Source organism: Marinobacter sp. LQ44 (assembly GCF_001447155.2).
In the GTDB taxonomy this organism is placed as follows: Bacteria; Pseudomonadota; Gammaproteobacteria; order Pseudomonadales; family Oleiphilaceae; genus Marinobacter.
On record NZ_CP014754.1, the window covers coordinates 2,517,253 to 2,574,559 of the forward strand.

At 59.9% G+C, this 57,307-nt stretch carries 53 protein-coding genes (2 of these 53 running past the window's edge); 36 read left to right on the forward strand and 17 right to left on the reverse strand.

Annotated elements, in window-relative coordinates:
* The 6 genes from ASQ50_RS11620 to pilG form a co-directional block, all read right to left on the reverse strand.
* A protein-coding gene (locus ASQ50_RS11620) for an Hpt domain-containing protein (protein ID WP_058090784.1) crosses the window boundary here: on the reverse strand, positions 1-3,577 show its beginning. 4,022 nt of this gene lie to the left of the window's left edge; 3,577 of the gene's 7,599 nt are visible here — the first part of the coding sequence; it begins with the start codon at positions 3,575-3,577; its stop codon lies off the left edge, out of view.
* 11 nt (positions 3,578-3,588) lie between these two features.
* A complete protein-coding gene (locus ASQ50_RS11625; RefSeq protein ID WP_058090783.1) occupies positions 3,589-4,488 on the reverse strand; it encodes a CheR family methyltransferase in 900 nt (299 codons plus the stop codon).
* A 27-nt stretch (positions 4,489-4,515) separates the two neighbouring features.
* Entirely contained in the window at positions 4,516-6,591 is a 2,076-nt protein-coding gene (locus ASQ50_RS11630) for a methyl-accepting chemotaxis protein (RefSeq protein WP_058090782.1), read from the reverse strand.
* A 94-nt stretch (positions 6,592-6,685) separates the two neighbouring features.
* Positions 6,686-7,231, reverse strand: coding sequence for a chemotaxis protein CheW (locus ASQ50_RS11635; RefSeq protein WP_058090781.1), 546 nt, complete (start codon positions 7,229-7,231; stop codon positions 6,686-6,688).
* Positions 7,232-7,251: 20 nt separating this feature from the next.
* Positions 7,252-7,614, reverse strand: coding sequence for a twitching motility response regulator PilH (gene pilH, locus ASQ50_RS11640; RefSeq protein WP_011787171.1), 363 nt, complete (start codon positions 7,612-7,614; stop codon positions 7,252-7,254).
* A 32-nt stretch (positions 7,615-7,646) separates the two neighbouring features.
* On the reverse strand, positions 7,647-8,039 hold the full coding sequence (gene pilG, locus ASQ50_RS11645; protein ID WP_058090780.1) for a twitching motility response regulator PilG: 393 nt from the start codon (positions 8,037-8,039) through the stop codon (positions 7,647-7,649).
* A 291-nt stretch (positions 8,040-8,330) separates the two neighbouring features.
* Here pilG and gshB point away from each other — a divergent pair, with 291 nt between their 5' ends.
* From gshB to ASQ50_RS11685, 8 genes are all read left to right on the forward strand, one after another.
* Entirely contained in the window at positions 8,331-9,284 is a 954-nt protein-coding gene (gene gshB / locus ASQ50_RS11650) for a glutathione synthase (protein ID WP_058090779.1), read from the forward strand.
* Between the two features lie 46 nt (positions 9,285-9,330).
* Positions 9,331-10,197, forward strand: a complete 867-nt coding sequence (locus ASQ50_RS11655) for an energy transducer TonB (protein ID WP_058090778.1) — start codon at positions 9,331-9,333, stop codon at positions 10,195-10,197.
* Positions 10,194-10,760 (forward strand): YqgE/AlgH family protein, encoded by a 567-nt coding sequence (locus ASQ50_RS11660; protein WP_058090777.1) that lies wholly within the window; start codon positions 10,194-10,196, stop codon positions 10,758-10,760. Before ASQ50_RS11655 ends, ASQ50_RS11660 begins: the two co-directional genes overlap by 4 nt.
* The gene (gene ruvX, locus ASQ50_RS11665) at positions 10,753-11,184 is read left to right on the forward strand and encodes a Holliday junction resolvase RuvX (protein WP_058090776.1); all 432 of its coding nucleotides are present in this window, start codon (positions 10,753-10,755) and stop codon (positions 11,182-11,184) included. The genes ASQ50_RS11660 and ruvX overlap by 8 nt, the downstream gene beginning before the upstream one ends.
* Positions 11,185-11,203: 19 nt before the next feature.
* A complete protein-coding gene (gene pyrR, locus ASQ50_RS11670) occupies positions 11,204-11,713 on the forward strand; it encodes a bifunctional pyr operon transcriptional regulator/uracil phosphoribosyltransferase PyrR (RefSeq protein ID WP_058090775.1) in 510 nt (169 codons plus the stop codon).
* A gap of 26 nt (positions 11,714-11,739) precedes the next feature.
* Positions 11,740-12,759 (forward strand): aspartate carbamoyltransferase catalytic subunit, encoded by a 1,020-nt coding sequence (locus ASQ50_RS11675; RefSeq protein ID WP_058090774.1) that lies wholly within the window; start codon positions 11,740-11,742, stop codon positions 12,757-12,759.
* On the forward strand, positions 12,756-14,051 hold the full coding sequence (locus tag ASQ50_RS11680) for a dihydroorotase (protein WP_058090773.1): 1,296 nt from the start codon (positions 12,756-12,758) through the stop codon (positions 14,049-14,051). The genes ASQ50_RS11675 and ASQ50_RS11680 overlap by 4 nt, the downstream gene beginning before the upstream one ends.
* A 206-nt stretch (positions 14,052-14,257) precedes the next feature.
* Positions 14,258-15,277 carry a putative solute-binding protein gene (locus ASQ50_RS11685; RefSeq protein ID WP_058090772.1) on the forward strand — a complete coding sequence of 340 codons (1,020 nt, stop codon included), beginning with the start codon at positions 14,258-14,260 and terminating at the stop codon, positions 15,275-15,277.
* A 65-nt stretch (positions 15,278-15,342) separates the two neighbouring features.
* Here the strand turns inward: ASQ50_RS11685 and ASQ50_RS11690 are convergent, their stop codons facing one another.
* On the reverse strand, positions 15,343-15,615 hold the full coding sequence (locus ASQ50_RS11690; RefSeq protein ID WP_058090771.1) for an HU family DNA-binding protein: 273 nt from the start codon (positions 15,613-15,615) through the stop codon (positions 15,343-15,345).
* A 273-nt stretch (positions 15,616-15,888) separates the two neighbouring features.
* Between ASQ50_RS11690 and ASQ50_RS11695 the strand changes: the two genes are divergently transcribed.
* Together ASQ50_RS11695 and ASQ50_RS11700 are read left to right on the forward strand one after the other, a co-directional pair.
* Entirely contained in the window at positions 15,889-16,932 is a 1,044-nt protein-coding gene (locus ASQ50_RS11695; protein WP_058090770.1) for a hypothetical protein, read from the forward strand.
* Between the two features lie 26 nt (positions 16,933-16,958).
* Positions 16,959-19,025 carry a TRAP transporter large permease subunit gene (locus ASQ50_RS11700; protein ID WP_058090769.1) on the forward strand — a complete coding sequence of 689 codons (2,067 nt, stop codon included), beginning with the start codon at positions 16,959-16,961 and terminating at the stop codon, positions 19,023-19,025.
* 85 nt (positions 19,026-19,110) lie between these two features.
* Here ASQ50_RS11700 and ASQ50_RS11705 read toward each other — a convergent pair whose 3' ends face one another.
* The 6 genes from ASQ50_RS11705 to mutM all read right to left on the reverse strand — a co-directional run bounded on the left by ASQ50_RS11705 (position 19,111) and on the right by mutM (position 24,271).
* The gene (locus tag ASQ50_RS11705; RefSeq protein ID WP_058090768.1) at positions 19,111-20,646 is read right to left on the reverse strand and encodes a phosphoenolpyruvate carboxykinase; all 1,536 of its coding nucleotides are present in this window, start codon (positions 20,644-20,646) and stop codon (positions 19,111-19,113) included.
* A gap of 177 nt (positions 20,647-20,823) precedes the next feature.
* Positions 20,824-21,678 (reverse strand): Hsp33 family molecular chaperone HslO, encoded by an 855-nt coding sequence (hslO, locus tag ASQ50_RS11710; protein WP_058090767.1) that lies wholly within the window; start codon positions 21,676-21,678, stop codon positions 20,824-20,826.
* A 97-nt stretch (positions 21,679-21,775) separates the two neighbouring features.
* Positions 21,776-22,183, reverse strand: a complete 408-nt coding sequence (gene hslR, locus ASQ50_RS11715; RefSeq protein ID WP_058090766.1) for a ribosome-associated heat shock protein Hsp15 — start codon at positions 22,181-22,183, stop codon at positions 21,776-21,778.
* Between the two features lie 62 nt (positions 22,184-22,245).
* On the reverse strand, positions 22,246-22,932 hold the full coding sequence (gene yrfG / locus ASQ50_RS11720) for a GMP/IMP nucleotidase (protein WP_058090765.1): 687 nt from the start codon (positions 22,930-22,932) through the stop codon (positions 22,246-22,248).
* Positions 22,933-23,020: 88 nt separating this feature from the next.
* Positions 23,021-23,353 carry a hypothetical protein gene (locus tag ASQ50_RS11725; protein ID WP_058090764.1) on the reverse strand — a complete coding sequence of 111 codons (333 nt, stop codon included), beginning with the start codon at positions 23,351-23,353 and terminating at the stop codon, positions 23,021-23,023.
* Between the two features lie 105 nt (positions 23,354-23,458).
* The gene (gene mutM, locus ASQ50_RS11730; RefSeq protein WP_058090763.1) at positions 23,459-24,271 is read right to left on the reverse strand and encodes a bifunctional DNA-formamidopyrimidine glycosylase/DNA-(apurinic or apyrimidinic site) lyase; all 813 of its coding nucleotides are present in this window, start codon (positions 24,269-24,271) and stop codon (positions 23,459-23,461) included.
* A gap of 185 nt (positions 24,272-24,456) precedes the next feature.
* Here mutM and ASQ50_RS11735 point away from each other — a divergent pair, with 185 nt between their 5' ends.
* A complete protein-coding gene (locus ASQ50_RS11735; protein ID WP_058090762.1) occupies positions 24,457-25,635 on the forward strand; it encodes a fatty acid desaturase in 1,179 nt (392 codons plus the stop codon).
* A 76-nt stretch (positions 25,636-25,711) separates the two neighbouring features.
* On the opposite strand, the gene rsmD is transcribed toward ASQ50_RS11735, so the two are convergent.
* Entirely contained in the window at positions 25,712-26,344 is a 633-nt protein-coding gene (gene rsmD / locus ASQ50_RS11740) for a 16S rRNA (guanine(966)-N(2))-methyltransferase RsmD (RefSeq protein WP_058090761.1), read from the reverse strand.
* 159 nt (positions 26,345-26,503) lie between these two features.
* Between rsmD and ftsY the strand changes: the two genes are divergently transcribed.
* The 8 genes from ftsY to ASQ50_RS11780 all read left to right on the forward strand — a co-directional run bounded on the left by ftsY (position 26,504) and on the right by ASQ50_RS11780 (position 34,706).
* On the forward strand, positions 26,504-27,727 hold the full coding sequence (gene ftsY, locus ASQ50_RS11745; RefSeq protein ID WP_058090760.1) for a signal recognition particle-docking protein FtsY: 1,224 nt from the start codon (positions 26,504-26,506) through the stop codon (positions 27,725-27,727).
* A 28-nt stretch (positions 27,728-27,755) separates the two neighbouring features.
* Positions 27,756-28,448, forward strand: a complete 693-nt coding sequence (ftsE, locus tag ASQ50_RS11750; RefSeq protein ID WP_058090759.1) for a cell division ATP-binding protein FtsE — start codon at positions 27,756-27,758, stop codon at positions 28,446-28,448.
* Positions 28,438-29,445 carry a permease-like cell division protein FtsX gene (ftsX, locus tag ASQ50_RS11755; protein WP_058090943.1) on the forward strand — a complete coding sequence of 336 codons (1,008 nt, stop codon included), beginning with the start codon at positions 28,438-28,440 and terminating at the stop codon, positions 29,443-29,445. The genes ftsE and ftsX overlap by 11 nt, the downstream gene beginning before the upstream one ends.
* 192 nt (positions 29,446-29,637) lie before the next feature.
* Positions 29,638-30,498 (forward strand): RNA polymerase sigma factor RpoH, encoded by an 861-nt coding sequence (gene rpoH, locus ASQ50_RS11760; protein ID WP_058090758.1) that lies wholly within the window; start codon positions 29,638-29,640, stop codon positions 30,496-30,498.
* 233 nt (positions 30,499-30,731) lie between these two features.
* The gene (locus tag ASQ50_RS11765) at positions 30,732-31,664 is read left to right on the forward strand and encodes an NAD(P)-dependent oxidoreductase (protein ID WP_058090757.1); all 933 of its coding nucleotides are present in this window, start codon (positions 30,732-30,734) and stop codon (positions 31,662-31,664) included.
* Positions 31,665-31,674: 10 nt separating this feature from the next.
* Positions 31,675-32,454: a hydroxypyruvate isomerase gene (gene hyi / locus ASQ50_RS11770; RefSeq protein ID WP_058090756.1), complete on the forward strand. Its 780-nt coding sequence runs from the start codon at positions 31,675-31,677 to the stop codon at positions 32,452-32,454.
* Between the two features lie 103 nt (positions 32,455-32,557).
* Positions 32,558-33,238 (forward strand): response regulator transcription factor, encoded by a 681-nt coding sequence (locus ASQ50_RS11775; RefSeq protein WP_011787144.1) that lies wholly within the window; start codon positions 32,558-32,560, stop codon positions 33,236-33,238.
* Entirely contained in the window at positions 33,225-34,706 is a 1,482-nt protein-coding gene (locus ASQ50_RS11780; protein ID WP_058090755.1) for a sensor histidine kinase, read from the forward strand. Before ASQ50_RS11775 ends, ASQ50_RS11780 begins: the two co-directional genes overlap by 14 nt.
* 3 nt (positions 34,707-34,709) lie before the next feature.
* On the opposite strand, the gene ASQ50_RS11785 is transcribed toward ASQ50_RS11780, so the two are convergent.
* A complete protein-coding gene (locus tag ASQ50_RS11785) occupies positions 34,710-34,982 on the reverse strand; it encodes a hypothetical protein (RefSeq protein ID WP_058090754.1) in 273 nt (90 codons plus the stop codon).
* Positions 34,983-35,270: 288 nt separating this feature from the next.
* Here ASQ50_RS11785 and greB point away from each other — a divergent pair, with 288 nt between their 5' ends.
* Positions 35,271-35,786: a transcription elongation factor GreB gene (greB, locus tag ASQ50_RS11790; protein ID WP_058090753.1), complete on the forward strand. Its 516-nt coding sequence runs from the start codon at positions 35,271-35,273 to the stop codon at positions 35,784-35,786.
* A 109-nt stretch (positions 35,787-35,895) separates the two neighbouring features.
* Positions 35,896-36,357 carry a hypothetical protein gene (locus ASQ50_RS11795; protein ID WP_058090752.1) on the forward strand — a complete coding sequence of 154 codons (462 nt, stop codon included), beginning with the start codon at positions 35,896-35,898 and terminating at the stop codon, positions 36,355-36,357.
* A 26-nt stretch (positions 36,358-36,383) separates the two neighbouring features.
* Here the strand turns inward: ASQ50_RS11795 and ASQ50_RS11800 are convergent, their stop codons facing one another.
* Entirely contained in the window at positions 36,384-36,695 is a 312-nt protein-coding gene (locus tag ASQ50_RS11800; protein ID WP_058090751.1) for a site-specific integrase, read from the reverse strand.
* 142 nt (positions 36,696-36,837) lie between these two features.
* On the reverse strand, positions 36,838-37,098 hold the full coding sequence (locus ASQ50_RS11805; RefSeq protein ID WP_058090750.1) for an acyl-CoA-binding protein: 261 nt from the start codon (positions 37,096-37,098) through the stop codon (positions 36,838-36,840).
* 271 nt (positions 37,099-37,369) lie between these two features.
* On the opposite strand from ASQ50_RS11805, the gene tssB reads away from it, so the two are divergent.
* From tssB to ASQ50_RS11885, 15 genes are all read left to right on the forward strand, one after another.
* Positions 37,370-37,867 (forward strand): type VI secretion system contractile sheath small subunit, encoded by a 498-nt coding sequence (gene tssB, locus ASQ50_RS11815; protein WP_058090748.1) that lies wholly within the window; start codon positions 37,370-37,372, stop codon positions 37,865-37,867.
* A gap of 61 nt (positions 37,868-37,928) precedes the next feature.
* Positions 37,929-39,410 (forward strand): type VI secretion system contractile sheath large subunit, encoded by a 1,482-nt coding sequence (gene tssC, locus ASQ50_RS11820; protein ID WP_058090747.1) that lies wholly within the window; start codon positions 37,929-37,931, stop codon positions 39,408-39,410.
* A 3-nt stretch (positions 39,411-39,413) separates the two neighbouring features.
* Positions 39,414-39,851, forward strand: coding sequence for a type VI secretion system baseplate subunit TssE (tssE, locus tag ASQ50_RS11825; protein WP_058090746.1), 438 nt, complete (start codon positions 39,414-39,416; stop codon positions 39,849-39,851).
* Positions 39,852-40,184: 333 nt separating this feature from the next.
* Positions 40,185-41,957, forward strand: a complete 1,773-nt coding sequence (gene tssF / locus ASQ50_RS11830; protein WP_058090745.1) for a type VI secretion system baseplate subunit TssF — start codon at positions 40,185-40,187, stop codon at positions 41,955-41,957.
* On the forward strand, positions 41,921-42,937 hold the full coding sequence (gene tssG / locus ASQ50_RS11835; RefSeq protein ID WP_058090744.1) for a type VI secretion system baseplate subunit TssG: 1,017 nt from the start codon (positions 41,921-41,923) through the stop codon (positions 42,935-42,937). The genes tssF and tssG overlap by 37 nt, the downstream gene beginning before the upstream one ends.
* Before the next feature lie 17 nt (positions 42,938-42,954).
* Positions 42,955-44,289, forward strand: a complete 1,335-nt coding sequence (tagH, locus tag ASQ50_RS11840) for a type VI secretion system-associated FHA domain protein TagH (RefSeq protein WP_058090743.1) — start codon at positions 42,955-42,957, stop codon at positions 44,287-44,289.
* A complete protein-coding gene (tssJ, locus tag ASQ50_RS11845) occupies positions 44,286-44,819 on the forward strand; it encodes a type VI secretion system lipoprotein TssJ (protein ID WP_058090742.1) in 534 nt (177 codons plus the stop codon). Before tagH ends, tssJ begins: the two co-directional genes overlap by 4 nt.
* Entirely contained in the window at positions 44,819-46,153 is a 1,335-nt protein-coding gene (gene tssK, locus ASQ50_RS11850; RefSeq protein WP_058090741.1) for a type VI secretion system baseplate subunit TssK, read from the forward strand. Before tssJ ends, tssK begins: the two co-directional genes overlap by 1 nt.
* A 3-nt stretch (positions 46,154-46,156) precedes the next feature.
* Positions 46,157-46,978 carry a type IVB secretion system protein IcmH/DotU gene (icmH, locus tag ASQ50_RS11855; protein ID WP_058090740.1) on the forward strand — a complete coding sequence of 274 codons (822 nt, stop codon included), beginning with the start codon at positions 46,157-46,159 and terminating at the stop codon, positions 46,976-46,978.
* Positions 46,944-49,622, forward strand: coding sequence for a type VI secretion system ATPase TssH (tssH, locus tag ASQ50_RS11860; protein WP_082888481.1), 2,679 nt, complete (start codon positions 46,944-46,946; stop codon positions 49,620-49,622). Before icmH ends, tssH begins: the two co-directional genes overlap by 35 nt.
* 256 nt (positions 49,623-49,878) lie before the next feature.
* A complete protein-coding gene (locus ASQ50_RS11865; protein WP_058090738.1) occupies positions 49,879-51,444 on the forward strand; it encodes a sigma-54 interaction domain-containing protein in 1,566 nt (521 codons plus the stop codon).
* The gene (gene vasI, locus ASQ50_RS11870) at positions 51,441-52,082 is read left to right on the forward strand and encodes a type VI secretion system-associated protein VasI (protein ID WP_058090737.1); all 642 of its coding nucleotides are present in this window, start codon (positions 51,441-51,443) and stop codon (positions 52,080-52,082) included. Before ASQ50_RS11865 ends, vasI begins: the two co-directional genes overlap by 4 nt.
* A 10-nt stretch (positions 52,083-52,092) precedes the next feature.
* On the forward strand, positions 52,093-53,535 hold the full coding sequence (gene tssA, locus ASQ50_RS11875; protein ID WP_058090736.1) for a type VI secretion system protein TssA: 1,443 nt from the start codon (positions 52,093-52,095) through the stop codon (positions 53,533-53,535).
* A gap of 24 nt (positions 53,536-53,559) precedes the next feature.
* Positions 53,560-57,153 (forward strand): type VI secretion system membrane subunit TssM, encoded by a 3,594-nt coding sequence (tssM, locus tag ASQ50_RS11880; protein ID WP_058090735.1) that lies wholly within the window; start codon positions 53,560-53,562, stop codon positions 57,151-57,153.
* A 102-nt stretch (positions 57,154-57,255) separates the two neighbouring features.
* A protein-coding gene (locus ASQ50_RS11885; RefSeq protein WP_068351499.1) for a type VI secretion system Vgr family protein crosses the window boundary here: on the forward strand, positions 57,256-57,307 show its start. 2,072 nt of this gene lie beyond the right edge of the window; the window shows 52 of its 2,124 coding nt (coding positions 1-52); its start codon is at positions 57,256-57,258; its stop codon lies off the right edge, out of view.

Consider the following 57,307-nt stretch of genomic DNA (forward strand, 5'->3'; position numbering starts at 1 on the left):
CGGCAGCCACTTGATCCATCAGGTTGATCAGTTGTTCCTGGGCTGGGCGAACGGTGGCGAAGAAGTCGTCGCCCGGTGTCAGCTGATTTTCTGCGACCGCGGTGTAGGTGCGGGTCAGGGCAGCGGCCAGGTTGGCTACGTCTGTCAGACCGGCATCCGAGGCTCCCCGGGTCAGTTGTTCCAGTTCCTCACGCAAGGTGGCCAGTGAGTCGGTGCGCTCCGGGTGTTGTGCCCAGTCGTCGAGGATCGATTCTGCGTCCAGAACAATGTCCAGACCTTCACCGAGGAACAGCTGAACCAGTTGCGTCGGCGCCTGCTCAGACTGCTGCTCGTCGTCAGACATGGCATGTGAAAGCAGGGTTTGCTGGCTGATCTGTTGCAGTCTTGCCAGGTATTCATCGGTGCCCTCGAGCGACCCTTGCGGGTTGCTTCTGAGTTGGGCCAGGCCTTCGGTCAGGTAGCGGCTGGCCTGTTCGATCAGTTCCAGAACGTCCCGGTCCGCACGCTTGTTCTGGGCCCTGGACTCTTTAACAAAGCGTTCAAGCGGCGTAATAACCTCGGCAATCGGGCCGATACCGGCAGTATGGGCGCTGCCCTTGAGGGTGTGGAGGGCCCGGGAAAGGTCATCGGTGTAGGCGGCCGAGGTCTTGTCACCGGCTGCGGCCAGATAATCCTTGAGGGTTTGCAGGTGGGTTTCGGTTTCGTTCTCGAAAATCTCGAGAAGAACGGGATCGACGTCCTGATCTGGCTCACCGGCGCCCGCATCGAATTCCGGTTCGGCGTGTTCCAGACCGGTATCCTGGGCTGTCTGGCCTTCATCACCTATCTCGGCTTCCGCCGGGGGCATGGAGGTGGCGTCCGGAATCTCGCCGTTGGCCAGGGCGGTTGCCCGGGCCTGCATGACCGAGGTATCGACGCTGGCGGGGCGACGTTGCTCGAAATCAGACACCAGGGCAGGTACGGCGTCGGTCACGTCCTGAACCAGTTGTGCCACGTCGTCGTTCATGAAAATGCTACCGTCGATAACCCGGTTGAGCATGTTTTCCACAGACCAGGCCAGTTCACCGATCACCTCGGCGCCAACCATCCGGCCACTGCCCTTCAGGGTGTGGTAGGCGCGGCGCACTTCCGCCAGGGCGGTGCGGTCGTCGTGCTGGCGCAACAGCATCGGCAGGTATTCGCGGATGGTGTCGAGCACTTCCCCGGCTTCTTCGATGAAGATTTCCAGAATCTCATCGTCGATCAGGTCATCACTGTCACTGGCGTCGGTGGCGGCCGGCTGTGCAATCTCTTCCGACAGAGACTCATCCGGTTGCGCAGATTCGGGAACAGAACTGGTCTCGGGCTGCTCTGCTGGTGCAGGGGCTTCCTCAGCATCGGCCCGACGAGTGGTGGCCAGGGCTTCGGCCCGTTCGATCAGTTCGGCAACGTCACCGCTGCTGTGGCCATCTCTGAATTCGTTAATCAGTGATGGAATACGGCTGTTAACTTCATCGACCAGTGCAAACAGGTCGTCACTGGGCTTGATGGTCTGATCGATCACCCGGTTCAGCAGGTTCTCAACCGACCAGGCCAGTTCGCCGATACTGGAGGCACCTACCAGACGGCCACTGCCTTTAAGCGTATGGAAGGCGCGGCGCACTTCGGTCAGTGCCTCGCGATCGTCGTGGCTCTGGCGCAGGCGGGGGTAGAATTCATGGATGGTCTGGAGAACCTCTTCGGCCTCCTCCACGAAAATGCCCAGAATTTCGTCATCGACCAGCTCGTCATCCGATGCCTTGGCCGCATCCGGGGTGTCGCCCGGCTCCTGAACTTCCACAGTCGGCACGGAGGTGGATTCGGACGCCTGTTGGTCGAGGTTCCAGGTTGGCTCCTGGCCTACCGGGAAGCCAAGCCCGGCCAGACTGTCTTCAGCCACTCTCAGAATGGAATCGTTGTCGCTGATGCCTTCCGCCAGGCGCTCCAGATAGTATTCGATACTGGTGACGGCATCGGCCAGGGTGTCCAGCTGTTTCCAGTCAGGTACCTGCTTGTTACTCAGCAAGACATCGGAAACGTAACGCTCAGCCGAGGCCAGCATGTCTGCCACGCGATCCAGCGGTACCAGGCTCAGCCCGCCGCGAATGCTGTGCAACAGGCCGGGAACATGGTCGATTTCCCGGGTATCCCATTGCGAGGCAATGAAGTTGACGATGGCCGACTTGACCTGCTCGAGGGTGTTGCGCGACTCCCGGAGCAGGGCTTCGCTGGCGTCGCCCAACTCGAGACTGCCCATGTTGGGGCGTTCGTCATCCTGGCTGCCCGACTCAACGTCAGTCCGCCGGTCACTGTCCAGGCCGGCAAGGCTGGCTTCGACGTAGAGCAGTGCCCCGGCGATGTCCATCAGGGTGCCATCGTCGGCGGGCTCGGCCTGGCCACACAGTTTTTCGACCAGTTCAACCTGTTCGGTGACCACCTTGCGGGGGATGCCGAGGCCCAGAACGGCCAGGGTGTTGGCAACCTGGCGAAGGCCCGGCAGCAGTTCGTCAAGCTCGGTGTTCTGGCGCAGTTCGGCGCGCACGAACAGGTCGAGCTGATCTTTCAGGCGGGCCAGCTCCTCGTTCAGGGCGCTGACAACAGAATGAATGGCATCGCGGCCCGGGCCGGACACGCGAGTGCGGGCAGCATCAACGTCGTCTTCGGACGGCAACGCGCTGGTTAGCTGATAGGCGTCCCGGAGTGCATTGACCTGCGGGCTGTCCAGGTCACGGGCCCGTGCCACGTAGTACAGCAGGTGCTTGAACAGGGCTTCCGGTACTGGCTGCTGCAGAATATCGGCGTGCTCGTCGGTCAGCCGTCGAATCTCGGCGTCCAGCTCCCGCAACAGGGATTTAACCGCGGTATTGACCGGGTTCACGTTGGCCCGAAGGGTCTCGACAAAGGCGCTGGCAGCTTTCCAGAGTTCACCGCGGGGTGTTTTCTGGCATAGGCGAATCAGTCGCTGGATCACCTTCTGCATGTAATCGAAATGGGCGGCCAGGTCGGCCTCCCGGACCACGCCGGCAAGGGCAAACTGATACATCTGCCGCAGCTTGCGCAGATGCCCAAGAACCTTGGGGTCGTGCAGGCGTTCGGAGACTTTGCTGCTTACCCGGATTCGGGATGGGCTGAGATCCGGCTTGAACAGTGACGTGTCTGACAGAAGGGCTTCGCCCCGCGCGGCCCGGAGATCGTTCAGCAGCGGCAGCAACACCATCGGAAAATCGTCACGACTGCTGCCGAGGTGTTCGAGGTACTGGGGCAGCTGCAGGATGGCCTGCATGAGGACATCAACGGCTTCGTCAACATTGGTGACGGTTTCGTTCAGGATGGCCTGGGTCAGCTTTTCCATCTCTTCAGTCAGCAAGGCTGCACCGTAGAGTTCCACCATCTGCAGGGTACCGTGTACCTGATGGAGGTAGTTCAGGCAGAAGCGCAGGCGCGCGGTATCGTCACGATTATCGACGTACGCTTCAAGTGCATGCTGGCCCTGGGTCAGCGTGTCCTGTATTTCGCCCCGAACCCAGTCGAGGGCGATACTGTCATGGTGATTGCCCATAACCACTCCGGTTATTCTTCGTCGGACTGACGTTTGATCCACGCCAGCACATGTTCCGAGGGAAGCCTCTGCAGGCCCGGTGGCTGCCAGTCGGTCAGTTCACCCTGGCCAAGCACCAGTAACCCCCCCGGTGCCAGACGCTCTGCTAGCCGTTTTACAATTTCCCGCCGGCGCCAGCGGCGGAAGTAGATCAGCAGGTTCTGGCAGAAGATAATGTTCATGCCGTGCATCGGTGCCTTGTCCAGGTCCAGGACATTGAGCCTGGTAAAACAGACGCGGTCACGGATGCTGTTCACAATCTCAACGGTATTCCGTTCTGATGGACGGAAATACCGGGCTTTCATGTCTTCGTCCATGCCCAGCAATTTGCGGGCATTGAACTGGCCCTGGCGTGCCTTTTCGATGGCGGGCAGGCTGATGTCAGAGCCAGTGACGCCAAACAGGGGCGGCAGTGCCAACTGCCCCATGCATTCATTGAGGATCATCGCCAGGGTGTAGGGCTCTTCGCCGGTTGAACAGCCAACACTCCAGGCTTCCAGGGCACGTTTTCTGAACTGTTCCCGGGGGCGGGTCAGAACATAGTCTGCAACCAGCCGGAAGGCGTCAGGGTCCCGGAAAAACCGGGTTTCCTGAACCGTCAGACGATCAACCAGTGTTGCCCATTCCCTGACGGCATCCGGGCCGTTAACGATTTTCTCGTAATAGGCCTGATAGCTGCTGCAGCCGATTTCCCGCATTCGTATACCCAGATTGGTTTCCAGGAACGAACGGCGTTCGGCCGTCAGGGTGATGCCGGTGCGGTGCTCCAGCAGGGTCTGCCACTGGCTGAACTGCGCCTCATCCATATCCGGGAGTCGGCGCAGTGCCCAAATGCCTTCGGCGGGTGACAGTTGGTTATGCATCTGAGCCATAAACCGTCATTCGCCCCGGGCCGGTGATCAGCTGACCACCGGAACGTCGTTGTCTTCCTCTTGCTCCTGATCTGCAAGCTCTTCGTCTGGCAGGGTGAAGCCGGCAACGGAGGACCGCAGTTCAGACGCCATCTCGGCCAGGTTACCGATAGACTTCGCGGTTGCGTTGGTACCGGACGAAGTCTGCGAGGTGATTTCCTGGATGACGTTCATCGTGTTGGAAATGTGCGCCGCAGAGGACGACTGCTGGCGGGCCGCGTTGGAGATGTTCTGGATCAGTTCCGCCAGAGACATGGATACGTTCTCGATTTCCTCGAGGGCGATACCCGCGTCCTGGGCCAGACGGGCACCACGGACCACCTCGGCGGTGGTGTGTTCCATGGAGATAACGGCTTCGTTGGTGTCAGACTGGATCGTCTTAACCAGCGCTTCGATCTGCTTGGTTGCTGCAGAAGAACGCTCCGCCAGTCGCTGAACTTCGTCCGCAACCACCGCGAAGCCCCGGCCGGCGTCACCGGCCATGGAGGCCTGGATTGCGGCGTTCAGAGACAGGATGTTGGTCTGGTCGGCGATGTCGTTGATCAGCGATACGATGTCGCCGATTTCCTGGGAAGATTCACCCAGTCGCTTGATCCGCTTGGAGGTTTCCTGGATCTGCTCACGGATGTTGTCCATGCCGCGGATGGTGTTCTGTACCACTTCCGCGCCTTTCTTGGCGATCGCAACCGACCGCTCCGCAACCGCTGAGGATTCGGCGGCGTTGGAAGATACCTGGTCGATGGACACCGCCATCTCGTTAACCGCAGCAGAGGCGCCGGCAATTTCCTGGGCCTGGTGCTCGGAAGCATCGGCCAGGTGCATGGCCGTGGCCTGGGTTTCCTGGGCCGCTGACGCAACCCGTACAGCGGTACCCCGAATCGCCTGTACCAGCCCGCGCATCTGGTCGATCGCGTAGTTGATGGAGTCCGCGATGGCGCCGGTGAAGTCCTCGGTTACCGTGGCCTCGGTGGTCAGGTCACCATCCGCCAGGTCGGCGAGTTCGTCCAGCAGTCGCAGGATCGCGTTCTGGTTCTGTTCATTCTGCTCCTGAGTCGCAGACAGTCGAGCCTGGGCATCGCGATACAGAGCCACACCGATGATGACCACGATCGCCACCATGGCTGCCAGCAGGAAGAAGGCCAGGGTCGGGCTGATGAAGCGGGAGCTGGACTGACGGGCAAAACCGTCGGCCAGAACGGAGAGCTCAGACAGCAGGATCTCGGAGTTCTGGAAGATGTCACTGGCAGCGGTACGAACCTTGAAGAGGTCGGGAGAGGCTTCAAGGATCGCATCAACGTTCTGGGAAACGAATTCGAACAGCTCGTCTACCGCCTCCAGGCCGTAGATAGCGTCTTCATCGGCTACCCTGGAGATGCCCATGGCGGGGTTGCCGTTAAGCTGACCGTCCAGTACCCGGCCAAACAGGCTGGCGTCACGGCCGAAACGGTCAGCGGCGATAACCGCGTCTTCGTCACCGGACAGTACGTTGTTGACAGAACGCACGATACGCTCTGCCAGCAGCGACTGGCGCTGGGCCAGGGCGATCTGCTCCGCCGGAGCGTTGTTGTCCAGCAGGATCTGTACGATGTCATCGTACTCCACCTGCAACTGGGGAATGGTTTCGTTCAGGGTCCGGGCTACTTCGTGCAGGCCAAGTACCGCATCCCGGGTAGACAGGATGCTGTCGGCGTTGTCCCGAACCGTGTTCCAGTTCTGCTGAACGCCACTGCGCTGGGCCATTTCACTGGCAGGCAGGCCGGTGGCCGGATTACCTTCTGAGACGAATGACCAGAGCTGCTGGAAGTCATCCCGGGAGCGACGAAGCTGGTCAAAGGCTTCGGCGGTACCGCCGGCGGCCTCGGTGGCGTTCTTCGCGATCTCCTGGGAGAGCACCCGCATTTCGGCGGTGTTGGCGATGTATTCCTGGTCGTTCTGGCTATCCCTGTTAATAATGAACAGGACCACAACGAGCAGGACGGTGAGTGCAATCAGCGCAGCGATCAGGCCGGCAACCAGTCTGTTGCCCCCCTGTCCCATGCTGAGTCTTCCGGCTCTGTTTTTCATTTTCTGGCTCCCGGCCTCTTTCTTTCTGGAAATGGCAAGTTTTTGTAACGGGTTTCAGACGGTCAGGGTGATGTTCCTGCCAGTGCTCACACCCTTACCACTGTGCGACATCGAGAAAACGCTCATCTTCCACCAGATCGGCGGCAGAGAACACTTTCCAGACCTCCTCGTTGCGCTCATAACCACCGGTTACGAACGGACGAATGCTGTCGGCTACTCCCTCGGGAGTCGCCCTGAAACTGTCTTTTGCAAAGTACTGCATGCCCAGCACGGAATCGACCACCAGGCCGCTGAATACGTCGCCTTCCTCAATGACCAGAACCCGACGCTCGCGCATACTGCGGGAGGATCGGGGAACATCGAAGAAGCCAGCGAGATCAACCAAAGGCAGAAGGCGGCCGCGAACATTGGCAGCACCCATCAAAAACGAGCGAACCCCCGGGATATGAGTAAACCGGGGGACGTGCAGGATTTCGGTGACTTCACCCATGGGTGCGACATAGCGCTCACCCGCCAGAACAAAACCGATGCCATTCCAGAGTTCAACGGCTTCCTGTTGTTCCGGAAGGCCGGCGGCTAATGACCGGCTGCGCTGGGCGATATCCGTCAGAACGGCGAAAGGGGCGGCCTGGGCGGACATGCTTACTCCACGGTTAGGGATCAGGCAATCAGGCTGTTGATTGTTTTGATCAGGTCATCTTCGTTAACCGGCTTGACCAGGTAACCCTTGGCGCCCTGGCGGGTTCCCCACACGCGGTCGGTTTCCTGATCCTTGGTGGTGACAATCACAACCGGAATGGACGCAGTTTCTGGCGCGCGGGTCAGCTGGCGGGTGGCCTGAAAGCCATTGAGGCCAGGCATGACCACGTCCATCAGAACCAGGTCCGGGGTTTCTGCGCGGGCTTTGGCCACGCCGTCTGCACCGTTGTCGGCGGTCAGCACTTCGTGCTTGTGTTTTTCCAGGATAGTGGAAATCTTTTTAACTTCTGTTGGCGAGTCGTCAACAATCAGAATGCGGGCCATGTTTTCCTCGATAATTACTGGTGTCAGCAGGTTTACTGTTGCGCCTGTGGAATGTACTGGCGAATAGTATTGAGCAGCTCATCCTTGCTGAACGGTTTGGTCAGATACTGGTCCGAGCCAACGATGCGACCTTTTGCCTTGTCGAAAAGGCCGTCCTTGCTCGAGAGCATGATAACCGGCGTCTTTTTGAAAGAGGAATTGTTCTTGATAAGTGCGCAGGTCTGGTAGCCATCCAGTCGGGGCATCATGATATCAACAAAAATGATGTCCGGCTGGGAATCGGCAATCTTGGCCAGAGCGTCAAAGCCGTCAGTGGCGGTGATGACCTCACAACCGACCTTTTTGAGAAGGGTTTCTGCGGTGCGACGAATGGTTTTGCTGTCGTCAATCACCATAATCTTCAGATTCTCGAAGTTGTCATCCATTGTCCAACTGCCTTGCGCTCTAGCGACTGTCGTTATTTTCAAACGGGGGTTTTAACACAAACCTTAAGGTTGTTCTATAAACCCCGCTCATTTATAGAGTATCGATGGCCGGATAAAAAGTATTAGTTTGTGACCAAATGTACTTCTGCCTGTGCCGTCACGGATTTAACTGTGGATTTCACCGGGTGCAATCAAGGCTCGGGTACAATACCATTTCCAGCATAGCACTTTATCGCTGGTTCGCTCTGCTGACCGGTTCGTGTTTTCACATCGAAATTCCAGGAGACTCTGATGACAGTCCGGCTCGGGATCGTGATGGATCCTATCGAAGACATCAGCTTCAAGAAAGACAGTTCGCTGGCTATGTTACTGGCGGCGCAGAAATGCGGTTGGCAGATCGAGTATATGGAACAGCACGATCTGTATCTGGCGGGTGGCCAGGCCCGTGCCCACACCCGCGATCTCACCGTGCATATGGACCCGGAAAACTGGTTCAGCTTTGGCGCCAGCCAGGATCGGGCCCTGGGTGATCTGGATGTGATTCTGATGCGCAAGGATCCTCCGGTGGATCGCGAGTTCCTGATGGCCACTTATATATTGGGGGCTGCTGAGCAACAGGGTGCGCTTGTGGTCAATCCGGCGGCCACGCTGCGGGATTGCAACGAGAAGCTGTTTGCCACCCAGTTCGAGGACCTCACGCCACCGTTGATTGTCACCCGTTCCTCCCAGCGTTTCCGGGAGTTCTATGCCGAGCATGGCGACATCATCATGAAACCGGTGGATGGCATGGGCGGCCGGTCGATTTTCCGGGTCAGAGAAAACGATGCGAACCTTGGGGTGATCATTGAAACTCTGACCAACCATGGCGCCCACCAGGCCATGGCGCAGAAATTCATTCCGGAAATCACCGACGGCGACAAGCGGATTCTGTTGATTGAGGGCGAGCCGGTGCCTTACGCCCTTGCGCGAATTCCATCCCAGGGTGAAAATCGCGGCAACCTGGCGGCCGGGGGGCGTGGAGAGGGGCGCGAACTGACCGCGCGGGATCGGGAAATCTGTGCCCGCGTAGCGCCGGTGATCAAGGAAAAAGGGCTGATGTTTGTCGGGCTGGATGTTATCGGTGATTACCTCACCGAAATCAATGTCACCAGCCCAACCTGTATCCGCGAGCTGGATGCGGCCTTTGGCATCGACATTGCCGGCATGCTGATGGATGCCATTGATCGGCGCCTGGGCCGGAGCTGAGTCAGGCTTCCTCCAGGCACGTGCAGATAAACTATCAGGAAAGGTAATGGCTGTTCAGGTAAGCGATTTTGACCGGTTGTCCTTCACGCTGTTCATGGCGCTGGCGGTGCATGCCATTGTGGTTCTGGGCATTACCTTTGCTCCGGAGTCTCCCCGTTCGTCTGCCCAGACCATGGAGATTACGCTCTCGCAGTTTGATGATGAGCAGGCTCCGGATGAGGCGGATTTTCTGGCCCAGACCAGCCAGCAGGGTAGTGGCACGGAAGAAGAGGCCATGGAGATGACCACGCCGGAACCAGCCGAAATCAGCCAGCCCGAAATGGCCCAGGTGCAGCCTGAGCCCCAGACCACCACACAACCGCAACCCCGGGAAGAGCGTGCGGTGGTTCAGACCGAAACGACGGCGAGCCGGCAGGTAGAGCAGCCCGAAGACCGGTCAGAGCCTGAGCCGGAACCGTTGCCACGCAGTGAGCGCAAAAGCCTGATGGAGCGGAGCCTGGAAATTGCCAGCCTGGAAGCCCGGTTTGATGCCCAGCAGCAAGCCTATGCTCGCAAGCCAAGGGTCATGCGGGTGACGGCGGCCTCTACCCTCAGGTCAAGCAATGCCTGGTACGTTCAGAACTGGGTAAGCAAGGTCACCCGGGTGGGCAACATCAATTACCCGACCGAAGCGAGACAGGCCGGGATCTACGGAAATCTGCGTATGCTGGTTTCTCTGCGCAAAGATGGCACAATCAAGGAAGTGGCGATTCTCCAGTCGTCCGGCAGCACGGTGCTTGATGATGCCGCCATTCGCATTGTGCGCATGGCCGCGCCCTTTGCGCCCTTCCCGGAAGAGATGCAGCAGGAAGTGGACGAACTGGAGATCATACGTACCTGGTCGTTCCAGCAGCGGGGGCTTACATCCGGATGACAGCGTCCAAGCAAACCGACGGTAATTTCAGGCACCACTTTCTGGTGGCGTCACCGTGGCTCGCCGACCCCCGTTTCCATGGCGGCGTTATCTACCTCTGTGAGCATTCCGAAGAGGGGGCGCTGGGGCTGATGATCAATCAGCCGCTGGATATCCATCTGGGAGAAATCCTGGAGCAGCTGGACATGCATGGCGGTGAGCTGGACTTGCCGGTGTTCACCGGTGGCCCGGTGCAGCCGGAACGGGGATTTGTGCTCCACTCGCCGGGGCGGCAATGGCAAAGTACGGCACTGGTGACCGATGACGTTCTGCTCACCACCTCCCGGGATATTCTGGAGAGTATTGGCTGTGATGAAGGGCCGGATGAGTTTCTGGTGGCTCTGGGTTACTCGGGCTGGGGTGAAGGGCAGTTGGAAGAAGAGTTGGGCAGCAACGCCTGGCTGACCTGCCCGGCCAGCACCGACATCCTGTTCCGGACACCGGTCAGCCAGCGTTATGAAGCGGTACTCCGGTTGATTGGTGTTGATCTGAACCAGCTCAGCGATTCGGTGGGCCATGCCTGAACAAGGTAACCGTCGGCTGCTGGCCTTTGATTTCGGAACCCGTCGCATCGGTGTCGCTTCCGGTCAGGAACTGCTCGGCACAGGCCAGCCCCTGGCCATGATCCCAGCGAGGGATGGTATCCCGGACTGGCAGCAGATCGAGACACTTCTGGTGGAATGGCAGCCGGATATGGTGCTGGTTGGGTTGCCGCTGAATATGGATGATACCGAAAACGACATGTGTGCCCGGGCCCGTAAATTCGGCAAGCGCCTGCACGGTCGTTTTCATGTGCCAGTGGAAATGGTGGATGAGCGACTGACCAGCTTTGAAGCCAAGGGCGATGTGATGGCTGCCGGTGGCAACCGTGATTTTGGTCGCCACGGGGTAGATGACCGTGCTGCGGTACTGATACTGGAAACCTGGTGCCGGGAACAGGCCGGCTGACCTGACTGATGAGGCTCTGATGACCGCATTGATGGATATCAACCAGTTGCTGGATGAGCTGGAAACCGGGTTACGCCGGATTCTGGAGCAACGTGGTATCGACAACCCTGTGCTGATTGGCATTCGCACCGGTGGCGTCTGGCTGGCGGATGTTATTGGCAAGCGCCTGGGGATTGAGCAGCCGTTTGGTGAGCTGGATATTTCCTTCTATCGGGACGACTTCAGTCGCATTGGCCTGAACCCGAAAGTGAAGCCCTCCAGCCTGCCTTTTGACACTGAAGGCCGTGACATCATCCTGATTGATGATGTGATCATGAGTGGGCGAACCATTCGCGCCGCGATGAATGAGATCTTCGATTACGGTCGTCCTGCCAGTATCATACTGGCCACCTTGATTGATCTGGGTGCCCGGGAGCTGCCGATTCAGCCCGATGTGGTCGGCCATTCCCTGGCGCTGGAAGCGCACCAGCGCGTCAAGTTGCGCGGCCCCGAGCCGTTGCGCATCGAACTTCAGGACTCCGGGCAGTAACACCCCCAATTGACGACAGGCGAGCCATGACCGCAAACGATCCCTCCCCGAACCACTTGCAGCTGACCCGGGATGGTCAGTTGCGGCATTTTCTCACTTTGGACGGCCTGGGCCGGGAGCTGCTGACCGACATTCTGGATACCGCCGATTCCTTTATCGAAGTGGGTGAGCGCAGCATCAAGAAGGTGCCGCTGTTGCGGGGCCGCACCGTCGTTAACCTGTTCTTCGAATCCAGTACCCGTACCCGCAGTACCTTTGAGCTGGCCGCCAAGCGGCTGTCTGCCGATGTGCTGAACCTGGACATCAACACGTCGGCCACCTCCAAAGGGGAATCCCTGTCAGACACCCTGCTTAACCTGGAGGCCATGGCCAGCGACATGTTCGTGGTGCGGCATTCCCAGAGCGGGGCGCCGCACTTTATCGCCGAAAGCGTGACCCCGGGCGTGGCCATCATCAATGCGGGCGATGGCAGGCATGCCCACCCCACCCAGGCGATGCTCGACATGCTCACCATTCGCCAGCACAAGGGGCGTTTTGAAGGCCTGAAAGTGGCCATTGTCGGCGACGTATTACACTCCCGGGTTGCCCGTTCCCAGATCCGGGCCCTGAACGAACTGGGCGCAGAAGAGGTGCGGGTGATTGCCCCCGGTACCCTGTTGCCCAGGGACGTGGAAGATCTCGGCTGCACCGTGGAATACGACATGGCCCGTGGCATGAAAGACCTGGACGTGGTGATCATGCTGAGACTGCAAAAGGAACGTATGGAAGGAGCGCTGCTGCCCAGCGAGCGGGAATTCTACCGACTGTACGGTTTGAATCAGCAGAAGCTGGCACTGGCGAGGCCGGATTGCATTGTGATGCACCCGGGGCCAATCAACCGGGGGGTCGAGATTGAATCGGCGGTGGCGGATGGCCCTCAATCGGTGATCCTGAATCAGGTAACCAATGGTATTGCCATCCGCATGGCGGTCATGTCCATGGCGATGGGCGGGCAAATGGCAGAGCGACAGCAAAAACAGACAGACAGCGAGGGACACCGGGCATGAGTGGCAGCCAGCAAGATAACAGCACCAGCCTGGTGATTACCGGTGGCACCCTGTTCGATGCTCATGGGCAATTGACCGACAATCCCGGGCTGCTGGTTCGCGACGGAAAGATTGCCGCTGTCGGGTCTGAGGCGGGGCAGGCTGGTGCAGCTAGGAGCGTTGACGCCAGTGGCTGTGTGATTTCCCCGGGGTTTGTGGATTTGTGTTGCAACCTCCGGGAGCCCGGCAATGGTCAGAAGGGCAATATTGCCTCGGAAACCCGGGCAGCCGCCCACGGTGGTTTCACCACGGTTTGCGCCAGCCCGGAAACCTCTCCGGTCAATGATTCCAGCGCCGTGACCCATCTGATTCGTGAAGGTGCGGCTACCCGTGGTGTGGTGAATGTGTTGCCCGTTGGAGCGATTACCCGTGGCCTGGAAGGTGACTTGCTCAGTGATATGGCGGGCCTGAAGAACGCCGGTTGCGTGGCAGTGGGTAACGGTTCCCGTGGGGTGCGCAATGCCCGTATCCTGCGCCGGTGTATGGCCTATGCCCAGACCTTCGACCTGACAGTGATGTTCAGTCCGGAGAACCAGGCCCTGGCCGCGGACGGCTACGCTCACGATGGTCAGGTGGCGACCCGTCTGGGCCTGCTGGGCATCCCGGAAGTAGCGGAGACGGCTGCGGTCATGGAAATGCTGTTGCTGGCGGAGGAGACCGGGGTACGACTGCACCTGAGCCAGTTGTCCTGTGGCCGCAGCGTCGAGATGCTGGCGGACGCCCGGAAACGGGGAATCCAGGTGACTGCCGATGTCGCCATGCATCAGCTGGTGTATACCGAAGACGCACTGGCGGGCTTTGATAGCCGTTTTCACGTACGCCCGCCGCTGCGCTCCGAGAGTGATCGCCAGGCGCTGCTGGCAGGCGTTCGCGAGGGTGTGATTGATGCCATCGTCAGCCAGCATCAACCCCACGACAGCGCCGCCAAGCAGGCGCCACTGCCGGCCACCGAACCTGGCCTGTCCAGCATCGAGAGCGTGTTGTCCCTGGGGTTGGGGCTGGTGGCGTCTGGTGAACTTGAGATGCCTGACCTGCTGTCTGCGCTGACCCTTGGTCCATCCCGAGTTTTGGGCCGGGAATGGGCGCTGGCTGAGGGTGTGGCGGCAGACCTGTGCATTTTCGACCCCAAAGGCCATTGGGTACCGTCCCCATCTACCCTGGTGTCAGCCGGACACCATGCCCCCCGTTTCGGATGTGAGCTGCCGGGGTTAATGAAGCTAACGCTGGTTGGCGGACGGACCGCCTGGCAATAGTGACACTGCTGAAAATGCGGCAGAGGTTGGCCAACCTCTGTCGACGCCATCACAGATTACCCTGTTTTTGCTGAAAAACTCTTGAAGAGAGGCACCTGAGCCAACGTATTCTATGGCTCGACCACTTATGGTCATCAAAAGGACGACGGAAAATGCCGGCGGCCTGCTGTGCCGGTGTCCGACAATAATAATTCAGGAGTCATCCCGTGAAATCAGTCAGTTTATCCCGCCGTATTGCCATGGCGGCTGCTTTGTGCGCCACCCTGGTTACCCCTGCTCTGGCGAAAGCCGAAACCGAGATTCTCGAGCGCAGCTTTTGCGTGTTTGATCCCGTGGGCGCCAACGGCCCGCTGTTTGCCATTACCAAAGAGTTTCAGCCGGTCGCCATGCAGCGAGGCATCAGGCTGAACCTGCGGGCTTACACCGATGAAAAGGTTGCCGCCGAGGACTTCAAGGCGGGCCAGTGCGACGCAGTGCTGCTCACGGGCACCCGCGCCCGTGAGTTCAACAAATTTACCGGCAGCCTGGAGGCCATGGGTGCCGTCCCTGGCGAGCAGGAAATGCGCCTGTTGTACAACACCCTGAGCCAACCCCAGGCACGCCAGTTCCTGGTTGAAGGGCCCTACGAGGTGGCCGGTGTATTCCCCGGTGGTGCTATCTACCTGCACACCCGTGATCGCAACGTCGACTCGGTTGAAAAACTCCAGGGCAAGCGCATCGCGACCCTGGATTATGACAGTGCGTCGGTGCGCATGGTTCGTCATGTAGGCGCGTCAGTGGTGGGCTCCAATTCCGCCAATTTCGCTGGCAAGTTCAACAATGGCAGTGTCGATCTGGCCTATGCGCCTGCCGTGGCCTATCAGCCATTGGAGTTGTACAAGGGCGTCAACGAAAAGGGCGGTGTTTTCAAGTACGCCTTGGCATATATGAACTTTCAGGTGATTATCCATACCGACCGTTTCCCCGATGATGCCGGTCAGATGGTGCGTGATGAATCGATCAAGCGGATTGATCAGGCCTACGAGATCATCGCCGAGGCAGAAGCTGGCATTCCCGAAGAGGTATGGATGCACCCACCCCAGGAAGATGTGGCCGAGTATGACCGGATGCTGCGCCAAGTGAGGCTGTCTCTGCTGGAGGATGGCGTGTATGACGAGCGTGCGATCAAACTGATGCGTGCCATTCGTTGCCGGGTGGACGGTTCGCGCTCGGAGTGTGCGTCTTAAGTCTGAAGGGCGTTGCTGGGCCTGTCAGGCAGAAGCTGGCCCGCCGGTTGGCGGGCCGGATCCGGTTAACGGATCGCGTCTTTCAGGGCCTTGCCGGCCTTGAACCCGACGGTCTTGCTGGCGGGGATCTGGATGGTGGCGCCGGTTTGCGGGTTGCGGCCTGTGCGAGCCTCGCGGGAGCGAATGCTGAAGGTGCCGAAGCCAATGAGCGTGGTGTCTTCACCCCGGGCCGCTGCCGCAGACAGCTGATCGGTAAAGGCGTTGATAACTTCGCTGGCTTTTTCCCGGGTCAGGCCGGTTTTATCGGCAATGGCGGCGGCAAGCTCTGGTTTGCGCATCGGATACTCCTGTTTGATTTCGTTCTGATTATTGTGTTTGACCGCAAGGCAGACCCTGCGGTTGAAGCAATCTATAGTGGCTTTGGCCGAAATGTGCAAACCCTGTTCGGTTACGAACTGTGGCCGCAGGCGTCATTTGCGGGGTTGGTCTCATAAACCGGAGCCCGGTTTGGTCATAATGCATGGCCGGTTACAGGATGTAACAAAGCGATTCTGGCGGCGCCAGGCGCTGATGTTTTCTGAATAACACAAGAATAAAAGGGTGTTGATGCTATGAATGATTTCCGCAAAGCCGGTTCCGGAATTCGTGGGCTGGTGGCCGCTGTTGGTGCCAGCCTGGTGCTCACCGGTTGTGGTGCCGTCAACCACATGATCTACAAAACCACCGGTGATGTGATGCAAGGGTTCTCACGCAATCACACGGTGCCTTACCTGCTGGAATCGGATGACCTGGCCATGGGTTGCTCCATGAGTGAGGCGACAGCCCCACTGCTGATGTCGTTTGGTCGCGTGACCCGCGAACCGGACCAGCTGGCGGTTATGTTGTACCTCTCGGCGGGCGGTTGTGCGGAGGAGCAGGCCCGGGAGCATGAACTGGCTGCGGCGCGGGCAATGTATTCCATGAACGCCGGTGAGGCCCAGGATGCGATGATCCGGCAGAAACGGGCCCATACCCAGGCGGCGAAGCGTTACCTGAAGGGCTGGCAGCATCACCACGCCCATTACGGTGATCCGGATGGCGGGGAATGCCCCAAATTCAAAGACGATCTGGATGAATTCATTTACCTGGCCGGCTTGTTGTCCGGGTTGCAGGCATTGAATGCCCAGATACAGGCATCGTCCTCAATTGGTGTGCCGTTCAACACCGGTTCCGTGGTTGGCCGGGCGACCCAATGCCTGGACAACAAGAAATGGTGGGGCGCACCGATGGGGCTGCGGGCAACGGTCTGGGCCATGATTCCGGGCACCCAGCCGGAAGGTGAAGACGCCTTTGAACGACTGGCTATCGCCAGCAAGCAGGGCGAAGAGGCGGGCGTCAGGCTCGGCCACGTTTTCCACGCGATCGCCGCAGTAAACAAGAACGACGAAGCCTTGATCAAATCGGTGATCCGGGACCACGCCGAATCGTTGAAGAATGACGCGTCCAGCGAACAATGGCGGTTTGTTGATGCCATGGCCAGCAACATGCTGGTGGCCATTTCTGATCGTTTGTGGGTCGAGAACACCGGCCACCGAACCCCCATCGGTCAATTCGGCAGCTTCTGGGATGATCAGCGGGCGCCGGTCGAAACCATGGATCTGGATGATCTGCTGTAACTCCTTCAAATTCCAGGGTAGGTTTTATGACTAAGGGTGGTCTGCAACGTTCTGGGCTGGAATGGTTCTCTTCCTTGCCGGCGTGTCTGTTGCTGCTGGCTGTGGTGTTGTTCTCGACCAGCAGTGATATCCATAACCAGATGCTGCGCGGTGGTGAGCAGCTCTGGAGTGGATACTACAAACTCCGCATGGATCCGGTGCAACCGGAGTGTAACCCGGACCGGGATATTGAAGCTGCGGTTGCGGAGGAAATGGCGGCAGGGGCTCCAGACGATGACCCCATGGCGGCTTTGCTTGGCGCACATGAAAAGAATCCGGCGGATGTCCGGCTGGCCATCGAGCGATCAGTCGGTGAGTGTCAGGCGGCCCATGCCAGCTATCTGGAGTTGCAGGACCAATTGACGCCCGGGGTGAAAGCCTATCGTGCGGTGGAATTGTTCGTGGCCGATCTGATCGCCTTCGGCTTGGCGGGCCAGCGATATATCCTGGTGATACTGGTGATGCTGTGTGCGGTTACCGCAACCCTGACCCGACACCATATCGCCATGCGGGCGATGGAAACCCGGCTCGATTACATCGTTTCCCATACCCTGCAGACCATTGCCAACGCCATGCTGCTGGGCTCCAGTGCTATCTTCCGGCAATCCAGCCTGGGCAGCAGTACCGCGGTTTCCGGTGAGGAATTGATGCTCCACAATCTGTGGATTGTCGGTTTTGCCTGTCTCACCCTGGCCAGCCTGTATCGGCTGTTCCGGGTGCCCTCCAATCTACAGGAGGGTGGTCGGCTCGGGCAGGCCTTCCTTGCGGTGCCCCTGTATACCGTCATGTGTCTGATCTCCGGCACTTATTTCGCGATGATCGGCCACTCCTCGGGTATTGGTATCTACCTGGGTAAGATGATGGAGCTGTCGGACATGTTTCTGAACGTCGGCCTGTACGTTTGGGTTGGCATGATGCTCAAGCAGACTCGCCTGGCGACTCTGGTGTTCAATGTGTTCCGGCCCTGGCGAATGCCCCCGGAAATGCTGGCGGTTGTTGCCGTATTGGTGGCTGCTGTGCCGACGGCCTATACCGGTGCTTCAGGGATCTTTGTTATTGCCGCCGGTGCTGTGATTTACAGCGAACTGAGGGCCGCGGGCGCCAGGCGACACCTGGCCCTGGCGGCGACGGCCATGTCCGGTTCGTTGGGCGTGGTTCTGAGGCCATGTCTGCTGGTGGTGGTGATCGCCTACCTGAACCGGGAAGTGACGACCGACGAACTGTTCGGTTGGGGTATCTGGGTATTTGTCCTGACCGCGACCATGTTTGGTCTGGTGGCGATGTCGGTCAACCGGCAGAGCAAATTCGACCTGGCGCCGACCGCTCAGGCTTTCCCGGCCTCATTCCGGGCGCTCCGGCCGCTGTTGCCCTACGCCCTGGTGATCGCCGGTGTCGTTCTGCTATACCGCTTCGCCCTGGACGTGAAGATGGATGAGTTCTCCGCGCCCCGGTTGCTGCCGGTGATCATGTTGGCGATTCTGGTCTATGAGCATGTCAGTCTGAAGAAGCGGGCCAGCCCGGAACCGGGGCAGGCTCGCCACCCGGGACTGGAGCGCAGCATCCGTGGCGCAACCAACGACACCACCGCCGAAATCGGAGCACTGCTGTTGCTCCTTGGCCTGTCGGTCAGCATTGGTGGTGTCATCGAGCGTTCCCACATCATGGAAGCCTTCCCGCAGGCCTTCGATAGCGCCTGGTCTGCCATGTTGCTGATGGTGGCCATCCTGGTAATCCTGGGTATGATCATGGATGCTTTCGGTGCCGTGATTCTGGTCACTGCTACCGTAGCCACCATTGCCTATTCCAGTGGTATTCACCCGATACACTTCTGGATGGTGACGCTGGTGGCCTTCGAACTGGGTTACCTGAGCCCGCCGGTGGCACTCAATCACCTGCTGACCCGTCAGGTGGTGGGTGAGGCCGAGGTGCTGGCTGCCCAGCGTGAGGGTGGCACCTTCTACCAGCGCCATGAGCGTATCATCATGCCGTTGATTGCCATGGGTATTTCCCTGCTGCTGGTGGCCTTCGTGCCGCTGTTGTTCTACGCCACCTGATCCCGAGGGGCTTCGGCCCCTGCCAGTATCAGACAACAAAAAAAGCGCCGTGCTCTCGCAGGGCGCTTTTTTTGTTGGGTCAGGCTCAGCTCAGTTTCGGGCCGGCCTCGACGATGGCGTCTGCCACATCGAACTTCTTGAAGTTTTCCACGAACTGGGCAATCAGCTCCTGGGCCTTGCCGTCATAGTATTCCGGGCTGGTCCAGGTGTTGCGTGGGTTCAGCAGTTCGGTGTCGACACCAGGGATGTGCTTGGGCACGTCCAGGTTCAGGGCGTCCAGATGCTCGGTTTCCACGTCATCCAGATCGCCATTCTGGATGGCGGCAATGATGGCGCGCGTGGTCGGAATGCTGAAACGCTTGCCTTCGCCATAGGGGCCGCCGGTCCAGCCAGTATTGACCAGGAATACCTTGCTGCCGAACTCGTCGATCCGCTTCATCAGCAGCTCGGCGTATACGCCGGCCGGACGCGGGAAGAAGGGGGCGCCAAAGCATGTTGAGAAGGTGGACTTCAGCTTGGACGAAGAGCCCATCTCGGTTGAACCAACCAGTGCGGTGTAACCACTCAGGAAGTGGTAAGCGGCCGCTTCACGGCTCAGGATGGAGACCGGGGGCAGAACGCCAGTCATATCACAGGTCAGGAAGATAATGTGCGACGGCTCGCCGGCGCGGTTCTCCAGAACCCGCTTCTCCACGTGCTCCAGCGGGTAGGCGCAGCGGGAGTTTTCGGTGAGGGAAACATCGGTGTAATCCGGCTCACGGGTTTCCGGATCGATCATCACGTTTTCAACGATGGCGCCAAAACGGATGGCATCCCAGATGATCGGCTCGTTCTTCTGGCTCAGGTCGATGCATTTGGCGTAGCAGCCACCCTCAATGTTGAATACCGTGCCGGGGCCCCAGCCGTGCTCGTCGTCACCGATCAGGAAACGGTGCGGATCGGCAGACAGGGTGGTCTTGCCGGTACCGGACAGGCCGAAGAACAGGCAGGTTTCGCCGTTCTCGCTGACGTTGGCGGAGCAGTGCATCGGCAGTACGTCTTTCTCTGGCAGCAGGAAGTTCTGTACAGAGAACATGGCTTTTTTCATTTCGCCGGCGTAGTGCATGCCTGCCAGCAATACCTTGCGCTTGGCAAAGTTGATGATCACGCAGCCATTGGAGTTGGTGCCGTCACGCTCGGGCACACACTCGAAGTTGGCGGCGTTGAGGATCTGCCATTCCTGCTTGTCGGCCGGGTTGTAGTCATCCGGGCGGATAAACAGGTTGCGGCCAAACAGGTTCTGCCAGGCGGTTTCCGTGGTCATTTTGACCGGCAGGTAGTGTTCGGGGTCAGAGCCGACGTGAACGTGGGAGACAAAACTGTCTTTTTCAGCAATGTAGGCTTCAACACGATCCCAGAGGGCGTCGAACTTGTCGGCGTCGAACGGGCGGTTGATCGGGCCCCAATGGATGTCGTCAGCGGTGCTGGGCTCCTCGACGATAAAACGGTCCATGGGAGACCGGCCGGTACGTTCGCCGGTGGTGACCACCAGGGAACCGTTGGCTGCCAGTTGTCCTTCATTTCTGGCCAGTGCCACTTCAACCAGTCTTGCTGTACTCAGATCATTATAAGTGTTGCTCACTTCGACCTCGCCCTCGGGATGTCTTCGTGATTGCTCAGGCCGTCCCCCCGAAAAAAATTGACGGAAATCTGAACAATCGGGTCAATTCAGGCGCGCTATTATGCCAGAGACGCCGGTAAAAAACGACTGCCCTGAAAGCCGCGCCAGATGCGGCTTCCGGGCAAGTTGAGTGACTGCTTAGTGTAACGTATGACCGGTGAAAAGGTGATCAATGTCATTTCTATTGAAGCGATAGTTTGCGTGACAGAACTGGCAGTCCATGTTGATGCTGCCCTGCTCGTCGAGGATGCTGTAACACTCGTCTTTGCCGATGGCCTCGAGGGCGGCGAGGGTGCGCTCCCTGGAGCAGCTGCAGCGAAAGGCCACCGGTTCGGGATCGAACAGCCGCACGGTTTCCTCGTGGAACAGCCGGTGCAGCAGGGTTTCGCTGTCGAGCGTCAGCAACTCTTCGGCCTCGACAGTGCGCGCCAGGTGATTGACCCGGTTCCACAAATCATCGTCTTCTTCGGTATGGCCCGGCAACCGCTGCAGCATCAGGCCGGCGGCGGTGTCTTCGTTGGCGAACAGGAACAGGCTGGTGGCAATCTGCTCGGACCGCTCGAAATACTCTTCCAGACAGCCGGCCAGCGTATCGGCTTCCCTGGGCACCACGCCCTGATAGCGTTGGCCCTGGTCCGGGGTGATGGTGATGGCCATGCGGCCGGTGCCCAGAAGTTCGTTCAGGGTATCGCCGGTAACGGCCTGATCGTCATGGCGGGCAAGGCCCCGGATATGGCGGTCGTGGCTGCATTCGGCCATCAGTGTGCGCAACGAGCCTTCGCCGGCCGCCTGCAAGGACAGGGTACCCTTGAACTTCAGGCTGCTGCTCATCAACACGCTGGCCACCAGCGATTCGCCCAGTAAACGGCGAACGGATTCGGGGTAAGGGGCCTGGGTGCTGATGTCACTGAAACTGTTACCCAGTTGAACCCAGGCACCCCGAACCTGGCTGTCTTCGAAAATAAAACGCTGGAATTGATCTCGGGATGCCATGGTGTCTCCTGACGCTGTCTGTGGGGTTGATGGTACTGCCCGCGCGGAGGGTAATTGAGGCGGGCGTACTGTTTACGAGCTGTGGTGTGATCCGGTTTTACAGGCCGTTCTGGTCCCGGAACCGCTGAATATCCCGGCGGTCTTTCTTGCTCGGCCGGCGGGCGGGTGGTAATTGGGCTGCCTGCATGGTCTTGCGCTGCCAGGCCAGTTCTTCGCGTTTTTTCACGCTGTCACTGGTTTCGTGGTAAAGCTTCTGGGCCTCTGGAGCACCCCTGCGCCGGTCGCTTATTTCATCCACGATCACGATTTTTTCCTGCCAGCCCAGGCGCAAGGTAACCCTGGCGCCAGCTTCGACAATCTTGCCGGGCTTTGTTCGCTGGCTATTGTAGTGCACCTTGCCGCCTTCGATGGCTTCTTTCGCCAGGGAACGGGTCTTGTAGAAGCGGGCGGCCCAGAGCCATTTGTCGAGCCGTACCTTTTGTTCGTCAGCGCTGGTTGCCGTCATATCTCCTCACCGGGTTGGCACCTGCCGTCGGGCTTTGTGTTAACCAGATTATAACCGGCTCGTCATCGGGATGGCAGGGGCTGTTGCGAACGCAGTGATGGCAGCACTTCATCAAAATGGCGAATGCCGGGGATCTCAGGGTGCTGTGCATTGGGTGCCTGGGTGCTGTCGGGCTCAAGAATGGCCAGGCATTGGCCGATGCCTGCCTGGCGGGCACTCTCCAGCACGGGAAAACTGTCGTCCACCATCAGGGTTTTGTCTTGCCGGTACGGGACTTTTCTGCCGAGGTCTCGCCAGAAATCCCGATCTTCCTTGGGTTTGCCGAATTCATGGCTGGAAACGATGGCATCCACATGTTGGTCCAGGCCGGTGCGCTCCAGTTTCAGTGCCAGGGGGTCCGGGTGGCAGTTGGTCACAATGACCGAGCGCAGGCCGGCTTGGCGCAACGAAGACAGAAAGTCGGGCACGTGGGGGCGGTAGCCGATGCGATCACTGACTTCCGCCTTCAGCTGGTTGATATTCACCGACAGCCGTTCGCTCCAGTAGTCGGTGCAGTACCAGTTCAGTGACCCCCGTTCCGCCATGATCATGGCCAGCAGGGTCTCTTTCGCCTGTTGGGGATGCAGGTCGTACTGTTCGGCGTAACGTCTGGGCAAGTGCTCGAGCCAGAAGTGCGAGTCGAAGTGAAGATCCAGCAGTGTTCCATCCATATCCAGGAACACGGTATCGAGGGTTGACCAATCCACCATAAACAAAAACAGCCTGAAGGGTTTCCTTCAGGCTGCCTCAGATTCCGGCGGCTGGCAAGCCGGGATTCTACTGATCGCCGGAGTAGGCTCAGTCAGCAGCTTGCTCAACGGTTTCGGACTTGCGGCCGGTACGCGAGCAGCCCAGACAGCGAACGAAGGTCGCCTTGGCAGGACCCACAACCAGCACGTCGCCGGCTTCACCGGCGTTTCCGCCGAGCGCAGAGAACGGCAGGGATACCAGGTAGACGGCACTGCCGACAATGGTGGTGGCCAGCAGGGCCGGACGCAGCAGAACCGCATCGGCCGTCATGGCCAGCGCTGACGGGCTCTCATCGACCGCTCTGGCGTGGCCCAAAGATGAAAAAGCCAGCAGACAGGCTGCCACCGTTGCAACCAGAGTGCGGGAAATCTTGCGGGTCATGACGATTCTCTCCTGTTAATTCTCTGTTAACTATGAATCATATTGCCTGAATTTCAAACGGTTTTTGTTTGTATTGTGTGAGTTGTGTGATGTTGGTTTGCAGTTTCAGCGTTGGCAACGAGGGCAGTACACGGTGGAGCGATTGTTCATCCGGGTTTCCTTCAGTACGGTGTTACATTCCGGGCAGGGGGCGCCACCATGCCCATATACCAGCAATGACTGGGCAAAATAACCCGGCTTGCCGTCGCTGTTAACGAAATCCCGCAAGGTGGTGCCGCCCATCAGGATGGCTGCGCTCAGGGTTTCCTTTATGGCTTCAGCCAGCCGGTGATAGCGGTCCAGGCTGATCCGGCCCGCCTTCCGTTTCGGGTGTATGCCGGCTTTGAACAGTGCTTCGTTGGCGTAGATGTTGCCAACCCCGACCACCACATGATTGTCCATGATGAAGGATTTGATCGGGCTCTGTTTGCCCCGGGACAGCCGGAACAGCCAGGCACCACCAAATTCCGGCGACAGCGGTTCCGGGCCAAGATCCCGTATCAGTGGGTGCAGGGTGCAGTCGTCGGCCCACAGCCAGCAGCCAAAGCGCCGGGGATCGTTGAAGCGCAGGGTGCGGCCGTTGGCGAGACAGACATCAACGTGGTCATGGGCGGCGGCCGGGCTGCCGTCGGTGATCACCCGCAGGCTGCCGGACATGCCCAGGTGCACAATAACAGTGCCGCCATCCAGATGCAGGAACAAATATTTCGCCCGGCGGTCTACGGACCGGATAACCTGGCCCTGCAGGCGCTCCGGTAAATCCCCGGGAATCGGCCAGCGCAGCCGGGCATTACGAATCACTACCCCGTTTATCTTCTGGCCTTCACAGTGGGGCGCAATGCCCTGACGAGTGGTTTCTACTTCGGGTAATTCGGGCACGAAGCCTCCGCTGGCAAACGTATTCTGGGGCCATAAGTGTAAACAGTAACAAAAAAGCCACCAAACGGTGTTGTTGACGCGTACAGCTGTACGCTAAAGTTGGTCAAGCATATTCCCTTCGAGTGTTTGCGAATCTCCCTCCGCAGTATCGCCTTTCGAAGTTGATGAATTCTTGAGGATAATTTATGTGGTTTAACGGTCTCCTTGACCTCTCGGTATGGCAGTTGATAGCGGTCACCCTGGTGCTCACCCATATCACCATTGTCAGTGTTACGCTCTATCTGCACCGTCACTCGGCCCATAACGCCCTGGATCTGCATCCGGTGCTCAAGCACTTTTTTCGCTTCTGGCTGTGGATGACCACTGCGCAGAACACCAAAGAGTGGACCGCGATCCACCGCAAACACCACGCCAAGTGTGAAACCGAGGAAGACCCCCACAGCCCGGTGGTCCTGGGTATCCGCAAGGTCCTGCTGGAAGGCGCAGAGCTTTACGCCGAGGCGGCCACCCCGGAAACCCTCGAACGCTATGGTCAGCGCACTCCGGAAGACTGGATTGAGCGCAACGTGTATAGCCGTTACAAAATGCTGGGTATTGTGCTGATGGCGGTGCTAAACCTGGCACTGTTCGGGGTCCACGGTATCTGGATCTGGGCCGTACAGATGATGTGGATTCCAGTATGGGCTGCGGGCGTGGTCAATGGCATTGGCCACTATCTGGGTTACCGCAATTTCGAATGTGCGGATAATGCCCGCAATATTTCGCCCTGGGGCATCCTGATCGGCGGCGAGGAACTGCACAACAACCATCATACCTATCCGAATTCCGCCAAGCTGTCCCGTCGCTGGTACGAAGTGGACATTGGTTGGGGCTACATCCGCCTGTTCCAGTTGTTTGGTCTTGCCAAGCCCAAGGGCTACCGGCCGATTGCTCATTACGTTCCGGGCAAGCAGGAGGTGGATGTGGAAACCGTTCAGGCCATTACCAACAGCCGCTTCGACATCATGCGTCAGTACCGCAAACGGGTCATGGAACCGGTCTTGCGCCAACAGCGTTCACTGATGGACGACGAAATTCGTCCCCGCTACCGAAAGCTGAAGCAGCTGTTATCCCGAGAAGCTACGCTGATCAAGCCCAAGGACAAAGAACAGCTGGAAACGGTTTTGGAGCGCCACGAAATCCTGCGCCAAATCTACGAGAAGAGCCACGAGCTGCAACAGTTGTGGCGTCAGCGTGGGCTGAAGCCCCAGGAAAAACTGCAGGCGCTGATGGAGTGGTGCAAAGAGGCGGAAGCCAGCGGCATTCGCTACCTGGAGGAGTTCGCGGCGCACCTGCGGGCCTACTCCCTGCGCCCGGTTGCCTGACGCGCCCCCGCCGTTTAGGTACCAAAAAAGCCAGATGGGTTCGCTCATCTGGCTTTTTTGTTTTGTCGCGGCGGCACTAATCCGTTTCCGGGTTAACCCGGTACAGGCTGTAGGTCACCTGGCCCGCGGTTTTCTGCCGATGCAGCAACCAGCCGGTGGGCACCTGCGGTGTTGCCCGTTCGCTTTCATGTTCCACGTACACCCAGCCGCCCGGTTTGATCCATTGGCCGGATTCCAGAAGCGGAAATAACCGTTCCAGCCAACCCTGGCGGAAGGGTGGGTCCATGAACACGATGTCGAAGGGTGGACGCTGCCGGTTGGCCAGATAGCTTTCCGCATCCTGGCAAACCACCACGCCTTTGTCGGATTTCAGTAACCGCAGATTGTCCCGCAAGGCGCTGGCCAGTGCCGGGGTATGGTCGACCAGCGTGGTGCTGGCAGCACCGCGGGAAAGCGCCTCCAGGCCCAGGGCTCCGGAGCCGGCAAACAGGTCCAGACAATCGCTGCCGGCAATCTGGAAGTTGAGCCAGTTAAACAGGGTTTCGCGGGTACGTGCAGGGCTGGGGCGAACACCGCCGGCATCCGGAAATCTCAGCTTTCGGCTGCGCCAGTCACCGCCGATAATACGCAGCTCCCCGGTACCGCTGGAGAGCGCGCGCGCCGCAGGCGTCGGGCCGGTTTTGCGGTTTGCCGGTTTGCGTCTGGCCATGGTTGTGCTCCGGAGTTCTGAACAGGTTGAATTGTGGGTGATTATGTTACCGGAAAGCAGTCGGCAGGGGATAATGGGCCAGCCCCTCACTTAGGCCTGCAGGTCTGCTAGAATGTGCGCTTTATTTTCGCCCGCCCCTTTCAGACAGATGGTAAGACTATGACGGCAGAGTGGATTTCAATCGGCCTGTTGGCCCTTCTAGTTCTGTTCTTTGTGCTGGATATCGCCGGTAACCGTAAGCGTGTCCCCCGGCCGAAAGCGGTGGTCCAGCGCAAGCCTGAGGTCGCTCGGGGTCCCGCTCCAGCGGAACCAGAGCCAGCCCGGGAAACGCCGGAAACCGCTCCAGCAGAGCCGGTCGCCGAAGCACAGCCCGAGGCACCTTCTGCGGAGGCAGAGTCCGTCAAGGAAGTGCCGGCGGCCGAGTTAGCCCAGGAGCCAGAACCGGCTCCAGAGCCGGAAGCCCAGGTCAGTGTTTTTGAGCGAATCAGGAAGGGCTTGGGTAAAACCCGTGCCAGCCTGACCGGCGGCCTGGCAGACCTGTTCTCGGTGGGCAAGAAGATCGACGAGGACTTGCTGGAGGAAATCGAAACCACCCTGTTGATGGCCGATGTGGGCGTTACCGCCACTTCCGAGATCATTGAGTCGCTCACCGACAAACTTGAGCGCAACCAACTCAAGGACGGTGCGGCCCTGCGTAAGGCCTTGCGTGACGAGCTGCATGGCCTGCTGAAGGACGTCACCAAGCCGCTGGATATCCACACCGACAACAAGCCTTACGTCATCCTGATGGTGGGCGTGAACGGTGTTGGCAAAACCACCACCATTGGCAAGCTTACCCGTAAGTTCCAGGCGGAGGGCAAATCCGTCATGCTCGCGGCTGGTGATACGTTCCGTGCCGCGGCGGTGGAGCAGTTGCAGGTGTGGGGAGAGCGCAATAACGTGCCGGTGGTGGCCCAGCATACCGGCGCCGACAGTGCTTCGGTGATTTTTGACGCTATCCAGTCCGCTCAGGCCCGGGGTACCGATGTGGTGATAGCAGACACCGCAGGCCGCCTGCAGAACAAAGACAACCTGATGAACGAATTGACCAAGGTTGTCCGGGTCATGAAAAAGCTGGATGAATCGGCGCCCCACGAAGTGATGCTGGTGCTGGACGCCGGTACCGGCCAGAATGCCTTGAGCCAGGCCCAGGTCTTCCAGCAGGCGGTGGGCGTCAGCGGTATTACCTTGACGAAACTGGACGGCACCGCAAAAGGCGGTATTGTATTTGCCATTGCCCGCCAGCTGCAGCTGCCTATCCGCTTTATCGGTGTGGGCGAGCAGGCCGAAGACCTGCGCAGTTTTGATGCGGAAACCTTTGTCGACGCCCTGTTCGACGACTGAAGCACCGGCTACGGAGCCCGCGCCCGAAATGATCGAGTTTCGCCAAGTTACCAAACGCTATGACAGCGATCACACCGCTTTGCGCCAGGTGAATTTTCACCTGGACCGGGGGGAGCTGGCGTTTCTGACCGGGCACTCCGGCGCGGGCAAAAGTACCCTGCTAAAGCTGATCATGGTCATGGAGCGCCCCACGGCCGGTGAGCTGATCGTTGGTGGACAGCGCCTGAACAGTTTGCCGCGGCGCCAGATCCCCTACATCCGCCGGCATATCGGCGTGGTGTTCCAGAACCACCAGTTGCTGTTTGATCGCACTGTGTTCGATAACGTCGCGATGCCACTGGAGGTGATGGGCGCCTCGCCCAATGACATCGGCCGTCGGGTGCGGGCGGCGTTGGACAAGGTGGGCCTGCTGAACAAGGAGAAGATGAATCCGCTGCAGTTATCCGGCGGTGAGCAACAGCGGGTCGGCATTGCCAGGGCTGTGGTGAACAAACCGCCCGTGTTGTTGGCGGATGAGCCGACCGGTAACCTGGATCCGGAGCTGTCTGCAGATATCATGCATTTGTTTACCGAGTTCAGCCAGGTGGGCGTGACCGTACTGATTGCCACCCACGACATTGCCCTGATCAATGAGATGGGACGGCGAAAGCTGACCCTGGATCATGGCCAGCTGATCGCCGGTGGGCATGCCCCGGCAGCGGGAGGTGCCAGTGGCTACTGAACCCCGGCACAAGCAGGATAACCGGCGCGGGGCTGCCAATCGGGGGAAGTCTCCGGTGAACGCCCAGGCCCGTAGCTATCTGGAGCATCACCGGAAGGTGGCCCGGGATTCCGCCCGGCGTCTTTGGCAAACACCGGTGGCCAGTATGATGACCTGGACCGTGATGGGCGTGGCGCTCGCCTTGCCCGTCGCACTGTTGCTGCTGTTGGGCAGTTTGCAGGGCGTGAGTGCCGGCTGGGAGAGCAGTGCCAGGATTACTGCCTACCTGGCCATGGATGTCTCTTTGGAGCAAGCCGGGGAACTGGCGGAGGAGGTCCGGGGCGATGGCCGGGTCCTGTCGGTTCAGCTGGTGGATCGGGATCAGGCCCTGGAGGAGTTTCGCGCATCGTCCGGCCTGGACGATGCCCTGGATTTTCTGGATGACAATCCGTTGCCCCATACCTTGTTGATCACCCCCCAGGACAGCGCCCGCTCCGCTGATGGCGTGCAGGCCCTGGTGCGGTTTGTTGATGGAATGGATGGCATTGAGCAGGTGCAGGTAGATCTTGGCTGGTTGCAGCGGCTCAATGCCATGACCGACATTCTGGCCCGGGCGGTCTGGGCCCTGGCGCTGTTGCTTGGCTCGGCGGTCATTCTGGTGATTGGCAATACCGTGCGCCTGGCGATTGAAAACCGGCGGGATGAAATTCTGGTAGCCAAGCTGGTGGGCGGCACCGATGCGTTTGTCCGCCGGCCGTTTCTGTACACCGGGGCCTGGTTTGGCCTTGGAGGTGGGGTGGTTGCCTGGTTGTTGATCCAGGTTTCCTTGTGGTGGCTGAACGGGCCCATTGAGCGGCTGGCAGGCCTTTACCGCAGCGAATTCTCGCTGCAGGGGCCGGGCTTTGACGGTGCATTGGCATTGATTATCATCGCAATGCTGCTAGGCTGGCTAGGCGCTTGGCTCGCGGTAAAGCGCCATCTGGATGACATTGAGCCGGGTGATATTGCCGGCGGGTGATCCCGGTATCGGGAAAACCGTATTGAAGAGAGAGTTTGTTCTGGCGTAGCTTAAGGGTCAGAAAAGCCACGGTGGACTTTTCAGGTTGTTGTTTTGTAACGTTTTACTGGAAAGTTCGGGAACTAATCAAGTTCTTGGCGGTCTAAGTTTTAGTTGTTATATTTAATGGCTGTCAGGTTCGGAGGTTAATACATGGGTACGAGTTTACAGCTGGCTGACAGACTGGTTCCGGGTGCCAACCTTGAGTCTTATATTCAGGCGGCAAGTCGCATTCCGGTGCTTTCCGTGGATGAGGAGCGGGAGCTTGCTGAGCGCCTGCACTATGATGGCGATGTGGAAGCCGCCCGCCAGCTGGTGCTGTCGCACCTGCGATTTGTGATTCATATTGCCCGGAGCTATTCCGGCTACGGCCTGGCTCAGGCGGATTTGATCCAGGAAGGTAACGTGGGCCTGATGAAGGCCGTCAAGCGCTTCAATCCTGAGTATGGCGTGCGTCTGGTGTCGTTTGCCGTGCACTGGATAAAGGCCGAGATCCATGAGTTCATTCTGCGCAACTGGCGTATTGTGAAGGTCGCTACTACCAAGGCTCAGCGTAAGCTGTTCTTCAACCTTCGCAGTCAGAAGAAGAAGCTGGCTTGGCTGAACCACGATGAGTTGAATGCGGTCGCGAAGGATCTGGGGGTAGAGCCTCGGGTGGTGCGCGAGATGGAAGGCCGGCTGGCGTCCCACGACACTTCGTTCGAAGGGCCGATGGATGACGACGATGACAGCAGCTACCAGGCGCCTGCTTACTACCTGGAAGATCGTCGCAGTGATCCTGCGGTGCAGCTGGAGAACGCCGATTGGTCTGAAGATTCCAATGGCCGGTTGATGCAGGCGTTGTCGGCGCTGGATGAGCGCAGTCAGGATATTCTGCGTGAGCGCTGGTTGACGGATGGTAAGTCGACGCTGCATGAGTTGGCGGACAAGTATGGTGTGTCGGCGGAGCGCATTCGGCAGTTGGAGAAGAATGCCATGAAGAAGATCAAGGCGCAGATGATCGAGGCGGCTTGATTGGCGCCACCCTGCTTGGCTTGAAACGCCACCACCGTTCGCGGTTGGTGGCGTTTTTGTTTGTATACCTTATAGAATCCAGACATCCGGGCAGAAGCGGCTGGGTGGGTCTTTCCAAAACACGCTCCTTCGGCACATCCATGTGACGCTTGGGCTCCGCCATCCATGGCTCCGCACAGTTTTGGAAAGACCCACCCAGCCGCTTCTCCTACTTTTGGAGCGGGACCAGAAAAATGACGAGCAGACTTCCTCACATCGCCTTCCTCGGCATCGGCCTGATGGGCGCACCGATGACCCGTAACCTGCTAACGGCCGGTTACCCCATGACCCTGTGGAACCGCACTGCGAGCAAGTGCGAGCCTTTTGCCGGCGAGGCAACCATTGCCGGGACCCCGGCTGAGGCAGTTGCCGGTGCTGACGTGGTGATCACCATGCTGGAAAACGGCGCGGTGGTTGAGGACGTGCTGGTGGCTCAGGGCGCTCTGACGGCTCTGAAATCCGGGGCGTTGGTGATTGATATGAGTTCGGTGCAGCCGTCGCTGGCGCGGCGGTTGGCCGGGTTGGCGGCGGAGCAGGGGGCGGGATTTGTGGATGCGCCGGTGTCGGGCGGTACTCTGGGCGCGGCTGAAGCTCGCTTGAGTATTATGGCCGGTGGGTCTGAGGCGGATGTGGAGCGGGCCCGGCCGGTGTTTGAGGTGTTGGGTAAGTGTACCCGCATCGGGCCGGTGGGGGCCGGGCAGTTGGCGAAGTTGGCGAATCAGGCGATTGTGGGGATTACCATTGGTGCGGTTTCTGAGGCGTTGTTGCTGGCGGCCAAGGGTGGCGCAGACCCGGCGGCGGTGCGGGAGGCGCTGATGGGTGGGTTTGCCGGTAGTCGGATTCTGGAGCTGCACGGGCAGCGGATGATTGACCGGGATTTTGCACCCGGTGCGCCGGCGCGGATTCAGTTGAAGGATATGCGGATGATTCTGGACGAGGCCCGGGCCGAGGGGCTGACGCTGCCGTTGGCGCAGCAGACCCATAACGAGTATTTGTCACTGGTGGCCAATGGCCACAGTGATGTGGACCACAGTGGTCTGTTACTGGAGCTTGAGCACCTGAACGGCACGTTGTTGGGATCCTTGGGCCGTGGCCCGAAGGAAGACACTCCAAACTCAAAGAACTAAGGAGCGGGCAATGCCACGGTTTGTTGCCAATCTGTCGATGTTGTTTACCGAGGTTCCGTTTCTGGAGCGCTTTGTCCGGGCGCGGGCCGCAGGGTTCACCGCGGTGGAGTACCTGTTTCCCTATGACTGGCCGGCAGAGCAGCTGGCAGAGCAGCTACGGGAGCAGGGCCTGACCCAGGTGTTGTTCAACCTGCCACCTGGTGACTGGCAGGCCGGGGAGCGGGGCATTGCCTGTTTGCCGGACCGGGTTGAGGAGTTTCGTGCCGGGGTGGATCAGGGTATTACCTATGCGCGGGTGCTGGGCAACCGGCAGCTGAACTGCCTGGCAGGGTTGAAGCCGGCAGATCTCGATGAGCAGACCGCCTGGGAGACGCTGGTGGCGAACGTGCAGTATGCCGCTGATCGCTTTGCCGAGGCGGGCCTGACCCTGTGCCTTGAGGCGATTAACAGCCGGGTGGATATGCCAGGGTTTATGCTGGACACCGCTGGCAAGGTGATGGCCTTGATTGAAGAACTCGATGCGGACAATGTGCGGTTACAGTATGACATCTATCATATGCAGATTATGGAAGGCGATGTGATTCGTACCATGGAGTGCCTGTTACCCTGGATTGGCCACATCCAGTTTGCCGATAATCCGGGCCGGCATGAGCCGGGTACCGGCGAGATTAACTTTTCGAATGTTTTCGCAGCGCTGGATCAAATGGGTTATCAGGGCTGGGTGAGTGCGGAATACCGGCCATCGTTGGTAACCGAGGACACTCTGAGCTGGTTCCGGGCGGCAAATTGACCGTCGTCATAGGCGACACCCTCTTACAAGATGGTAACTGGCTGGTTTCCGGAGTTCTTCGTACCCTAAGAGTTAATGTAATCCGCTATCAGGAGGAGCACCGGTGAAAGCGCTGGTAATCGAAGACGATCGGGATGTAGCAAATTATCTGCTGAAGGGACTGAGAGAATCCGACTTCGTGGTGGATCATGCGGCCGACGGCAAGGAAGGCATGATGATGGCGGCCAGTGAAGAGTACGACATCATGATTGTGGACCGCATGCTGCCTGGCATGGATGGTTTGTCCATTATCAAGACGGTGCGGGCAACGGGGAATCAGACCCCGGTACTTATCCTCAGCGCCCTGGGCGATGTGGATGACCGGGTAGAAGGGCTGCGTGGTGGCGGTGATGACTACCTCACCAAACCCTTTTCGTTTACCGAACTGCTGGCCCGTATCGAATCCCTGATTCGACGCAATCGCCAGGCGGCGGAAACGGAAACCGTGCTGAAGGTGGCAGACCTGGAAATGGATCTGCTGGCCAGGACCGTTAAGCGTGCCGGTCAGAACATTGATGTTCAGCCCCGGGAATTCCGCCTGCTGGAATACCTGATGCGTAATGCCGGCCAGGTGGTCACCCGGACCATGCTACTGGAGAAAGTCTGGGACTATCACTTTGACCCCCAGACCAACGTGATTGACGTGCACATCAGCCGCCTGCGGGCCAAGATCGATAAGGAATTCGACACGCCGCTGCTGCAGACGGTTCGGGGTGCGGGATACATGCTGCGTGAAACTGCTTAGTCAGCTCAGGACATCTTCTTTTCAGCTGGCCCTGCTGTACATGGTTGTGTTTGCCACATCGGTATTCCTGTTGCTGGCATTCATCTACTGGCGCACGGCCGGCTTCATGACCGCCCAGACCGATGAAACCATCGAAGCGGAAATCGCCGGTCTGGCGGAGCAGTACCGCGGGCGTGGCGTGAACGGACTGATCACCATCATCCGTGAGCGCGTCGCCCGGGACCCCAACGCCAAATCCATCTACCTGCTCACCACAGACGACTTCCTCAAGCTGGCCGGTAACATTGAAACCTGGCCAGGGGGCAGTCGCTCGTCGGACACCGGCTGGATCAACTTTACCCTGGATTCCTCCGTGGGCTGGCAGGGGCCGGAGCGGCTTGCCCGTGCCCGGATTTTTGAGGTCCAGGGCGGGTTGAAATTATTGGTGGGGCGGGATGTTGAAGAACTCACCAATCTCAAGCGGGTGATCGAAACCGCCATCAACTGGGGCATGGGCATCACCCTGGCACTGGCGTTACTGGGTGGCTTTTTGATGAGCCGTGGCACTACGCGCCGAATCGAAGTCATCAACAATACTTCCCGGCGAATCATGAACGGTCATCTGTCACTACGCATACCCACCCGCGGCACCGAGGACGATTTTGATCAGCTCGCCGAAAACCTGAACCAGATGCTCGACCGCATTGTTTACCTGATGGAAGGTATTCGCCATGTGTCAGACAGCATTGCCCACGACCTTCGCACCCCGCTGACGCGCCTGCGCAACCAGCTTGAGAACACCCTGATTGCCGTGGACAACGATGAGGCCCGGGAACAGGTGGGCAGGGCAGTGGCCGAGGCGGACCAGTTGCTGGCAACCTTCAACGCTCTGTTGCGGATTGCCCGGCTGGAAACCCGGGGGAATTCGGCGGACATGAAAGTGGTGTCCCTGGACGAGCTGGTCAGTGATGCCTGTGAATTGTACGAAGCCCTGGCGGAGGACAAGGAGCAAGCCTTCGCCCAGTCGCTGGAGCAAGGCGTGATGATCGAGGGTGATCGGGACCTGCTGTTCCAGATGATCAGCAACCTGATCGACAATGCGATCAAATACACACCGGAGCACGGTTCCATCCAGGTGGTGGTTCGCCGCGATGGCGCGGGCGCGGTGTTTGAGGTGCAGGACTCCGGTATCGGTATACCGGACGACGAGAAAAGCCAGGTGTTCCAGCGCTTCTATAGGGTGGGCAAGAGTCGGTCACTGCCAGGCAACGGCCTGGGATTGAGCCTGGTCAGTGCGGTAGCAGAAATTCACCAGGGCCAGATTTTGCTTAGTGATACCCATGAGGGAGAGGAGCCGCCTGGCTTGACGGTCACCGTGCAGATGCCCGCCTATACCGGGGTCCGCAAGCGGATCAAGGCAACACCGGCCGAACAGGCAGAGGAGACCCAGAACGATAGGTCGTCCTCTACCGAAACCAGTAGCGCCTGAGTCTTACTGACTGGCGCGAAAACGGTTAACCACCGGGCTGATCAGTGCACCAGCGCGGGCTTCGACCAGGCCGCTGATGTGCTCGAACTGAGAGCGGCGACGGTCCACTTTGGCCTGAATGCTGTCCCATTCCCCTTCCAGATGCTTCTGCTCAGCCATCAGAAAGGCCGCGATGTTGTGGCGATTCAGTTTGCTGGTGATGCCCAGACTGTCCAGGCGAAAGCCCAGGCTATCGACACCTTCCAGAGCCAGGTTCATCAGTTTTTTGGTGTTCATGGATTTGTCTCCAAACGAAAAGTCAGTGTTGATTACCTCGCACGCTATCTCCGGCGCCTAGAGTGTACAACCTAATTTCAGCCGATCAGCCAGGTTTCAGCCTTGCAAAAAGGTAATTCCGTGGCCACCGCCGGGTAATGCCCGCTCTGTAGAATGGAAATTGTAGATGCAGAAGCAGGTAGAAAGTTGCTTGCTTCTCCCTCCAGCACAGCGCTAGCCTTATACCCCGTGACCCACGGGGTTTTTTTATGCCCTGAATTTTCTGTTTAACCCGGAATCCCTGATCTGATGAGCAAGACCGAAGGTTCGACGGCTCCAAGACCGCGCTATATCACACCGGACGGCGAGCAGGCGTTACGGGAGGAGTTGCAGTACCTGTGGAAAGTGAAGCGTCCCGAAGTCACCCAAGCCGTGCGCGAGGCCGCCGCCTTGGGGGATCGCTCTGAGAATGCCGAATACATCTATGGCAAAAAGCAGCTACGGGAAATCGACCGGCGGGTAAGGTTCCTGAGCAAGCGCCTGGATGAACTTACCGTGGTCGACCGGCTGCCGGACGATCAAAGCCGGGTATTTTTCGGGGCCTGGGTCACCATCGAGGACGATGACGGTGAAGAACAGACCTACAGGTTGGTGGGTGCGGATGAATTTGACCTCGCCAAGGGCTATCTGAGCATCAATGCCCCGCTTGCCATGGCATTGATCGGCAAGCATCTGGACGATGAGGTCTCCGTGAAAACGCCGGAGGGCTGGAAGACGGTGGTCATCACCGGTATTCGGTATCAGCCGGCAGACACTGGCAAGTGAAAATCGTCACAGAATCGTCTTTTGGTTGAGCAAAGCGTCACCAATGGCGATAGACTGATCAAAAATTGTCACCCGAAAGGGCAATGGAAGATCAATCAGGGTTGATGCGATGAATTCGTCAGAGTCACACACCGGTTCAAAATGGGCAGGTCTGGTCGCCATGGCTACCGTGGTGCTATCGCTGGGGCTGATATCAGCCAGCGCTCAGGGTCAAAGCGCCGGCAACACAGCACCGGCGTTTGAACTGGAGCAGCGCTCTACCATTGATACCATTCCGTTCCGCTCCATCGAAGAGGAAACCCTGGCCAATACGGTCATTGAGGGCGGGCTCGAAGCGCCGGCCGCAGGCGTTCCCGTGCAAACCGCCAGTGACGACGACTTCTATCTTGATCCTCTGGCATTGCAGCCCAGAGACAGCCGTACCGATCTCGGGCGCTCCGAAATTCCGGTGGACATCCGGTTCAGCAATCCCAAGCTCATCCCGGGCCAGACCCACAGCAACACCTACTCGATCCGGCCACCGGAGAATCGCACCTACGATACTCTGAACGTCAATATGACCGGGCGCTGATTCCCCCGGCGCCACTTCGAACCTGTTCAGGCCACTGCTGCGTTCGGGGTGGCCGTCTTACCAAGTACGTCCTCGTAAAAGAAGGTCAGCGCCTGGGTGGCCTGGTTAAGCCTAGCCCGAGATACGCGGATCTTGTTGCTCAGATAATCCAGAAACAGCAGTTGATCTTCTGCCGCCAGATGAGCCGGGTCTTTTAGATCGTGAAACAGCACAAAACGGCTGATCCAGTGCAGGTAGGTTTGTTCGGCCCGCTGATTCAGCTGGCGTTTGCGGATGGCGGCCTGTACATCTCCGACCATACCGGGCCGTGAGTGCTCGAGCGCCTGGGTAATATCCATGGTGTGTACTCTTCAGAAAGCTTGTTGTTGTTATGTTGCGCGCATCATATGACAAACGTTTGAACGGCGCAAAACCGAAGGCGGTATTTTCCTGCGGTTGAGGGCTGCACGCGCCAAAGGGGCGGGCACAGCCCAGGGAGTATTACTTCAGTGAGTCGAGCTTATCGATGTACTGCTGCATAGCCTGATCGCTGGAGGTGCCTTTCAGCTTCTCCCAGGCGTCGTATTTGGCGCGGCCCACGAAATCCATCATGCCCGGGCGCTTGCCGGACACGTCGCCTGCGGTGGCTTGCTTGTACAGGGCATAAAACTCAAGCTTCATCTCGTTGGACGGTTTGAAATCGCCCTCGGCGGTCTGGATATAGTTTACCGCTTCATCAAACTTCGCCTTCAGGTCACTCATGGTGTGTCTCCTTGGTGTAAATGGTTGTCTCCTCGAAGGATATCGCGAGTATAGCCTTGGCCGGCAGTGCCGTCATTGACTGAAACTGCATTCGGTCCGGCAACAGGGCTATCTGGCAAAAGTTTGCCCGACAGCACAGTTTGGGCCATTGCTGGCCAGTTTTTGCTTGAGAATGCCAGATCACCTGTGTACAGTTTGACGCGTTGTCTGCCAGGACGGCAGGCATCAAGGACTGAACAACACTGCAAATGAATTGCACAGGGAGCACGCCATGTCTGCCAAAGACGGTTCCGTCGCGCCGAAAGAGCGCATCAATATCAAGTATGTCCCCGCCACCGGCGACCAGCAGGCTGAAACCGAGCTGCCGCTGAAGATGTTTGTGGTTGGCGATTTCAAGGGCCATGCTGAAGAAACCCCCATCGAAGACCGCAAAGCCATTTCCGTTGACAAGAACAACTTCCGTTCTGTCATGAAGGAAGCCGGTCTGACTTTGTCTACGTCGGTCTCCAACAAGCTCGAAGAGAATGCCGATGACCTGCCGGTCAATCTGGAATTCCAGGGTTTGGACGACTTTTCTCCGGACAGCATTGCCCGCCAGGTACCCGAGCTGAAAAAACTGATCGAGCTGCGTGAAGCCCTGGTTGCCCTCAAGGGCCCGCTGGGCAACGTGCCTTCGTTCCGTTCCAAGCTGCAGGAACTGCTGGACAACGACAGCGCCCGGGAAAAACTGCTGGCCGAGCTCGAACTGGCCACCGAAGGCGGCGAGTAAGCGCACCACCGGAATCCGGTAACCAATACCGATTATCAATCACGTACTGAAGGGATGTGGTATGTCTGATACTGCTGTGCAGCAATCTGCTGCCTCCGAATCCGTAGCAGAAGGGTCCTTGCTGGACCAGGTCATGGCCAATAGCCGTATGGCGCCGGCCGACGAAGGTTACGATGTTGCCCGTAAAGGGGTAGCTACGTTTATCGCCAACCTGCTGAAAAGCGACGAAAAAGGCCAGCCGGTCAATAAGGCCCTGGTGGATCAGATGGTGGTCGAGCTGGACCGCAAGATCAGTGCCCAGATGGATGAAATCCTGCACGCCCCCAAGCTGCAGGAACTGGAATCGTCCTGGCGCGGCCTGAAGCTGATGGTCGACCGCACTGAATTCCGCGAGAACATCAAAGTCGACATCCTGCACGCCACCAAGCAGGAGTTGCTGGAAGACTTCGAGTTTGCACCGGACGTTACCCAGACCGGCTTCTACAAGCACATCTATGCCGCAGAATACGGCCAGTTCGGTGGTGAGCCGGTGGGTGCCATTGTCGGCAACTACGCCTTCAGTCCATCAACGCCAGACATGAAGCTGCTGCAGTACGTGTCCTCTGTAGGCGCCATGTCCCACGCGCCGTTCCTGTCCTCGGTGGCGCCGTCGTTCTTTGGTGTCGACAGCTACCAGGAACTGCCGGCTATCAAGGAGCTCAGTGCCGTCTTCGAAGGCCCGAAATACGCCAAGTGGCGCTCCCTGCGGGAATCCGAAGACGCCCGTTACCTGGGCCTGACCGCGCCGCGCTTCCTGCTGCGTGTGCCCTATGACCCAACCGAGAACCCGGTGCGCAGCTTCAACTACAAAGAAGAAGTCTCCGGCGACCACGAGCACTACCTATGGGGCAACACCGCCTATCTTTTGGCTACCCGCCTGACCGAGAGCTTCGCCAAGTACCGCTGGTGCCCGAACATCATCGGCCCGCAAAGCGGTGGTGCCGTGGAAGACCTGCCGGTGCACACCTTTGAGTCCTTCGGCCAGCTGGAAGCCAAGATTCCCACCGAAGTGCTGATCACCGACCGCCGGGAATACGAACTGGCGGAAGAAGGCTTCATCGCCCTGACCATGCGCAAGGGCAGCGACAACGCCGCGTTCTTCTCCGCCAACTCGGTGCAGAAGCCCAAGCAGTTCCCGAACACCAAGGAAGGCAAAGAAGCCGAAACCAACTACAAGTTGGGTACCCAACTGCCGTACATGATGATCGTGAACCGCCTGGCTCACTACATCAAAGTGCTGCAGCGCGAACAGATCGGCTCCTGGAAAGAACGCCAGGATCTGGAGCGGGAACTGAACACCTGGATTCGCCAGTACGTGGCCGACCAGGAAAACCCGCCGGCGGAAGTTCGCAGCCGTCGCCCGTTGCGTGCAGCCAAGGTGGAAGTGTCGGAAGTGGAAGGCGATCCGGGCTGGTACCAGGTCTCCCTGGCCGTGCGCCCGCACTTCAAGTACATGGGTGCCAACTTCGAACTCTCGCTGGTTGGCCGCCTGGACAAGGATTAATCCATGTTCGGCGCCACTGGCACTGACGGCGTTCGCAATACCGGCAGCCTGTTTGAACGGCTCGAACAGGCCGCCGCCCCGGCGGGGCAGAGCATGGGTGAAGTGACCCATGTGGTGGAATCCATCAAGCGCCACCTGGTACGCCTGCTGAATGCCCATCCGGGCAACAGCGCCAGCGTACCGGACCTTGGCCTGCTGGATTTCAACGATGCCACCCTGGGTACTCAGGATTTGAGTATCCAGATTCGCGGGGCGATTCGTCAGTGCATCGAGAAGTTCGAGCCGCGGGTCAAGCGGGTGGATGTGGTGGCGTTGCCGCCGGGCCCGGACCCGCTGCAGTTGAAGTTTCAGGTGACGGTTTATCTGCAGGTAGCCGGTGCTGATGACCGGACGACCATTGATCTGGTCCTCGATGATAAGCGCTATTACCGGGTGCTGTAAGACTTGGTGGGGACTTGGACTTTGGGCGGACACTGGAGTTGGGAGGGGGCGGGGATGCTTTTCTTCTGGGAAAAAACAACTCGCTTCGCTCAGACATCTTTTTTCCCGGCAGAAAAGCATCCCCACCCCCTCCGTCAAACCTGAGTGTTTGCGGTCCGGGTGACTTTGAAGGCAAGTATGAGAGACAGGGTGTGGGTAGGCCTTTCCAAAAGTGTGCGGAGCCATGGATGGCGGAGCCCAAGCGTCCCACGGATGGGCTCGAAGCGTCTTTTGGAAAGGCCTACCCACACGCTGGCTCGGAGCTAGACAAAGCGCAGACAAGGTTCAGTAAAGATGAAGTTGAACAGGTTCTACAGGGATGAGTTGAGCTTTCTGCGGTTGCAAGGCAGGGAATTTGCCGAGGCACATCCGCAGCTTACCCGCTTTTTGTCCGAACAAAGTACCGACCCGGATGTGGAACGGCTGCTCGAAGGCTTTGCCTTCCTGACCGGCAAATTGCGGGAAAAGGTTGAGGACGAGTTTCCAGAGCTGACCCATTCCCTGCTGAACATGCTCTGGCCCAACTACCTGCGGCCAGTACCCAGTTGCACCATCATGCGTTTCGACCCGCAATTGCACGCCATCAGCGAGCGGCAAACCGTTGAGCGCCATACCGAAATCAAGAGCCGACCCCTGGGCGAAGCCAGCCGCCAGACCCAGTGCCGGTTCCGTACCTGTCGGGCGGTCGATATCTTCCCGGTCAGCGTGGCCGATGCCCATGCCGAGCATTCCCGGGAAGTGTCTTCCGTCACCGTCGACCTGGGACTGCACACAGACCAGCCGCTGAATGCCCTGGGCCTGGACAACCTGCGGTTTTATCTGGGAGGTGATAACCACACCGCCGAAACCCTGTACCTGTGGCTGAACCACTACCTCACCCGCATGGAACTGGTGGTGGGCGACAATGTATACAACCTGCCGTCGTCGCTGTTGCAGCCGGTGGGTTTTGCCGCCGATGAAGCGATTTTGCCGTACCCGAAGAACGCCTACGCCGGGTACCGCATCATCCAGGAATACCTGAGCTTTCCGGAGGCGTTCCGGTTTATCGATATTGCCGGCCTCAAGTCCCGGTTGCCGGCGGTGCAGGCCGATGAGATCAGCCTGCGTTTCCATTTCAGCCGGATTCTGCCGCCCGATGTTCGGGTCACCCGGGACTCCCTGCAGCTGTACTGCACACCGGCGGTCAACCTGTTCAGCCACGAGGGCGAGCCGGTGGACCTGAACGGCCGGCAGACCGAGTACCGTATTTCCCCGTCCAGCCGCTGTCCGGAGCATTTTGAAGTGTTCAGTATCGAACAGGTGGAAGGCTGGCTGGAGGGGCGTTCCGGGCGGGGGGAGCCGCGGCTGTACACCGCGTTCGAGAGTTTCCAGCACGAGGTGGAGCGGGACCGTGGCCGCACGGCGCTGTATTACCGGGTGCGTACCCGTGAAAGCGTGCGCGGTGATGGCTTTGATCACTACATCTCGTTTGTCCGGGGCGACGAATCCGAATGCATGAACCGCCAGGAAGCGGTGTCGCTGACGCTGACCTGCACCAACCGGCAACTGCCCCAGCAGCTGGCGGTGGGTGAGATCTGCATGGCCACCGAGACCACCCCGGCGTTTGCCTCGTTCAGCAACATTACCCGGCCCACGGCCACGCTGCGGCCAACGCTGGACGGCAGCCTGTTGTGGACGCTGATTTCCAATCTGTCCCTGAACTATCTGTCGATGCTGGATGTGGATGCCCTGCGCACCGTGCTGCGGGTATACGACTTTCGAGCGCTGGTCGACCGGCAGGCCGAGCGGGTGTCCCAGAAACGGTTGGCGGGCATCAGTGAGATCACCACTCAGCCGGTGGACCGCATGGTTCGTGGCTTGCCGGTGCGTGGCATTCGTTCGGTGCTGAAGCTGGATCAGCAGAATTTCGGCAGCGAAGGGGATCTGTACCTGTTCGGAACGGTACTGAGCCAGTTTTTTGCGCTTTACGCGAGTATCAATGCCTTTCACCAGCTGGAAGTGGTGAATACAGACAATCAGGAACGGTACACATGGACGTTACAGCAAGGTCAGCAGCCGCTGATGTAGCCGGGCTGGAACCTGTCCTCGGCAACGCGCGGCGTTACAGTTTTTTCCAGTTGGTGGATCTGATTCACCGGCACCATGGCGACGATCTGGAAAACTCCGGCAGCGGCGAGCCTCGCCAGGAGCGTATCCGGTTTTCGGCCTCGGCCGGTCTGGGCTTTCCGGGCAGCGATGTGGTCTCGGCCCTGTCGCCGGAACATGAGCACGCGCCTTACCAGATGGAAGTGAGCTTTCTCGGCCTGCACGGCTCCCAGTCGCCGCTGCCTGGGTACTATCTGGAAGACCTGGCCTGGGAAGCAGGCCAGAACCTTGGGGTGCGCCGGCATTTCCTGGACTTTTTCAATCACCGGCTGGTCACCCTGTTCCACCGGGCCTGGCGCAAGTACCGGTATTACGTGCGGTTTCAGCCCGGCGCCAGCGACGGTTTTTCCGAGCTGGTGTTTTCCCTGGTCGGTCTGGGTGACAGCCGCTTGCGGGAAGCCACACCGGTCAACTGGTCCAAGATGCTGGCCTACGCCGGCCAGATGGCGGGCCGCAGCCGATCGCCGGAAGTGGTCAGTGGCATTGTCGCACACTGTTTCGACCTGGAGGACGTCAGCATCGAGCAGTGGGTGTTGCGCAAGGTGGCCATCGGGCAAGACCAGCAAACGCGGTTGGGCCGGGCGAATGCCAGCCTGGGCCAGGACACCCTGGTTGGCTCCAGCATCCGGGATCGCAGCGGTAAGTTCATCCTGCGCCTGCGCAACCTGAGCCGGCAGCGCTTTGCGGATTTCCTGCCCAACGGCCGGGACCATGAGCGCCTGGTGAAGCTGGTGGAATTCACCACCCGGGAGCAGCTGGCCTACGACCTGGAGCTGCAAATGCGGCCCAAGGATATCCGGCCCATGCAGCTGGGTGAGGATGTGCGCCTGGGCTGGAATTCCTTTGTGACACCGGACCGGGCCCGTGAACGCCCGGCGGTGCGCATCCAGATACGACGATAAGGCAAGGAGCCAGACAGGTGTCAAACCGGACAGCAGCATTAACCCTGGTGATCATCAACCCGACCGAAACCGGCGGTGGTGCCAGCATTGAACACAGTTTTGGTACCGGTGGCGGGTCGATTGGCACGGCGGCCAACGACACCTGGCGGTTGTCGCCCCATCGCACCGGCGCCGTAGCCGGCCATGCCGAGGTTCGCTTCCTGGATGGTGGCTTCTGCCTGATTGACCGCAGTGGCCGCACTTACATCAACAGCAGCAGCCAGCCTGTGGGCCGGGGCCGCAGGGCGCGGCTGAATCATGGTGACACCCTCACCATCGGCCGTTACCGGATGCGGGCAGAGCTGAACGGTGACGCGGTTGACCGCTCAGAGCTGGAAGAAGGCTCTGGGCAGGACCGGCAGCTGGTGGATGTGGAGGAAGATTCACTGTTGCGGGCAGAAACCGGTCAGAGGCTGCCGGATGGCCGGGAACCCCTCGTGGGACTGCACACGCCGGCCGGTGAGCCGGTCAGCGACGACCCGCTGGCGCCCTGGCAGGAAACGGCCGGTCAGCCTGCGGAAGAAGCTCCCGAGCTGTTGGCGAGTGACCAGTCCTGGTTTGCCCGCTCGGCCGAGGTCAGCGATGAATACCGGGAAAACCGGGATGTGGCCATGGGCCTGCCAATGAACCGTAACGCCCGCAAGCACGGGCACGACACACAGGAGCGACAGGGAATGTCAGAGTTCAGGGAACACAGCCGGGAAGCCAAAGACACCAGCCGGCAACACATCAGCGGTGCCCCCCTGATGCGAGGTATGGAAGCCGACATCGATTTTGCCGACAGCGATGAAATGCGGTTGTTCCTGGAGGAAGCCGGCCAGACCCTGAAAGCCACGGTCGAAGGCCTGCTGGCCCTGCATCAGGGTGAGGATTCGCGGCACCGGGCCCTGCGCACCCGCCTGCAGCCGATTGAAGACAACCCGTTGCGCCTGGGTGACGACTACACCGGCACCATGCAGACCCTGTTTGCAGCCGAGCGCAGCCCGGTGCACCTGTCTGCTCCGGCAGCGGTTCGGGAAAGCCTGGAGAGCCTGAACCATCACCAGCAAGCCACCCGCGAAGCCATCCGGGAAGCCCTGGAAGCCATTCTTTATGCCTTCTCGCCGGAGGCCCTGTTGCGCCGGTTCCACGGCTACCGCCGTGGCCTGCAAGACAACGAAGACGAAGGCCGTTGGGCCTGGAACATGTACCAACACTATTACCGGGAACTCAGATCCAGTCGTCAGCAGGGATTTGAACGCCTCTTCCAGGAGGTGTTCGACCAGGCCTACGACCAACACTTGCGCCAATTACAGAGGGAGAGCCTTTCATGAAGTACTGCAAATGGAGCTTGCTGGCTATTGTCATGCTGATGGTGGGGTGCAGCACCCCGTACAACGCGGTGACCAAAACCGCCAAGGTGTTGTGGGACCCCGATATTCCCGTGGGCTATCCGGAAGAGCTGCCCAGCAAGGTGGCGCTGACCATGCTCGCTGAACCGGATGTAAACCCGAACGAATCCCTGGCGCCCACGCCGATTGCCTATCAGATCATCGAGCTGCGGGACAGCTCCCTGCTGATGGCCGGCGACTTTGATCAACTGTTGAACGACCTGGAAAAGTCCCTGGGCCGCAACTACGTGGACCACAGCGACTACACCCTGGTACCGGGCCAGTTCAAGTACGTGGCACCGTTCGAGATCAGCAAGGACACCCGGTTTATCGGCGTTATCGCCTTCTATGCTTACCCGAACCTGTCCCAGTGGAAAAAAGTCATCCGGGTGGATCCGGTGGGCGACACCTACCACCTGCTGGTCAACCTGCGTGAGCGGGAAGTTCAACTCAGACGTTCGGAAGATACCTGATGGCAGCTACCAATCGAGTCGTCTGGAGTGACGGGCTGTTTATCAAGCCCCAGCACTTCCAGCAGCAGCAACGATATCTGGAACACCAGATCAACGAGCGGGCGCTGGCGGTCTCGGACTACCTGTATGGCTTCAGTGATCTGGAGCTGAACGCCGAGTACCTGAGCTTTGGCCGGGTTGGCCTGGTGCGGGCTTCCGGACTGTTTCCGGATGGTACCCGGTTCAATCTGCCCCAGGACGATGTGATGCCGGAGCCCCTGGAAATCACCGATGCCTCGGTGGCCAATCAGGTGGTGTATCTGGCGCTGCCCCTGGGCAGCGATACCCTGGCGGAAGTGGAGTGGCCGGATGCCCCGGTAGCAGGGCGTTTTCGTGCCCAGACCGTGGAAATCCGGGATCTGCATTCCATTGATGGCGACGCCCACAGCATCGATGTGGGCCGGGTTGCGCCGCGCCTGATGCTGGAGCGGGACGATCGCAGTGCCTATGCCTCGGTGGCCATCGGCCGGATCCTGGAAAAACGCCCGGATGGCAGCCTGGTGATGGACCCCAACTTCCTGCCCACCATGCTCAGCGTCCGTTCAGCCCCGCGCTTGCAGCGGTTCGTCGGCGAAATGGCTGGCTTGATGCAGGAGCGGGCCCGCAACATCGCCGAGCGCGTAGGTGCGCCAGGGCAGGGCGGTGTGGCGGATGTGTCTGACTTCATGCTGCTGCAGATGCTGAACCGGGCGCACCCGAAATTCATGCACCTGGCCCGGCTGCGCCAGCTGCATCCCGAGCGCCTGTACGAGGCTCTGCTTGAGCTGTGTGGCGAGTTGGTGACCTTTACCGACGAAAGCCGGCTGCCCAAGGAATTCACCCCCTATGACCACGACCTGCCGGAAGCCTGCTTCAGCCCGCTGATGCAAGTGCTGCGACAGGCCCTGAGCACCGTGCTGGAACCGAGAGCCCTGTCGATCACGCTGCAGCAGCGCCAGTACGGGCTGACGGTGGCACCGGTGCAGGATGGACAGATCATCAAGGATGCCGAATTCATCCTGGCGGTGAAGGCCGACATGCCGCTGGACGACCTGCGCAAGCAGTTCACCCAGCAGTGCAAAGTGGCGTCTGTGGAGAAAATTCGCGACCTCATCAGCCTGCAGCTGCCGGGTATTCCGTTGTCGGCTCTGCCGGTGGCGCCGCGCCAACTGCCGTACCACGCCGGCTTTGTCTACTTCCGGCTGGACGAGCAGAGCCAAGCCTGGCAAATGCTCGACAACGCCAGTGGCTTTGCCTTCCACGTGGCCGGCAGCTTCCCCGGGCTGGAAATGCAATTCTGGGCAATCAGGAGCTAAACCATGGCAGATGCACCGGTAATGGACAGACCAGACAACACCAGGGATTCGGGTGACAGTGCATTCAGTGACCTTCTGTTTGCGGACGCCGGCAACAGTGGCTCCCGAACCGAATTCGACAACGCCGGCTTCCAGCTGCGAGGGCTGGAAGAGAACCGCCTGATCGACGCCGCCACGCCACTGCTGGGCCTGGTGATCCGGGTCCGCCGGCTGGCGGATTTCCGGGACGTGGAAAACCTGTACCAGCAAGTGGTCGACGAAGTGGCGGCCATTGACCGGGAGCTGATCGAGCAGGGCTATGAGCGCCCGACGGTGGTGGCCTATCGCTACGTGCTCTGCGCCTTCATTGATGAAGCGGTGCTGGGCACCGATTGGGGCGCCCATAGTGTGTGGTCCCAGCACTCCCTGCTGTCCCGCTTCCACAATGAAACCTGGGGTGGGGAAAAGGTGTTCGCCATCCTCGCTCGCATGGAAAAGGAGCCAGCCCGCTACCGCGATATGCTGGGCTTCATCTACCTGTGCCTGTGCCTGGGTTTTGAAGGCCGTTACAAGGTCATGGAGAACGGCCGGGATGAGTACGACCGGATTGTTCGCGGCCTCTATGAGCAACTCCGTGAACTCCGTGCCGACCGGGACCCGCAGCCGCTGGCCGACGCCACGGAGAACGTAGCTCCGGCCCGCAACCGGCTGCGCAGCGGCCTGCCCCTGTGGGGTATTGGCGGCCTGTTTATTGCCGCCATGGCGGGCATTTACCACTTGTACAACGTCGCGCTGAACGAACGCATCAGGGATGTGCTCAGCGTACTGGACCAACTACCGAAATAAGGATATCACTGTGATTCGGGTAGAACTGCCGGCGCTGATCGGGCGCCTTAACGACATTTCACGCCAGGCCCTGGAAGCCTCCGCCGCCCTGTGCATCAGCCGCCAGGGCGCCGAGATTACCCCGGCCCATTTGCTGTTCAAACTGCTGGAAACGCCGTTCTCTGACGTACGCCAGATTCTGGAACACACCGGTATCAATCATCAGCAACTGCAGCCATTGGTGGGCGACAGCCTGAACGGCGAGCCGCAGACCGCCGAGCCTTATCCCTCGTTCTCGCCTTTGCTGGTGGAACTGATGCAGGACGCCTGGCTGTTGGCCTCCACCGAACTGGGCCACACCGAACTGCGTTCCGGCGCCGTGTTTCTGGCCCTGCTGATGAACGCCGACCGCTACCTGATGCCCCGGGTGGCCCAGACCCTGGTAGACATCAACCGGGAACAGCTGCGCAAACAATTCGACCGCCTCACGGACGGTTCCGTCGAACGCCCGCAGCTGACGGAAAACGGCTCTGCCAAGCCTGTGGCGGATACCGACATGGACCCGCTCAAGCGTTACGCCACCGACTTCACCAAGCTGGCCCGGGAAGAAAAACTGGACCCGGTAGTATGCCGGGATGCCGAAATCGACCAGATGATCGACATCCTCTGCCGCCGCCGCAAGAACAACCCGATTGTGGTGGGTGATGCCGGCGTGGGCAAAAGCGCTCTGGTGGAAGGTTTGGCCCTGCGCATCGTCAACGGTGACGTACCGGACCGCCTGAAAACCGTTGAACTCTGGACCCTGGACATGGGCGCCCTGCAGGCCGGTGCCTCGGTCAAAGGCGAATTCGAGAAGCGCCTGAAGGGCGTGATCGAAGCCGTTAAAGGTTCTGTTACGCCAATCATCCTGTTCATCGACGAAGCCCACACCCTGATCGGTGCCGGCAACAGCGAAGGCGGCTCCGACGCCGCCAACCTGTTGAAGCCAGCGCTGGCCCGGGGCGAGCTGCGCACCATCGCCGCCACCACCTGGCGCGAATACAAGAAATACTTCGAGAAAGACCCGGCCTTGAGCCGCCGCTTCCAGCCGGTCGCCCTGGACGAGCCGACCCCGGGCGAAGCCGTCCACATACTCCGGGGCCTGCGTACTGTCTACGAAAAAGCCCATCAGGTACTGGTCGCCGACAGCGCCCTGAAAGCCGCCTCGGAAATGTCTGCCCGTTACCTCGCCGGCCGCCAATTACCGGACAAAGCCATCGACGTACTGGACACCGCCTGCGCCAGGGTCAGCCTGAACCTGAGCACACCTCCGCGCCGTCTCAGCCACGTGCGCAGCGAGTTGCACCAACTGGCCATGGAACAGGACCTGCTGAGCCGGGAACATACCCTGGGCCAGAGCGTTGACGCCGAGCGGGAACAGGAACTTGAACAACGCATCGCCGACCTGACCGCCGAAGCCGAAGCCCTGGAGCAAAGCTGGAACGACCAGCGCGACCTGGTGGCCCGGCTGGTCGACATCCGCGAACAGCTGTTGCTGGGTGATGTCGAAGCCGAAATCGCCGCTGTTGAGTTGGCCGAGAGCGATCACGAAGAACGCCCGGACCTGAAAAGCGAAGCCGCCGCCATCGAACAGGAACTGGCCGAGCTGCAAGCTGATGAACCCCTGGTCCATGCCCGCGTCGACGCTCGCCAGGTCGCCGAAGTCATCGCCGACTGGACCGGCATTCCTGTCAATCGCATGACCACCGACGAACTGGAGAAAATCACCCACTTGCCGGCGTACCTGCAGGCCCACATCAAAGGCCAGGACACCGCCATCGACTGCCTGCACCAGCACCTGCTCACCGCCCGCGCCGACCTGCGCCGCCCCGGCCGCCCCATGGGCGCCTTCCTGCTGGTGGGCCCGAGTGGTGTTGGTAAAACCGAAACCGTGGTGCAACTGGCCGAACTGCTTTACGGCGGCCGCCAGTTCCTCACCACCATCAACATGTCCGAATACCAGGAGAAGCACACCGTCTCCCGCCTGATCGGCTCACCCCCAGGCTATGTGGGCTTTGGCGAAGGCGGCATCCTCACCGAAGCCATCCGCCAGAAGCCCTATTCCGTGGTCCTGCTCGACGAAGTCGAAAAAGCCCACCCGGAAGTCCTAAACCTGTTCTACCAGGCCTTTGACAAAGGCGAGCTGGCGGACGGCGAAGGCCGGTTGATCGACTGCAAAAACGTCGTCTTCTTCCTCACCTCCAACCTCGGCTACCAGACCATCGCCAACCACGCCGAAGCACCGGAAAAGATCGAAGAAGCCCTGTACCCGGAACTGGCCAACTTCTTCAAGCCGGCATTGCTGGCGCGAATGGAAGTGGTGCCCTACCTGCCGCTGGGTGAAGACACCCTCAACCGCATCGTCGGCGACAAACTCCAGCGCCTGGCCGACCAGATCAAAGCCCGTTACCACACCGACGTGGAACTGGAAGACGGCCTGGTAGAAGCCATCCGCAGCCGCGCCACCAGAAGTGAAAACGGCGCAAGGATGCTGGAGTCGATCATCGAAGGCGAACTATTGCCACCGGTGTCCCTGGCGCTGCTGGAAAAACTGGCGGCAAGAGAGCCGGTGACCAAGGTCACCCTGGGTGTCGAAGAAAACAAATTCACAGGAACAGTCGCATAACGTGAAGGCCCCCTGAATCGTAGCGCACCGTGGGGTTGAGCGTTCCAAAACCCTGCGGAGCCATGGATGGCGGAGCGGAGCGTACACGGACGTATTCACAGCGTGTTTTGGAACGCTCAACCCCACGGTGTGCGGGCGGCAAACGAGAGCGGAGCGTACAAGGATGTATTCACAGCGTGTTTTGGAAAACCACCCCGCAGGGTGCGCGGGCGACGATCTCCTAAGTCATTATTCTGGAATGGAAAGCATGGGAAGAATGCAGAAGGAACTGCACACCGGCATAGACCTGGCGGTGGCACTCATCAAACAGGACACCCTGCCTGCGTTGCTGAACACCGCCACCAGCCAGCTCCAAAAAGCCTTCGGCCTCACCAAATGCTGGGCCCTAGAACTCGACCTCAGCGGCCGAACCCTCCACTGTGGCCAACTAGGCGACACCAGTGAATTCGACTGCAGCGACTTCAGCCACCCGTTTGCCCATGTACTGCAAACCGGCCAGCCCAGAGAGCTTACCCGCGCCGCCAGCTACCGCCTGGACCACCCCGGCTTCCAGACCCTGTTCGACGCCAGCGACCGCCCCAGAAGCCTCTGGCTTGAACCCCTCGCCGGCGAAGACGGCCGCACCCTCGGCATCCTCGTTCTTTGCAGCGACCATCCAGACTGGCAAGGCATCGTCGGCCAGCCCCTGTACGCCGGCATCAAACAACTGCTGGTGCATCAGTGGATCAGCCAACTGCAAACGCGCGACCAGGTCTGGCAGCGGCGCATGCTTAAACGCTCCCTGGACCACCTGCACGACGCCGAAACCCTGCGCCAGCGCTGTGAAAAACTGGCCCACACCCTGGTCGGCAACTCCGAAGCCATGGTGAACCTCCGGGCCCAAGTGGTGCGTGCCGCCGGCAGTCAGCTGTCCGTGCTGATCCAGGGCGAAACCGGCTGCGGCAAAGACGTGGTCGCCCGGGGCATCCACGACATGTCCGACCGGGCGAATGGTCCGCTGGTGGTGGTCAACTGCGCTGCCATCCCGGACACCCTGCTGGAAAGCGAACTGTTCGGCCATACCAAAGGCGCCTTCTCCGGCGCCGACCAGTCCAAAGAGGGCCTTCTGGCCCAGGCCAATGGCGGCACCCTGTTCCTGGATGAAATCGGTGACATGCCTATGGCCCTGCAGTCCAAACTGCTGCGGGTACTGGAAAGCCGCCAGTTCCGCCCCCTGGGCGCCCGGGATGAACAGCACTCCGACTTCCGGCTGGTGGCGGCTACCCATCAGCCCCTGCAGGAAGGCATCGAAGACGGCCGCTTTCGGCGTGACCTGTTCTATCGCCTCAGCCAGTTCCCATTGCGGGTTATTCCGCTGCGCGAACGCACGGAAGACCTGGAAGCCCTGAGCCGGCATTTCATTCGCCTGTACACCGAACGCGAAGGCAGTGGCCCATTGGGTATCAGCAGCCACGCGCTGCACACGCTGGCTGGTTACAACTTTCCCGGCAACGTGCGGGAACTGCGCAACATCGTGGAATTGGCTTGCCTGCAAACGCCCGCCGGCGATGACATCCAGCCGGAAGTGTTACGCCTGGATGACCTGTTTGCCGATCCAGGCCCGGCCATGGATGCCAGCGTTGAACCGAAAGCCATGGTGGGGGTTCCGGTGGCGGATGACATCCGCGACCTGAAAGCCGCCGCCCAGGCCTTCGAGGCCGCCATTATCCGTGAACGACTGCGCCAGTACGGCGGCAACCGTGCCCAGGCTGCTGAAAGCCTGGGCCTGCCCAAACGTACCCTGGCCCATAAATGTCTGAAGTATCAGGTAACTGACGTATGACCCTGAAAGACCGAATCCAACCCGGGCTGTTCGGCCTGGCCATGCTGCTGGCCAGCACCGTCACGCTCGCCGACACACGCCTGGCGGAAGCCGAGGCCTGCACGGCCGAAGCCAACCGGCTCGACCGGCTGGCCTGTTTTGATGAGGTGTTCGCTACCCCACTGGCTCGTTATGAGCAGGGTCGGCGGGTGCCGGAGGTCAACCAGTCCGAACGCTGGCGCCGGGCCTTTGCCCAGGCCAGTGGTGAGGATGCGTCCGGGGTGACCTATCGGGATACCGGTGCGGCTGCTGGCCACCTGGTCACTGTCTCTGCATTAGGGGTTCAACCGCCACGACCGGTGCTGGCGCTGCAGTGCCACAACAACATCACCGAATTGACCGTCATGCTGCCGGAACCTATCAACCGGGAGCGGGTGGAGGTGGCATTGGGGCCCGAGCGAGCCTACTGGCGGGTACGGGATGAGGGCCTGGTGGTCAGTGCCGGCCGCGGCTTGCCGGCAATCCGTATAGTGCAGCAAATCGTCGGGCAGCCGGACGCTCGCATTCACGCCGAAGCCCAGGAGCTGGATGGTTTGCTGTTTGATCTTTCCGGTTATGCAGAAGCGATCCGGCCACTGCGTCAGGCCTGTGGCTGGTAAGGGGGCAACGATGCAGGTTATTGAACAACACCCATACGTTGAACAGGTGCTCGGTGCGATTCCGGGGGAAAGCGGCACCGGCGACAGCCTGGCCGAGGACCCGGTGTTGGAGTTTCTGGAAGACGAAGTGATGAAAGTGGGTTCTCTGGCCCACAACGACATCGACTGGAACAAGGTTGAGAGTGAGGCCCTCAAGCTGCTGGCAGACCGCAGCAAAGACATCAAGGTGCTGGGTTTTCTGATGCTCAGCCTGCAGCGCAGTGGCGACGGCGAACGCTTTGCCTTGTCACTGTACCTGTTGCATCGGGTGTTGGATGGCTGGTGGGAGAACGCCTGGCCCTATCCCGGCGCCAAGGGACAGCGTGCCCGAAAAATGCTGTTTACCCAGATGCTGCAACGCGCCCTCAAAGGTGTGGAGAGCCTGAGTTTTGATGCCAGCGTGGGTGATGGCCGCCAGTACTGCCTGGACCTGATCGACAAGCTGGATGACCAGGCCAAAGCCAAAGACCTGCCGGGTGACGCCTTGTTTGATCTGAAGCGGGCGGCAGAGAAACTGCCCAAACCAGACCAGCCTGGCAGCCAGGCCAGTGCCGGGGAGCCTCAAACCGCTCCGAGCCAGCCGGCAGCGGCGGCAGTAAACAAGCCGGCGGCTACCACTGCCGCAAGCGCCTCACTGGGCAGCCTGACACTGGACCCGAGTAATGAGCGGGCGACCCGCCAGAGCCTGCTGAAAGTGGCTGAGCTGCTCACCGGCACTGAGCCGGAAAACCCCTTGGGTTACCAGATGCGCCGCCATGCCATCTGGCAAAGCATCACCAGCCTGCCGCCCACCCGGGATGGCAAGCGAACAGACCTGGCTGCTGTGAGTGCAGACCGGGTGGCGGAGTACAAGGAAAGTCTGGATAAAACCCCGGATAACGAACTCTGGCAGCGCATCGAACAGAGCCTGTCGGTCAGCCCGTTCTGGCTCGATGGCCATTGGCTCAGTGCCCGGGCGGCGATGGCGTTGGGCCATAGCGATTGCGCCGAAGCCATCCGGGAAGCCCTGAAAGCCTTTGTGCAAAGGCTGCCAGAACTGGCAGAGCTGACCTTCAATGACGGCACCGCCTTTCTCAGTGACGATGCCGCGGACTGGATGCACACCGCACCGGCGTCGGCCAAAGGCAACGGCGGTGGCGCCAACCCCTGGGAGCAGGCGCTGGACAGTGCGGTGGAACTGGCAAGGCAGAGCAAACTGCCGGCGGCACTGGAGCTGCTGGAACAAGGCCTGGCCGATGCCCGGGAGCCCCGGGAACGGCTGTACTGGCGCCTGGCCAGTGCCAAGCTTCTTAAAGAAACCGGCCTGAAAGCCATGGCCGCGCAACAGATTCAGGACCTGCAGGGGCAGGTCCGTGGCCTGGTTCTGGAAGACTGGGAACCCGGCCTGATCAAACAACTGGAACGACTGGCGTAACGCCCGCACGCATCAAACGCAGGAATGGAAACCATGTGGAGAAAAGCCTTACTCATTGGTCGTTGGCTACTGCCTCATCTTCGTAACGCCGCACCGGTCACCCTGGCGCTGGCGGTCATCGCCTTGCTGGTGGCCACCTGGTGGCTGGGCCCCCGCCTGGAAATTGGCGGAGAGTACCCGTTGATGGCCTGGCAGATGCGGGCCCTGGTGACCCTGGGTGTGATTTTGCTGGTGGTGGTGTTCTGGGGTATGGCCCTGGCTCGCCGGCTGGGCAAGGTGAATAAAGCCAAAGCCGAGGAGCAACAGGAACAGGAAGATCCGATCCTGCCTATGGAACGCCGGCAGCAGCGCTTGCTGGACCGCCAGTTGCAGGCCCTGAAAAGCAATCTGCCCGGCCACAAAGGCCTGTACCGCCTGCCCTGGTACCTGGTTATGGGCCTGGAAGATGCCGGCAAGACCAGCCTGATTCAGCGGGCAGGGCAAACCTACACCCTCACCAACGTCACCCGGAATAACCGGGGCGACCGCAATCCCTTCGGTTTTGACTGGTGGATTGGCGATAACGGCGTACTGATCGACCCGGACGGCGAACTGCTGAGCCAGAACCAGGGCGAAGGCGCCACCGGCGAAATCCAGAACCGGCTGTGGAACCACTTTATCGGCTGGCTCGAGCGCAGCCGTCCCCAGCGCCCGCTGAACGGCGTGATTCTGGCCGTGGACCTGGCCCGCCTGAGCACCGCCAGTGATAAGCAGCGGGAAGCCCACGCCATCCTGCTGCGCACCCGCCTGCGGGAACTGATGGAACAGCTGGGTTCGCGGCTGCCGGTGTATGTCACCTTCACCAAGATGGACCTGATGTACGGGTTCGCACCGTTCGTGCGTACCCTGTCAAAAGCCGAGAAAGACAAGGCTTTAGGCTTCACCTTCCGACTGGATGGCCAGCAGGATCACGATCAGTGGTTGGAGCAATTCGCAGATCGCTACAACGACATGGTGGATGAGCTTAGCCAGCGCCTGCCGGATGTCCTGGCGGACACCCGCGATAACGAAGAGCGGGCCGCTGCCTATTCGTTCACCCGCCAGCTGGCGGGCCTGAAAACCACCATGGAGCAGTTCCTGACCGATCTGTTGTCGGCCGATGCCTTCTCCACGCCTGCCCTGGTCCGTGGGACCTATTTCACCTCGGTGCTGCAGGAAGGTGTGCCGGAAGATGCCTTTGTCTCTGCCGCTGCCCACAATTACCAGATGACCAGCCCCATCCAGCCGGCCCAGCGAGGCGGTCAGTCGGTCAGCCTGTTTACCAAAGGGCTGTTCCCGGAGGTGATCTATCCAGAGGCGGGCCTGGCGGGCGATAACCGCAAGGTGGTCGGCAAACGCCGTCGCAAAGTCGCTGTGGCCGCCGCCGTGGCGGTGTGTGCCGGTGCCGGCATGACCGCCGGCTGGCAGCACTATTTCATCAAGAACGCAGACGCCGCCGCCCAGGTGGAAAACCGGGTAAACGCCTTTATCAACAACTGGCAGCCGGTGGGCTACGAGCCCGACAGCACCGGCCGTAATCTGCTGCAACCGCTGGATGAATTGCGCGAGGCCACCATGGCCTTTGGCGACTACCGCAACGAGTGGAGCCTGGTAGCCGATATGGGCCTGTATCAGGGCCACAAAGTGGGGCCGGAAGTAGATGCCGCCTACCTCGACATGTTGGCCTACCAGTACCTGCCTGCATTGATGTTCGGCGTGATGGAAGAAATGGGCCGGGCACCTGACAACAGCACCGAGCGCCTGGAACACCTGCGGGTGTTGCGCATGCTGTACGACGCCAGCGGTCGGCGCAGTGACCTTGTCGCCGCTTACATGCGAAGCTACTGGCAGAACCGTTTCCCCGGCCAGCGGGAGGTGCAGAACCGTCTCTATGGCCACCTGCAATACGCCATGGCCCACACCAACCTGGCCGGCATGGCGGCCGAGGGCGACCAGACCGCCACCATGGCACTGGCACCGTTCCGCAGCAGTGTGCAGTGGGCGCAGCATGAACTGGGCCGGATCAGCACGCCAGACCGCGTGTACCGTGATCTGCAGGTGGAAGCCAACCGGGAATTCCAGGCACCGCTGGAGCTGGCGCGCAGCTCCGGGCCAGCCTTCTCCACCGTGTTCACCCGCATGGACGCCTACGGTGAACCGCTGGGCGATGAATTACCGTCCGCAGACGATCCACTGTCCATCCCTGCGTTGCTGACCCGCGAAGGCCTGGAGAAGTGGTTCCTGCGCAAATCCGGTTCGGTAACCGAACTGGCGTTGGTGGATGCCTGGGTATTGGGTCGGCGCAATGATGTGGATTTCAGCAAGGCGGACGAGGCAGAGCTGCTGGCCAGCCTGCAAACGCTGTATGCCGAGAATTATGCGGAAGCCTGGCGCACCGCCGTCAGCCGGCTGGATGTCCACCGGTTTGAAGACCTGAACCACGGCGTGCGCATTCTGGAAAGCCTGACCAGCGGCCACGAACCCCTGGCCCGGTTCCTTGGCCAGGTCCAGAGTAATACCCGCCTGATCCCGGTGGGTGACGGTGAAGCCGAGGCAGCCCGAAAACTGCTGGAGCAGTCGCCCCATTTCCGTATGTTGCAGGATATTGAGCGCCAGTTCGCCGACCTGAACCGGCTGACCCGCAAGCAGGGTGACCAGCCTTCTGGCCTGGATGAAATCATGCAGGTGGTGGGTGAACTGCATGAATACCTGCGCAACATCCAGGAGTCCCCGGATGCCGGCAAAGCCGCGCTCAGCGCCGCCCGTGCCCGCATGGGCCTGCAGGGGGCAGACCCCATCTTCACGCTGCAGCGTATGGCCAACCACCAGCCGGAGCCACTGAACCGCGTGCTCAACCGGCTGGCCACGGAAAGCTGGCGCGTGGTGCTTGACCGTGCGGTGGCTCAGTTGGAGCGCGAGTGGTACCGGGAAGTATACCAGCCGTTCCAGCAGAATCTGGCCCGGCATTATCCGTTCACCGCCGGTGCCGGTCGCGATGCCGCACTGCAGGACTTCGAGCGCTTCTTCGCCCCGGATGGCATCCTGGAAACTTTCTACAATGACAACCTGAAACTGTTTCTGGAAGACCATCCCGAGCATGTGGGCGACGCCCGCCGGGCCAGCCTGGTACGCCGGGACGTGGTGGCCTCTCTGGACCGGGCCCGGCAGATTCGCCAGGCCTTCTTCACCCGCAGCGGCACACTGGACGTAGAATTCGCCCTGGAACCCCTGAACCTGACCAACAACAAGCGCCGGGCGGTAGTGAACATCGACGGCCAGCTGGTGGAGTTCTCCCACGGCCCGCGCCAGAGCATACCGCTGGTCTGGCCCAATACCCTGCGGGATTCGGTGGAAAGCCGCATTACCCTGGTGCCGATTCAGGTCAACCGTTCGCCCCGGAGTATCTCGGAAAGTGGCCCCTGGGCGCTGTTCCGGTTGCTCGATAAAGCCGAGATTGCCGGCGTCAGCAGCAATGCCGTGGATGTGAAGTTCACCGTGGACGATGGCGAGATGCGATATCGCCTGCATGCGGCCAGTAATACCAACCCGTTCACACAGCAGCTGCTCTCGGGGTACCGCATACCCCGCAGCTTGTATTAAACTGTGTCCCGTCGCCCGGGCTTGAATGCCCGGGTTGACCGGAGCTTGCACCTGGATGGTGCCGGCTGAAACGGAAATGTTCATTCTTCAGGGACCGAAGTCATGCCCCAGGCAAGCGGATTGCAGTTCACCGCCCGTGTAGGCGAATTCCCCT

Bases quoted from the DNA above. Each gene is read 5' to 3' on its own strand.
- ASQ50_RS11625 (WP_058090783.1), bottom strand. From the start codon at position 4,488: ATGGCTCAGATGCATAACCAACTGTCACCCGCCGAAGGCATTTGGGCA.
- ASQ50_RS11630 (WP_058090782.1), bottom strand. From the start codon at position 6,591: ATGAAAAACAGAGCCGGAAGACTCAGCATGGGACAGGGGGGCAACAGA.
- ASQ50_RS11635 (WP_058090781.1), bottom strand. From the start codon at position 7,231: ATGTCCGCCCAGGCCGCCCCTTTCGCCGTTCTGACGGATATCGCCCAG.
- pilH (WP_011787171.1), bottom strand. From the start codon at position 7,614: ATGGCCCGCATTCTGATTGTTGACGACTCGCCAACAGAAGTTAAAAAG.
- pilG (WP_058090780.1), bottom strand. From the start codon at position 8,039: ATGGATGACAACTTCGAGAATCTGAAGATTATGGTGATTGACGACAGC.
- gshB (WP_058090779.1), top strand. From the start codon at position 8,331: ATGACAGTCCGGCTCGGGATCGTGATGGATCCTATCGAAGACATCAGC.
- ASQ50_RS11655 (WP_058090778.1), top strand. From the start codon at position 9,331: ATGGCTGTTCAGGTAAGCGATTTTGACCGGTTGTCCTTCACGCTGTTC.
- ASQ50_RS11660 (WP_058090777.1), top strand. From the start codon at position 10,194: ATGACAGCGTCCAAGCAAACCGACGGTAATTTCAGGCACCACTTTCTG.
- ruvX (WP_058090776.1), top strand. From the start codon at position 10,753: ATGCCTGAACAAGGTAACCGTCGGCTGCTGGCCTTTGATTTCGGAACC.
- pyrR (WP_058090775.1), top strand. From the start codon at position 11,204: ATGACCGCATTGATGGATATCAACCAGTTGCTGGATGAGCTGGAAACC.
- ASQ50_RS11675 (WP_058090774.1), top strand. From the start codon at position 11,740: ATGACCGCAAACGATCCCTCCCCGAACCACTTGCAGCTGACCCGGGAT.
- ASQ50_RS11680 (WP_058090773.1), top strand. From the start codon at position 12,756: ATGAGTGGCAGCCAGCAAGATAACAGCACCAGCCTGGTGATTACCGGT.
- ASQ50_RS11690 (WP_058090771.1), bottom strand. From the start codon at position 15,615: ATGCGCAAACCAGAGCTTGCCGCCGCCATTGCCGATAAAACCGGCCTG.
- ASQ50_RS11695 (WP_058090770.1), top strand. From the start codon at position 15,889: ATGAATGATTTCCGCAAAGCCGGTTCCGGAATTCGTGGGCTGGTGGCC.
- ASQ50_RS11700 (WP_058090769.1), top strand. From the start codon at position 16,959: ATGACTAAGGGTGGTCTGCAACGTTCTGGGCTGGAATGGTTCTCTTCC.
- hslO (WP_058090767.1), bottom strand. From the start codon at position 21,678: ATGGCATCCCGAGATCAATTCCAGCGTTTTATTTTCGAAGACAGCCAG.
- hslR (WP_058090766.1), bottom strand. From the start codon at position 22,183: ATGACGGCAACCAGCGCTGACGAACAAAAGGTACGGCTCGACAAATGG.
- yrfG (WP_058090765.1), bottom strand. From the start codon at position 22,932: ATGGTGGATTGGTCAACCCTCGATACCGTGTTCCTGGATATGGATGGA.
- ASQ50_RS11725 (WP_058090764.1), bottom strand. From the start codon at position 23,353: ATGACCCGCAAGATTTCCCGCACTCTGGTTGCAACGGTGGCAGCCTGT.
- ASQ50_RS11735 (WP_058090762.1), top strand. From the start codon at position 24,457: ATGTGGTTTAACGGTCTCCTTGACCTCTCGGTATGGCAGTTGATAGCG.
- rsmD (WP_058090761.1), bottom strand. From the start codon at position 26,344: ATGGCCAGACGCAAACCGGCAAACCGCAAAACCGGCCCGACGCCTGCG.
- ftsY (WP_058090760.1), top strand. From the start codon at position 26,504: ATGACGGCAGAGTGGATTTCAATCGGCCTGTTGGCCCTTCTAGTTCTG.
- ftsE (WP_058090759.1), top strand. From the start codon at position 27,756: ATGATCGAGTTTCGCCAAGTTACCAAACGCTATGACAGCGATCACACC.
- rpoH (WP_058090758.1), top strand. From the start codon at position 29,638: ATGGGTACGAGTTTACAGCTGGCTGACAGACTGGTTCCGGGTGCCAAC.
- ASQ50_RS11765 (WP_058090757.1), top strand. From the start codon at position 30,732: ATGACGAGCAGACTTCCTCACATCGCCTTCCTCGGCATCGGCCTGATG.
- hyi (WP_058090756.1), top strand. From the start codon at position 31,675: ATGCCACGGTTTGTTGCCAATCTGTCGATGTTGTTTACCGAGGTTCCG.
- ASQ50_RS11785 (WP_058090754.1), bottom strand. From the start codon at position 34,982: ATGAACACCAAAAAACTGATGAACCTGGCTCTGGAAGGTGTCGATAGC.
- greB (WP_058090753.1), top strand. From the start codon at position 35,271: ATGAGCAAGACCGAAGGTTCGACGGCTCCAAGACCGCGCTATATCACA.
- ASQ50_RS11795 (WP_058090752.1), top strand. From the start codon at position 35,896: ATGAATTCGTCAGAGTCACACACCGGTTCAAAATGGGCAGGTCTGGTC.
- ASQ50_RS11800 (WP_058090751.1), bottom strand. From the start codon at position 36,695: ATGGATATTACCCAGGCGCTCGAGCACTCACGGCCCGGTATGGTCGGA.
- ASQ50_RS11805 (WP_058090750.1), bottom strand. From the start codon at position 37,098: ATGAGTGACCTGAAGGCGAAGTTTGATGAAGCGGTAAACTATATCCAG.
- tssB (WP_058090748.1), top strand. From the start codon at position 37,370: ATGTCTGCCAAAGACGGTTCCGTCGCGCCGAAAGAGCGCATCAATATC.
- tssC (WP_058090747.1), top strand. From the start codon at position 37,929: ATGTCTGATACTGCTGTGCAGCAATCTGCTGCCTCCGAATCCGTAGCA.
- tssE (WP_058090746.1), top strand. From the start codon at position 39,414: ATGTTCGGCGCCACTGGCACTGACGGCGTTCGCAATACCGGCAGCCTG.
- tssF (WP_058090745.1), top strand. From the start codon at position 40,185: ATGAAGTTGAACAGGTTCTACAGGGATGAGTTGAGCTTTCTGCGGTTG.
- tssG (WP_058090744.1), top strand. From the start codon at position 41,921: ATGGACGTTACAGCAAGGTCAGCAGCCGCTGATGTAGCCGGGCTGGAA.
- tssJ (WP_058090742.1), top strand. From the start codon at position 44,286: ATGAAGTACTGCAAATGGAGCTTGCTGGCTATTGTCATGCTGATGGTG.
- tssK (WP_058090741.1), top strand. From the start codon at position 44,819: ATGGCAGCTACCAATCGAGTCGTCTGGAGTGACGGGCTGTTTATCAAG.
- icmH (WP_058090740.1), top strand. From the start codon at position 46,157: ATGGCAGATGCACCGGTAATGGACAGACCAGACAACACCAGGGATTCG.
- tssH (WP_082888481.1), top strand. From the start codon at position 46,944: ATGTGCTCAGCGTACTGGACCAACTACCGAAATAAGGATATCACTGTG.
- ASQ50_RS11865 (WP_058090738.1), top strand. From the start codon at position 49,879: ATGCAGAAGGAACTGCACACCGGCATAGACCTGGCGGTGGCACTCATC.
- vasI (WP_058090737.1), top strand. From the start codon at position 51,441: ATGACCCTGAAAGACCGAATCCAACCCGGGCTGTTCGGCCTGGCCATG.
- tssA (WP_058090736.1), top strand. From the start codon at position 52,093: ATGCAGGTTATTGAACAACACCCATACGTTGAACAGGTGCTCGGTGCG.
- tssM (WP_058090735.1), top strand. From the start codon at position 53,560: ATGGAAACCATGTGGAGAAAAGCCTTACTCATTGGTCGTTGGCTACTG.